We start from the raw sequence: 56,682 nt of genomic DNA on the forward strand, positions 1-56,682 counted from the left end.
TTGACGAGTGTGGACGCGGCGGTCCACACGGATGCTTTTGCCAGAGACATATCAGCCGAAATAACTCAGAAGCGTATTGATCACCGTACGCTGATTAACTGGCGCGAGGTTGTAGAACAGAGGCAGACGGAGCAAACGCTCACTCTCTTTGGTGGTGTAGCGGTCTTCACCAGCAAACATGCCGAACGCTTCTCCAGCCGGGCTGGAATGTAGCGGGATATAGTGGAAGACAGCCAAAATCTCAGCTTCTTTCAGCCAGGCAATCAGCTTGCTGCGATCGTCGTTATCGCGCAGCTTGATGTAGAACATATGGGCATTGTGAACACAATCTGCCGGAATGGTCGGCAGTTCAATGCGCCCGGCTTTCGCCAGCGGCTCCAGCGCGTCGTAGTAGGTTTGCCACAGGGAGAGGCGTTGCAGATTGATGCGCTCTGCCGCTTCCAGCTGCGCCCAGAGATATGCGGCCTGCAAGTCCGCCATCAGGTAGCTTGAGCCGATATCGCGCCAGGTGTACTTATCGACCTGCCCACGGAAGAACTGGCTGCGGTTAGTCCCTTTTTCACGGATCACTTCGGCACGCTCCACCAGCGCGCGATCGTTAATCAGCGTCGCGCCCCCCTCACCGCCCGCAGTGTAGTTTTTGGTTTCGTGGAAGCTAAAGCAGCCAATATGACCAATGGACCCCAGCGCGCGCCCTTTGTAGGTGGACATCACACCCTGCGCGGCGTCTTCCACCACGAACAGGTTGTGCTTTTTGGCGATCGCCATGATGGTGTCCATTTCACAGGCCACACCCGCGTAATGAACCGGAACAATAACGCGGGTTTTTTCGGTGATTGCCGCTTCAATCAACGTTTCGTCGATGTTCATGGTATCCGGGCGGATATCCACAAAGACGATTTTCGCCCCTCGCAGGACAAACGCGTTCGCCGTCGAAACGAAGGTATAGCTCGGCATGATCACTTCATCGCCAGGCTGGATGTCCAGCAGCAGCGCGGCCATCTCCAGGGATGCCGTACAGGACGGCGTCAGCAGCACTTTGGCGCTGTGAAAACGCTGTTCCATCCACTGCTGGCAACGACGGGTAAAACCGCCATCGCCGCAGAGTTTACCGCTGCCCATAGCAGACTGCATATAATCGAGTTCAGTTCCCACCACGGGAGGCGCATTAAATGGAATCATCTTGTCACCTGTATAACCAGTAAGCCGTGGCGTCGATGTTGGCACCACTCGCAATATAACGTTTAAGCGCGGCAGTGTTGCCCATCTGGGTCGCCACCCGCAGCGTCGATACCTTTTGCTGCTGAGCCCAGTGTAACGCAGCCTGCATGAGCGTCTCGCCCATGCCGCGCCCGGCGAGTAAGCCGATGCGCGCCTCGCGCTCATTCAGCTTACGCAGCGAAACAAAGCCCTGAATCTGACCATCCGCTGCGCGAAAAATCAGACAAACGTGGTCAAATGTGCCCTTTACCGCATTCTCTACCCACTGAGCATAGAAACGCCCGCTGTCGTCAGGCGCATACCAGGGCGCGCGAAAGCGGCTCCGGGCAAACGCCTGCGCCGCCATCTGGCGCAGCACGGGGATATCCTGCTCCGTTGCAATTTCCGCGCCGGGTGCATCATGCCGGGTAAGCGTAATGGAAAGGTCAACCTCACCTTCGACCAGCCGGAAGCCATGCTGTTGAAGCACATCCAGCAGATCGGCACGGTGCGCCGGAATTTTGGCCTGCACACGCGGCCAGGCAGCGAAATCCGCCTCAGAGAGTACAGGTGCATCCTCACTCACACGCACAATCGCTGAGGGAAGCGCAAAGAAAGTGCTTTCCCACTGAAGGGACTCAAGCACGCCATTGAGTGAACTCAACGCCATACGCCTTTGGTATCCACGACATACTGCTGTTTTACAGTATCGGCCGGTATAGCTTTGAACTCGTTGTGGTCCACCAGCAGCACCAGCACATCCGCCGTTGTCAGCGCATCATCCAGCGCGGTCAGCGTGCAGTGTCCCGCCAGTTTCGCGGGCAGCTCATGGATGTTTGGCTCAACCACCAGCGTTTCGCCCTTGTGCCATTCCGCAATCATCTCAGCAATTTCCATCGCCGGGCTTTCGCGCAGATCGTCAATGTTCGGTTTGAATGCCAGGCCAAAGCAGGCAATTTTCAACTCACTGGCGCGTTTTCCGGTGTCAGCCAGGCAATCCGCTACCGTGGCTTTGACCTGATTAAGCACCCAATGCGGCTTGCTGTCGTTCACTTCGCGCGCGGTGCGGATCAGGCGAGCCTGATTTGGATTTTGCGCCACAATAAACCACGGGTCGACGGCGATACAGTGGCCGCCCACACCCGGACCTGGCTGGAGAATGTTCACACGCGGGTGACGATTCGCGAGACGAATCAACTCCCAGACGTTAATCCCCTGATCGGCACAAATCAGCGACAGTTCATTCGCGAAAGCAATGTTGACGTCGCGGAAGCTGTTTTCCGTCAGCTTGCACATTTCAGCGGTGCGGGAGTTGGTGACCACGCATTCGCCTTCCAGGAAAATCTTATACAGCTCGCTGGCGCGCGCGGAGCAGACAGGTGTCATACCGCCAATCACGCGGTCGTTTTTAATCAGTTCGACCATCACCTGGCCCGGCAGCACACGCTCAGGGCAGTAGGCGATATTAATATCAGCCTGTTCACCCGCCTGCTGCGGGAAGCTGAGATCAGGACGCGCTTCGGCCAGCCACTGGGCCATCTGTTCAGTCGCGCCGACAGGCGAAGTGGATTCAAGGATGACCAGCGCCCCTTTCTTCAGCACCGGCGCAATGGATTTTGCTGCCGCCTCAACATACGCCATATCGGGTTCATGGTCGCCTTTGAATGGCGTCGGGACGGCAATCAGGTAAGCGTCAGCCTCTACCGGCGTGGTGCTGGCTCGCAGGTATCCACCGTCCACAGCCGCTTTAACCACGCGGTCGAGATCCGGCTCCACAATATGAATTTCGCCACGGTTGATGGTTTCCACCGCCCGCGCGTTGATGTCTATGCCTACAACCTGCTTTTGACGAGAGGCGAAGGCCGCCGCAGTAGGCAGCCCGATATAGCCAAGACCCACGACAGAGATGGTAGTAAAACTCATAGCGATACCCGATTGTGTTTAAGTGCGTGCAAAATACGACCACAAGCCTGCCCATCACCATAAGGGTTATGGGCCCGGCTCATTGCCTGATACTCTTCTTCATCGTGCAGCAAGCGCGTAACTTCCTCGACAATAAGACGCGTATCGGTGCCGACCAGACGCACCGTACCGGCTTTCACCGCCTCCGGGCGTTCCGTCGTTTCACGCATCACCAGCACCGGCTTGCCGAGGGACGGCGCTTCTTCCTGAATACCGCCGGAATCGGTCAGGATCAACCACGCGTGGTTCATCAGCCAGACAAACGGCATGTAATCCTGCGGCTCAATCAGCAAGACGTTTTCAACATGCCCCAGAATACGATTCACCGGCTCACTGACGTTAGGGTTGAGATGCACCGGATAGACAATCTGCACATCTTCATTCTGCGCGGCAATTTCCGCCAGCGCATGGCAAATCTGCTCGAAGCCACGACCAAAACTCTCGCGGCGGTGGCCTGTCACCAGAATCGTCTTTTTGCCGTTATGCAAAAACGGGTAACGCGCAGCAAGTTCGGCCTTTAGCTCGTCGTTTGCCAGTACCCGATCGCGGACCCAAATCAGCGCATCGATCACCGTATTTCCGGTCACAAAAATTTTGTTATCCGCGATATTTTCACGCAGCAGGTTCTGGCGGGAGTTTTCTGTTGGCGCAAAATGATACATCGCCAGATGCCCGGTGAGCGTGCGGTTGGCCTCTTCCGGCCACGGGGAATAGAGATTGCCGGTGCGCAACCCCGCTTCCACATGTCCAACAGGAATACGCTGATAGAACGCAGCCAGGCTGGTCGCCACGGTGGTAGTGGTATCGCCATGCACCAGCACCACATCAGGCTTAAATGACTCCAGAATGGGCTTCAGCTCTTGCAGAATACGGCAGGTGATCTCCGTCAACCCTTGTCCCGGCTTCATAATATTGAGGTCGTAATCCGGAACAATAGAAAAGAGAGTCAAAACCTGATCGAGCATCTCCCGGTGCTGGGCGGTCACACATACTTTCGCTTCAATATCAGGATCTCTGGCCAGCGCATGAACCAGAGGTGCCATCTTGATGGCCTCCGGCCTGGTGCCAAATACGGTAAGTACTTTCACATCGATTCTCTTCGATTAGGCGATGAAGGCCGCAGCCTTCATCGTAGACGGCGTTCTTAATTTGTGCGACGACGCATTAACGCCACGCCAGCGCCAGTCAGTGCACCCACAATCCCCCACATAATCATCAGGAATGCGCGACGCGGACTATCGCGTTTTACAGGTTCTTCAGGTGTTCTCAAATAACGATAGGTCTGAAAACGCGGGTCTAACGTTGGACCCACGTTCAGCGTATTGAGCATGGCGCGGTTTTGGTCGTAATCGAGGTCAAAATCAGGGCCAACGGCCTGCAGATTTTCCAGACGCGCCTGCAGCATTGGACGGCCCAGGAGGAACATTTCGGAGTCAGGCAGTTGATCGGCTGGAACGTCTGTTTCGCTGCGGGAAATATTGCGCTGCTCTGCGATCTTCAACGCCTGCTCAATATTATGGACGCGACGAGAGAAAATGGCCTTCGCCACCTCTTCCTGACGTTTCACCTGCGCCTTCATCTGAATAGTACGGGCAGCCCAGGCTCCTTTCAGTTCATCGTTGAGATGGCTCGCCGCACGCTGGCTGGCAAACGCAACGTACTGACGCAGCAGGTTATTGGCATCCGGCGCAGTTTCCGCGATCAGCTTCACGCTGTCGTTGATATTACGCAGCACGTCACCCGGCATAAACTGGATATTGTTAATCATGTCATCCAGCAGCGCGGCGTCAACTTTGCTATTACCGACCATACGCTGCTTGTAATAATCCGTCTGCGACCAGAAATCACGACGCGTATCCCAGGAAGCAAGCTGCATCACAAATTCTTTATAGGCCTCATCCATCACGGAAGCCTGATCTGGCGTGGCAAGGTTCGCCTTGATATCCAGATTACGCAGGAACTGCTGCTGGGAATAAAATCCTCCCAGCATGTTAACCGTTGGTCTGTCTGTAATCGCCGTGGCGCTCCACTCTTGTTTTGCAAAGAACGTGTAGGCAAGTGCAAGCAGTGCGAACCCTAATGCGAGCCCGGCAATCCAGAGCTTGCCCTTCCATAACACGCGAAACAAACCACGAATATCCAGTTCATTCTCAGTTACCACTGATTTCGCTCCCGCCAACGGTTGAGTCATCATAGTCCCGGTTTTACTTAGTTAATGTTGTGTTTTTGCCACTGTTCCGACGCATCCTGCGTTTTACACGTTTGATGAACCGCGCAACTTTCCATGCGCGCTTAATGCAGTAACCGTACAGGAAAAATGCTAGCAAGAATAATACCAACATTACCCATTCAGGAATGAAATGAGCATATTCTGCTGCAACACCAATCCCGGCAAGGATCGCCGCAGCCAGAGTGATCAGAACAAACGCCTGGCGGGAAGTAAAACCGGCGCGCATGATCAGGTGATGAATGTGCTGGCGATCGGGGGAGAACGGGCTCATACCTTTACGCAGACGGCGATACATAATCGCCACCATGTCCATCAATGGAATGGCAATGATCCACAGTGCGGTCACGGGGCTAATTGGATGCGTTTTACCCTGGGTGGTTTCCAGCAAAATCCAGATAACGGTGAAGCCAATCAGGGTACTGCCCGCATCGCCCATAAACACTTTATAGCGACGCCCGAGAACACCCAGGTTGAGACAGATATAAGGCAGGATGGCAGCAATCATGGCAAAGCACCACATTGACAGGCTGTATTGACCATCAAACCATAAAATGATGCCGATAGCGGCAAACGAAACAGAGGACAACCCGCCGAGCAGACCGTCGATACCATCAACCATGTTGAACGCGTTAATTGCCGCCCAGACGGCAAACAGCGTCAGGAAGAAACCAAAGGGCCCCAGTACCAGCTCCCACGGGCCAAAGACATAACCCAGGCTTCTCAGGTACAGGCCACCAACCACCATCATGATGACGCCGATCGCCGCCTGCACAGTGGCGCGGAACTTCACACTGATATCAAATCGATCATCAAGCGCCCCGACTAACACCAGTACGCCCGCACATGCCAGATAGAGCGCGGCATGCGGAATATAGTAATCCGCGATTCCGAATGTGAAACAGATGCCTGCGTAAACCGAGATCCCCCCCACCAGCGGGATAAGTCCCTGATGACGTTTACGGAAATTCGGTTTGTCCACTAACCCAATTCTTTTTGCTACCTTGCGCGCAATAAATAAAAAACAGGTTGTGAATAAAAAAATACTGATCAGCTCAGTTACTGCAGTGAGTAGATTCACAATGGATTGCTCTCAACAAATGTTAGTCCCGGAAGTATAACCATGAAGCCTCTGCCTCAGAAGGATTAAAGACAGCCTCTTACCACTCCCTTTGTATGTTTTTCAATCAATTATTTCTTTGACTGTGCAAACCGTCCTATTGTCGCACCGACAGTTCAAAAATGGGAGTCTGTGGTAATAGCGTATAGTCCATAAATGAAAAACGCCACGTAAAAACGTGGCGTTTACTGGGATTATTTGCGTTACGAGCGTTTCATCATGTCGAAGAAATCGTCGTTTGTTTTGGTCATCGCCAGCTTATTGATGAGGAATTCCATTGCGTCGATTTCGCCCATTGGGTGAATGATTTTGCGCAAAATCCACATTTTCTGCAGCTCTTCCTGAGTGGTGAGCAGCTCTTCCTTACGCGTACCGGAACGGTTGTAGTCGATAGCCGGGAAGACGCGTTTTTCAGCAATTTTACGAGAGAGGTGCAGTTCCATGTTGCCTGTACCTTTAAACTCTTCGTAGATAACCTCATCCATCTTCGAACCGGTGTCGATAAGCGCCGTTGCGATGATGGTCAGGCTACCGCCCTCTTCCACGTTACGTGCCGCACCGAAGAAACGCTTCGGACGGTGCAGGGCGTTGGCATCCACACCACCGGTCAATACTTTACCGGAAGCCGGGACAACGGTGTTGTAAGCGCGCGCCAGACGGGTGATGGAGTCGAGCAGGATGATCACGTCTTTTTTGTGCTCAACCAGGCGTTTCGCCTTCTCAATAACCATTTCCGCAACCTGAACGTGACGGGAGGCTGGTTCGTCAAAGGTGGAAGCCACAACTTCACCTTTCACCAGACGCTGCATCTCGGTCACTTCTTCCGGACGTTCGTCAATCAGCAGCACCATCAGCACACAGTCTGGGTGGTTGTAGGCGATGCTCTGCGCGATATTCTGCAGCAGCATGGTTTTACCCGCTTTTGGCGGTGCCACAATCAGGCCACGCTGACCGCGACCGATTGGCGAGGCCAGATCCAGAACGCGAGCGGTTAAGTCTTCGGTTGAACCGTTACCACGCTCCATGCGCAGGCGAGAGTTCGCGTGCAGCGGCGTTAAGTTCTCAAACAGGATCTTATTGCGCGAGTTTTCGGGTTTATCGTAGTTAACTTCGTTAACTTTCAACAGCGCAAAGTAGCGTTCACCCTCTTTAGGAGGACGAATCTTACCTGAAATGGTGTCACCAGTGCGGAGGTTGAAACGGCGGATTTGGCTAGGGGATACGTAGATGTCGTCAGGGCCGGCGAGGTAGGAGCTGTCTGCAGAGCGGAGGAAACCAAATCCGTCTTGCAATATCTCCAGCACACCGTCGCCAAAGATATCTTCGCCACTCTTAGCGTGCTGCTTCAGGATGGCGAAAATGATGTCCTGCTTGCGCATACGGGCCTGGTTTTCCAGTCCCATATTTTCGCCGAGAGTGATCAGCTCAGAAACCGGCGTATTCTTTAATTCGGTAAGATTCATAATGGTGTGGGTTCTTAAACTCGGGGTGATTCTCGAACTTAATGTTGTGAATGGTATGGCAGGGTCATCCATGCCTGTTTAGCGGCCATCAACTCATGTCTGTTCGCTGTCTGGTTACAGGGAAAAAACGCAGAACTGAAACGACAAGACGGATTGAGTGACAAGCCCGGAATCTAGCAACTTCACGCATTGTTTATGTCAGCAACGGGAAGTATCGGGTAAAACAGATTCAAACAACAAGATATGTTTAAAACGAAGTCATAGCTAACTTAGCACGACTAAAGCCGGGCGTCCAGAGATCCACACAATTTAGGCGCTCTGGACGCGCAGCTGAGAAACCTTACGCCAGGTTAGCGTCGAGGAACTCTTTCAGTTGACCTTTGGACAGTGCGCCCACTTTGGTCGCCGCCACTTCGCCGTTTTTGAACAGCAGCAGGGTCGGGATGCCACGGATGCCGTATTTTGGCGCGGTGCCAGGGTTCTGGTCGATATTCAGCTTGGCAACGGTCAGTTTGCCCTGATATTCGTCAGCGATCTCATCCAGAATCGGGGCGATCATTTTGCAAGGACCACACCATTCAGCCCAGAAATCGACGAGGGTCAGCCCGTCAGCCTTAAGTACGTCCGTGTCAAAACTGTCGTCAGTCAGGTGAATAATTTTATCGCTCATATATAACTCCACAGGAATAAGCCTGGTGCGTTGATTTTGCCTTCATCAACGACGTGTTGATGTCGCATTAACCAACTAAAGGTTGACTTTATTTCACCGGATACGCTTTCGTAAAGCAATAGTAAGCTGATATTCTACCACACTATGAGCAAAACACATTTAACAGAACAGAAGTTTTCCGACTTCGCCCTGCACCCAAAGGTGATCGAAGCCCTTGAAACTAAAGGGTTTCATAACTGCACGCCCATTCAGGCTCTCGCCCTGCCGCTGACGCTGGCTGGCCGCGATGTTGCAGGGCAGGCGCAAACCGGTACTGGCAAAACGATGGCGTTTTTAACGTCAACGTTTCATTATTTACTTTCTCACCCAGCGATTGCAGACCGCAAAGTTAACCAGCCGCGCGCGCTAATTATGGCCCCGACGCGAGAACTGGCGGTACAGATCCACGCAGACGCTGAACCTCTGGCGCAAGCAACCGGCCTGAAACTGGGCCTGGCTTACGGCGGCGACGGTTACGATAAGCAGCTTAAGGTGCTGGAAAGCGGCGTGGATATCCTGATTGGGACCACGGGCCGTCTTATCGACTACGCAAAACAGAATCACATCAACCTTGGCGCAATTCAGGTTGTGGTGTTGGATGAAGCTGACCGCATGTACGATCTGGGCTTCATTAAAGACATCCGCTGGCTGTTCCGCCGTATGCCTGCGGCAAATCAGCGCCTGAACATGCTGTTCTCCGCCACCCTTTCTTACCGCGTGCGCGAACTGGCGTTTGAACAGATGAACAACGCCGAGTATGTGGAAGTGGAACCAGAGCAGAAAACGGGCCACCGCATTAAAGAAGAGCTCTTCTATCCGTCTAATGAAGAGAAGATGCGCCTGCTGCAAACGCTGATTGAAGAAGAGTGGCCAGATCGCGCCATTATCTTTGCGAACACCAAACATCGCTGTGAAGATATCTGGGGCCATCTGGCGGCAGACGGTCACCGCGTTGGCCTGCTGACCGGCGACGTCGCGCAGAAAAAACGCCTGCGTATTCTCGACGAATTCACCCGTGGCGACCTGGATATTCTGGTTGCAACCGACGTAGCCGCTCGTGGCCTGCACATTCCTGCCGTCACGCACGTCTTTAACTATGACCTGCCGGATGACTGCGAAGATTACGTCCACCGCATTGGTCGTACCGGTCGCGCAGGTGCAAGCGGTCACTCGATTAGCCTTGCGTGTGAAGAGTATGCGCTGAATCTTCCGGCCATTGAGACCTACATCGGTCACTCTATTCCGCAAAGCAAATACAACCCGGAAGCGCTGTTAAGCGAACTGCCGCCGCCGAAGCGCCTTACCCGCGCCCGCTCTGGCAATGGCCCGCGCCGTTCCGGTGCACCGCGTAATCGTCGTCGTTCAGGTTAAGAAAATATGCTCAGCTCCACCTCGCTTTATGCGGCAATTGATCTCGGTTCGAATAGTTTTCATATGCTGGTTGTGCGCGAGGTGGCGGGAAGCATACAAACGCTGACGCGCATTAAGCGCAAGGTCCGCCTCGCGGCGGGCCTGAGCAGCGATAATCACCTCTCCCCCGAAGCCATGGAACGTGGCTGGCAGTGTCTGCGTCTCTTTGCGGAACGGCTGCAGGATATCCCACATACGCAAATCCGCGTTGTCGCCACGGCAACCCTTCGTCTGGCGGTGAACGCCGTGGATTTTATTGCCAAAGCGCAGGAAATACTCGGCTGTCCGGTGCAGGTCATCAGCGGCGAAGAAGAAGCGCGCCTGATTTATCAGGGTGTGGCGCATACTACCGGCGGTGACGATCGCCGTCTGGTGGTAGATATTGGCGGAGCCAGTACCGAGCTGGTCACCGGCACAGGTGCGCAGGCGACCTCACTGTTCAGCCTGTCGATGGGCTGTGTAACCTGGCTTGAGCGCTACTTTACCGATCGCAATCTCGCACAAGAGAACTTCGACGAGGCTGAAAATGCCGCGCGTGAGGTGCTGCGTCCGGTCATGGACGAACTACGCTATCACGGCTGGAAAGTGTGCGTGGGTGCCTCCGGTACGGTGCAGGCATTGCAGGAAATCATGATGGCGCAGGGGATGGACGAGCGGATCACGCTTGCCAAGCTCCAGCAGCTTAAACAGCGCGCCATTCAGTGCGGCCGTCTGGAAGAGCTGGAAATTGAAGGGCTAACGCTCGAACGTGCGCTGGTCTTCCCCAGCGGACTGGCCATTCTGATCGCTATTTTCACCGAGCTGAATATCCAGTGTATGACGCTGGCGGGCGGCGCGCTGCGTGAAGGTCTGGTCTATGGGATGTTACATCTGTCGGTGGATCAGGACATTCGTAGCCGCACGCTGCGTAACGTTCAGCGCCGTTTTATGGTTGATACCGATCAGGCACATCGCGTGGCGCAACTGGCCTCTTTGTTTGCCGATCAGGTGGCGAACTGCTGGGATCTTGAGCCGTTAAGCCGTGATTTACTGCTCAGTGCGTGTGCATTGCATGAAGTGGGCCTGAGTATCGATTTTAAACAGGCACCTGCTCACGCAGCGTATCTGGTGCGTAATCTCGATCTACCGGGCTACACCCCGGCGCAGAAAAAGCTGCTGGCAACGCTACTGCTGAACCAGACCAACGCGGTTGACCTCTCTTCACTCCACCAGCAGAACGCCGTACCGCCACGCGTGGCCGAGCATCTGTGCCGCTTGCTGCGTCTGGCAATTTTGTTTGCCAGCCGCCGTCGTGACGATCTGCTTCCGGCCATTACGCTGGTGGCAGACGATGAGAAACTGACGCTGACGCTGCCGGAAAATTGGCTTGAAGATCATCCCCTTGGCGCGGAAATGATTGAACAGGAGTGCCAGTGGCAGAGCTATGTACACTGGGTGCTTGAGGTGAAGTAGTACGCTGTACATTGCCGGGTGGCGCTGCGCTTACCCGGCTTACAAATCATTATCCTTTCTCTTTGGCTTTTGCCAGCATGGCGCGAATATTCGCCACGTTCGCCTGGCCCTTGTGCATACGCTCTTCGGCCGTAATCACTTTGCGCTCCTGCTCCCAGATGAGATCGTCCTGGGGCAGTTCCAGCAGGAAACGGCTCGGCTCCGGGCGAACCAGTTCACCATACTGCCTGCGTTCTTTACACAGCGTAAAGACCAGCTCTTTCTGGGCGCGGGTGATCCCCACATAGGCCAGACGACGCTCTTCGTCGACGTTATCTTCATCAATGCTGCTCTGGTGCGGTAACAAACCTTCTTCCATGCCGACCAGATAGACATACGGAAACTCCAGCCCTTTTGACGCATGCAGGGTCATCAACTGTACCTGATCGGCCTCTTCCTCGCTCTCACCGCGCTCCATCATGTCGCGCAGCGTAAAGCGGGTAACCACCTGGGTCAGGGTCATCGGCTCGTCAATCTCCGATCCTTCCAGCATTTCAGTCATCCAGCTAAAGAGCTGGTTGACGTTTTTCATCCGCATCTCGGCTGCTTTCGGGCTGGCGGAGGTTTCATAGAGCCAGGATTCATAATCGATGCCGTGAATAAGGTCGCGCACGGCAGCAACAGGCTCGCGTTCCGCCAGGCGCTGCACTTCGCCCAGCCAGTGGGTAAAGCGGGTTAAATTATCATACCCACGTCCTGTCAGCGTCTGGCTCAGCCCCATATCAAAGCTGGCGGTGAACAGGCTTTTGTTACGCGTCATCGCCCACTCGCCCAGCTTTTGCAGCGTCGCCGGGCCAATCTCACGTTTCGGCGTGTTCACAATACGCAGAAACGCGCTGTCGTCATCCGGGTTAGTCAGCACGCGCAGATAAGCCAGCAGATCTTTAATTTCAGGGCGCGAGAAGAACGAGGTGCCGCCTGAAATTTTGTAAGGGATGCGGTTCTGCATCAGCATTTTTTCAAAAACGCGCGACTGGTGATTGCCGCGGTAAAGGATCGCATAATCCTTATATTCGGTTTTATTGACGAAGTGGTGGGCAATCAGTTCGCCCGTCACGCGCTCCGCCTCATGCTCTTCATTGTTGGCGCTCAGCACTTTCAGTTCGGTGCCGTAACCCAGTTCGGAAAAGAGACGTTTTTCGAACACGTGCGGGTTATTGGCAATCAGGATATTCGCCGCCTTCAGGATGCGCCCAGAGGAGCGGTAGTTTTGCTCCAGTTTAATCACCTGCAGCGCCGGGAAATCTTTGCTCAGCAACACCAGGTTTTGTGGACGCGCACCTCGCCAGGAGTAAATTGACTGGTCATCATCACCCACAACGGTAAAGCGGGCGCGCTGTCCTACCAGCAGCTTCACCAGTTCATACTGGCTGGTGTTGGTGTCCTGGTATTCATCCACCAGCAGGTAGCGGATTTTGTTCTGCCAGCGTTCGCGCACCTCCTCGTTACGCTGAAGCAACAGCGTCGGCAGCAGGATCAGATCGTCGAAATCCAGCACATTGCACGCTTTCATATGTGCGTCGTACAGACCATAGCAGTGGGCGAAAATCCGATCCCGTTCACCTTTGGCACTCGCCGCCGCCTGAGCTGGCGTCATCAGATCGTTTTTCCAGTTGGAGATCGTCGAGATCAGCTGTTGCAGCAGAACTTTGTCATCCTCAATCAGCCCTTCCGTCAGCTCTTTAAGCAGTGCCACCTGGTCGGTGTCATCGAAAAGCGAGAAGTTGGATTTCATCCCCAGCGCCGCGTATTCACGCTTGATGATATCCAGCCCCAGCGTGTGAAACGTGGAGATCATCAGCCCGCGCGCCTCTTTGCGCCCCAGCGTCTGGCCGACACGCTCTTTCATCTCGCGCGCCGCTTTGTTAGTAAAGGTCACGGCCGCAATGTGGCGCGCCTGATACCCGCAGCCACGGATTAAATGGGCGATTTTATTGGTGATCACGCGGGTTTTACCGGAGCCAGCCCCCGCCAGCACCAGGCAAGGTCCGGTGACAAATTCGACGGCTTGTTGTTGTCCGGGGTTTAAACGCATAAATGATCACTCAATGAAAGTCAGGAGGGAGAAATAACAGCGTGGTAGTATAGCGAGCCTAATCCATACCACTCAAGGCACGATCATGGCTAAAACAGCAGCAGCACTGCATATCCTTGTTAAAGAAGAGAAACTGGCACAGGATCTTCTGGAACAGATTAAAAATGGTGCCGACTTCGGCAAGCTGGCGAAGAAGCACTCCATTTGCCCGTCTGGCAAACGCGGCGGTGATTTAGGCGAGTTCCGTCAGGGCCAGATGGTTCCGGCGTTTGATAAAGTCGTGTTTTCCTGCCCGGTGCTGGAACCGACTGGCCCGCTGCACACACAGTTCGGTTACCACATTATCAAAGTGTTATACCGCAAGTAATAAAAAAGCCCGGTGAGTCAATGCACCGGGCTTTTTTGTCAGATGGCGCTGGCGGGTTAAATACCGTCGCCATACTCAAACGTATGGTGAATTCCGTTGAAGTGCTGATCCATATCCATTGAGGGTTTATCGCTGTCTGGCTTACCGACAATGCGCGCCGGTACGCCCGCTGCAGTTGTGTGCGGCGGCACAGGCTGTAGCACAACCGAGCCCGCACCAATTTTCGCCCCGCGTCCGACTTCGATATTACCGAGGATTTTGGCACCCGCGCCAATCATCACCCCTTCACGAATTTTCGGATGGCGATCGCCGCTGGTTTTACCCGTACCGCCCAGCGTGACCGATTGCAGAATAGAGACGTCATCTTCAATCACTGCCGTTTCACCGACGACAATGCCAGTGGCGTGGTCGAGCATGATCCCGCGGCCAATTTTTGCCGCCGGGTGAATGTCGACCTGGAAAGTGACAGAAACCTGGTTTTGCAGGAAGATAGCCAGCGCGCGGCGGCCTTCGTTCCATAGCCAGTGGCCGATGCGGTAAGCCTGAAGCGCGTGGAAGCCCTTCAGATACAGTAGCGGCGTAGAATATTTATCGACTGCCGGGTCACGCGTGCGCACAGCCTGAATATCGCAGGCGGCCGAGGCGATCATCTCCGGATCAGCGGCATAAGCCTCTTCCACCACTTCGCGAATGGCGATAGCAGGCATGATTGAGGAAGCCAGTTTGTTGGCGAGCATGTAGCTCAGGGCGCTGCCGAGATCTTCGTGCTTGAGTAGCGTCGCGTGGTAGAAACTGGCCAGCATAGGCTCACAGTCTGCCAAAGCTCGCGCTTCGGCTTTAATATTGTTCCAGACGATATCCAGTTCTTCACACGGCATTGCTTACTCCAGACGATAGTTAATGACCAGCCAGTTCTGCGCTGGCTGGGTCATTCAGGTGACGATAGTTCCCGGCTAGTTGCTGCTGCGCTCGTCCTTGCGCGCACGACCTAATAAGGTCAATGCTGCCTCGCGCGCATTTTTTCCGCAATACAATACCTGATAAATTTCCTCGGTTATTGGCATTTCGACACCGAAGCGGTGTGCCAGTTCGCGGACTTCTTTGGTATTGCGGTAGCCTTCAACCACCTGACCAATCTTCTCCTGCGCGCCTTTCACATCGCTGCCCTGACCGAGCATCATGCCAAAGCGACGGTTACGGGACTGGTTGTCGGTACAGGTCAGCACCAGATCGCCTAAACCCGCCATTCCCATAAAGGTAGCCGGATCGGCTCCCAGCGCTTCGCCGAGACGAGACATTTCAGTGAGACCACGGGTGATCAGCGCGGTACGTGCATTTGCGCCAAAACCAATGCCGTCAGACATCCCGGCACCAATGGCAATCACATTCTTCACCGCACCGCCCAGCTGTACACCGATGAAATCAGGGTTGCTGTAAACGCGGAAACTCTTGCCACAGTGCAGCAGATGCTGGAGATCGTCAGAGAATGCCTGATCGGTTGAGGCAAGCGAGATCGCCGTCGGCAGGCCAGCAGCCAGCTCTTTGGCGAACGTTGGTCCGGAAATCACCGCCAGCGGGATATCATCACCCAGCGCTTCGCGGGCAACGTCCTGCAGCAGGCGTCCGGTTTCCGCTTCCAGCCCTTTTGTCGCCCATACAATGCGCGCATCCGGGCGCATCAGCGGCTTAATCTGACGCAGGACTTCGCCAAAGACATGGCTTGGCACCACAATCAGAATATTGCGGCTGGCCGCCAGCGCGGTTGCCAGATCGCTTTCCAGATGCAGGGAATCAGGGAACGGAACGTCCGGGAGAAACGCCACGTTGCAGCGGTCATGTTGCAACGTCGCGATATGTTTTGGATCGTGGCCCCAGAGGACCACCTCGTGACCATTTCTTGCCAGCGTGATGGCAAGAGCGGTGCCGTAAGAGCCGGCACCGATCACAGTCATTGACGCATTAACAGTGCTCATCAGGCATCCTGTTCGGCACCTTCGCCAGCCTGCTGCTGCAGATAGTTCATGAACAGCGCATCGAAGTTAACTGGCGCAAGGTTCAGTTGCGGGAATGTACCGCGAGAAACCAGGCTGGTGATGCATTCACGCGCATACGGGAACAGGATGTTCGGGCAGTATGCACCCAGGCAATGCGCCATCTGGTTGCCTTCAATGCCGCCGATGGAGAAGATGCCACCCTGCTGCACTTCGCACAGGAATGCAGTTTCTTCGCCCAGAGAAGCGGTCACCGTTACACGCAGTACGACTTCATACACGTCATCCGCCAGTTGGGTGGATGCGGTATCCAGATCAAGTTTAACCTCTGGCTGCCAATCTTTCTGGAAAACGTGTGGTGCATTTGGCGCTTCGAAAGAGACATCCTTGGTGTAGATGCGCTGGATCTGGAAAGTCATTTCGGTGTTGTTTTGTTCTGACATGGAAAAACCCTTTTTAATTGTCCTAAAGTCTCTTAGCTCAGCAGGGGATCGAGTCCACCACGGGCGTCGAGCGCATACAAGTCATCACAGCCGCCAATGTGCTGCGCATCAATAAAAATCTGCGGAACCGTCGTGCGACCACTACGTTGGATCATCTCTTCGCGTTTGATCGCGTCACCATCGATCGGCAGTTCCTGGAACGTTACGCCTTTGCTGTTCAGCAGCGCTTTTGCGCGGTGGCAGAACGGGCAAGTTGCTTTGGTGTAGATCTCAATATTGGCCATCACTGAACTCCTTATTTTCCGCGAACTAAAGGAAGATTTTCCCCGCTCCAGCCGGAAATGCCTTCTTTCAGTATCGTTACGTTTTCAAAGCCTGCTTTATGCAGAGCGTTGGCAGATTCCTGCGCCTGCATGCCGGTACCATCAACAACAATAATCGGCTGGGCTTTATGCTTATCCAGCTCACCAATATTGTTGGCTTTGATTTCAGCAGGCAGCAGGTTGATCGCACCCGCGATATGACCTTTACGGAAATCGTCGCGCTGACGCAAATCGACGACGACGGCGTCTTCTTTGTTGATCAGACGTGTCGCTTCACCACGGGTGATCACCTTAATTTTAGACGTCAGGCCTTTAAACGTGGTGAAAAGCACAGCGGCCAGCAGGCCAATCCACGCGATGCTCAGAACCGGGTGGCGGCTAACAAATTGCATAATTTCTTGCATGGGGGGTAACAACTCCCGACTAAGTGATTAAAAAAACCAAGACAGGAGTATACCTGTGCGCTGTGGCAAATACAGCCAGCGACAATAAGCTAATCCATTTTCTGCGGCATGCCACGAAAAAAAAAGCCTCAAAATCTCCTGAGAACCGCCTTGCCCCTACGCATTCTTTGATCTTCTGCGGCTATTTGATCGATTCAGCTGTAGTAAAATTACGCAAATTTTTTGTCTCTTGAGCATGAGGTTGTCGCAATGTCGGTTTCTAAAAAACCTATGGTACTGGTGATTCTGGATGGCTATGGCTATCGCGAAGACAGCCAGGATAACGCCATTTTCAACGCCAAAACTCCGGTTATGGATGCGCTGTGGGCAAAACGTCCGCACACCCTGATTGATGCGTCTGGTCTGGAAGTCGGCCTGCCGGATCGTCAGATGGGCAACTCTGAAGTCGGTCACGTGAACCTGGGCGCAGGTCGTATCGTCTATCAGGATCTGACGCGTCTGGACGTTGAAATCAAAGAACGCACCTTCTTCTCCAACCCAACGCTTGCAGGTGCGGTGGATAAAGCCGTTGCCGCAGGCAAAGCCGTACACATCATGGGTCTGCTCTCTGCGGGCGGCGTTCACAGCCACGAAGATCACATCATGGCGATGGTTGAACTGGCAGCAGAACGCGGCGCGGATAAAATCTATCTGCACGCGTTCCTGGATGGCCGCGATACGCCACCGCGCAGCGCAGAAGGTTCTCTGAAAGCCTTCGAAGACAAATTCGCCGCACTGGGTAAAGGCCGCGTGGCGTCCATCATTGGTCGTTACTACGCGATGGACCGCGATAACCGCTGGGATCGCGTTGAACAGGCCTATGACCTGCTGACGCTGGCAAAAGGTGAATTCCAGTTCGCGACCGCCGTTGACGCGCTGGAAGCGGCTTACGCACGTGATGAAAACGACGAATTCGTGAAAGCAACTGTAATCCGCGCTGAAGGCCAGGCGGATGCCGCTATGGAAGATGGCGATGCGCTGATCTTCATGAACTTCCGTGCCGACCGCGCGCGTGAAATCACCCGTGCGTTCGTCAACAGCGACTTCGACGGTTTCGCCCGTAAGAAAGCGGTGAAACTCGACTTCATCCAGTTGACCGAATACGCCGCAGACATCAACGCGCCTTGCGCTTATCCGCCAGCGTCACTGGAAAATACCTTCGGTGAGTGGATGGCGAAGAACGACAAAACGCAGCTGCGTATCTCCGAAACCGAGAAATACGCGCACGTCACCTTCTTCTTTAACGGCGGTGTCGAAGAGCCGTTCAAAGGTGAAGAGCGCATTCTGATTAATTCTCCGAAAGTGGCTACCTACGATCTGCAGCCAGAAATGAGCTCTGCCGAGCTGACCGAAAAACTGGTTGCGGCGATCGAAAGTGGCAAATACGACACCATCATCTGTAACTACCCGAATGGCGACATGGTAGGTCATACCGGCGTGATGGAAGCCGCGGTTAAAGCGGTTGAAGCGCTGGATAACTGCGTTGAGCAGGTCGCGAAAGCGGTTGAATCCGTTGGCGGCCAGTTGCTGATCACCGCCGACCACGGTAACGCAGAACAGATGCGTGACCCGGCGACAGGTCAGGCACATACTGCCCACACCAATCTGCCTGTTCCACTGATTTATGTGGGTGATAAATCAGTGAAAGCAGTGGAAGGCGGCAAACTTTCCGACATCGCGCCAACCATGTTGACGCTGATGGGTATGCCGATCCCTGAAGAGATGACTGGTAAGCCGCTGTTCATCGTGGAATAATCGCTCCCCATGAGGGGAAAGGCGATTTTTTCAATCACATGGGTCGTGAAGCCGCTTAGGTTATCAGTCAGACCTCTGTTTTACGCCAGCGCACTCAGCGCTGGCGTATTGCTGTGCGCCGCGTCCGCCCACGCGGATGACCGCGACCAGCTTAAATCCATTCAGGCCGATATCGCCGCCAAAGAGCGCGCGGTTCGCCAGCAGCAACAGCAGCGCTCCGCACTGCTCGCTCAGCTTAAGCAGCAGGAAGAGGCGATCTCTGCCGCCGCGCGCAAACTCCGTGAAACACAAAATACCCTCGCCCAGTTGAATAAACAGATCGACGAGATGAACGCGTCGATTGCCAAACTGGAGCGCCAGCGGGATGCGCAGGAACGCAATCTTGCTGCACAGCTTGATGCCGCTTTTCGCCAGGGTGAACACACCGGGCTTCAGTTGATCCTCAGCGGTGAAGAGAGCCAGCGCGGTCAGCGTCTGCAGGCCTACTTCGGCTATCTGAACCAGGCGCGTCAGGAGACGATCGCGCAGCTGAAGCAAACGCGCGAAGAGGTCACTACGCAAAAAGCGGAGCTTGAAGAGAAGCAGAGCCAGCAGCAGACATTGCTCTACGAGCAGCAGGCGCAGCAGGCGAAGCTCGAGCAGGCACGTAACGAGCGTAAGAAAACCCTTTCTGGCCTTGAATCTTCCATTCAGGAAGGTCAGAGCCAGTTGAGCGAAATGCGCGCCAACGAATCGAAACTGCGCAACAGTATTGCCCGTGCGGAAGCGGCGGCGAAAGCCCGCGCTGAAAGAGAAGCGCGTGAAGCGCAGGCCGTGCGCAATAAGCAGCAGGAAGCCTCCCGCAAAGGCACCACCTACAAGCCAACCGAGAGCGAACGTTCCCTGATGTCGCGTACTGGCGGTTTAGGCTCTCCGCGTGGTCAGGCTTACTGGCCCGTTCGCGGTTCAATTCTGCATCGCTATGGCGAACAACTGCAGGGTGAACTACGTTGGAAAGGGATAGTTATCGGTGCGTCTGAAGGTAGCGAAGTGAAAGCCATTGCCGATGGCCGCGTGATCCTGGCCGACTGGCTGCAGGGTTATGGGCTTGTGGTGGTGGTCGAACACGGTAAAGGCGATATGAGCCTCTACGGTTATAACCAGAGCGCGCTGGTCAGCGTCGGCACTCAGGTGCGCGCGGGCCAACCCATCGCCCTTGTGGGCAGCAGTGGCGGTCAGGGCCGCCCGTCACTCTATTTCGAAATTCGTCGCCAGGGTCAGGCGGTCAATCCACAGCCGTGGTTGGGAAGATAAGTTTTGCTTCAATTTCGTCGAATCGTTCTCTCCGTCGCCAGCGCACTGGCGCTGGCTGCACCGGTATACGCAGGCAAACTCGCCATTGTGATTGATGACTTCGGTTATCGTCCACACTACGAAAACCAGGTGCTGGCCATGCCGTCAGCCATTTCCGTCGCCGTCCTTCCTAATGCACCCCATGCGCGTGAAATGGCGACAAAAGCACACAATAGCGGTCATCAGGTTTTAATCCACCTGCCGATGGCACCGCTCAGCAAGCAACCGCTGGAAAAAGACACCCTGCGCCCGGATATGAGCAGCGATGAGATCGACCGTATCATCCGCGACGCTTACAACAAGGTGCCGTATGCCGTGGGGCTGAATAATCACATGGGCAGCGCGATGACCTCCAGCCTGTACGGTATGCTGAAAGTGATGCAGGCGCTGGAGCGTTATAATCTCTATTTCCTCGACAGCATGACCATCGGTAACAGCCAGGCCATGCGTGCCGCTCAGGGAACAGGCGTGAAGGTCATCAAGCGCAAGGTGTTCCTGGACGACACCCAGAACGACGCGGATATCCGCGTACAGTTCAATCGCGCCGTGCAGTTGGCCCGCCGAAATGGATCAGCCATTGCTATTGGTCACCCGCATCCTTCAACAGTGCGCGTCCTGCAACAGATGTTGCCGACCTTACCTTCCGATATCACGCTGGTCCGCCCGAGCGATCTGCTTAATGAACCGCAGGTGGATACGTCCACGCCGAACCAGGGGCAACCAGCCTCTCCTGCACCGCGCAACCCGTTCCGTGGTGTGAAGAGCTGCAAGCCGAAGCAGCCGCTTGAGCCGGTCAACGCGGCCCGTTTCTTCTCGGTGATTGGTGAGAGCGTCAGTGAAAGCACGCTGGTGAAATATGTTCAGCAGCAGTGGCAGGGCTGGGGTAAGAAAGCCTGATCGGCTGACGTTTACTCCGCCACATGAGAGTCCGAATGCTCTTTAGCAACGGACTCTTTTTTCTCCTGATGTTGATACCAGGCTTTGAAATATTTTAAGAAGCTGTATGCAGTGGCGTACAGCCCTGTCACAACACCCACTTTCCCCTGACGCCAGGCACCGCTAAACAGATACCATTTGAAAAACGCCCCGATCGCGCTTATCACACCACGTCCGATAGAGGGGCGTACAGGTTGATATTTCACCAGCCGGGTGGTGTAGCTGTTCAGCTTGTTGAAGACTTCATGGAGAGTGTAAAACGTGTCGTGACGCACCCGCCCCGGCATTTTGACGGTGCTGAGTTTGCCTTCAACTTTGTCATCTACCGGTCGGTGGTTAAACCGGGCCTGGGTACGGTTGAACAGCCGTACAGGGAAATCCGGTGAAGAGACGGGATAAATCGTGCGAACCTCTTCCCCCAACACGTGCCAGTAGCGCGCGATACGCCATGCGTGGTCCGCGGCAGGCTCCTCACCGGCTTTTAGCGCCAGGATGAAATCGACGGTTTCTGCATCCAGGATCTCATCGCTGTCCATGCAGAGCACCCAGTCATTTGCCGCCAGATCGATGGCATAGTTCATCTGCGCGCCGTGCATCGCATAAGGGTGATGGTGAAGAGAAAGCCCATACTCGCGGCAGATATCAAGCGTGGCATCCGTACTGCCGGAATCCACAACCACAATTTCATCGGCCACGGTCAGTAGCGGAGGGAGCACCTCACGCAGCAAACGAGCGGAATTACAGGTCAATAAACAAACGGTGAGCTTGAACATAGGCACTGTAAACGTAAACGGATGTTCAACAAACTTTATAAGCGTGTGGGTAAAAAAGCGAAGAGAAAATCGAAATAATCTGATTGCGGATAAAAAAACGTGAAGAGGACATAAAAAAAGCGCCCGAAGGCGCTTCCTTACTTAATCCCAGCTCAGGATAACTTTTCCGGACTGCCCGGAACGCATCGCGTCGAAGCCCTGCTGGAACTCATCAATAGAGAAATGATGAGTAATGATCGGAGACAGATCCAGACCAGACTGGATCAGCGCGGCCATTTTGTACCAGGTTTCGAACATCTCACGGCCATAGATGCCTTTGATGAAGAGACCTTTAAAGATGACTTTGTTCCAGTCGATGGACATATCCGACGGTGGAATACCCAGCATCGCGATACGGCCACCGTGATTCATGGTATCGAGCATGGTGCGGAAAGCCGGTGGTGCGCCAGACATCTCCAGACCGACGTCAAAGCCTTCGGTCATGCCCAGCTCTTCCATCACGTCGGTTAAGCTCTCTTTGGAGACATCCACCGCGCGGGTGACGCCCATTTTGCGCGCCAGAGACAGGCGGTATTCGTTCACGTCGGTGATCACGACGTTGCGCGCGCCCACGTGTTTCGCGACTGCCGCCGCCATAATACCGATTGGGCCTGCGCCAGAGACCAGCACGTCTTCACCCACCAGATCGAAGGAGAGCGCGGTGTGCACCGCGTTGCCGAACGGGTCGAAGATGGAGGCCAGATCGTCAGAGATATTGTCCGGGATTTTGAACGCGTTGAACGCCGGGATCACCAGATATTCCGCGAAGCAGCCCGGACGGTTTACGCCCACACCGACGGTATTGCGGCACAGGTGAGTACGTCCACCACGACAGTTACGGCAGTGGCCGCAGGTAATGTGGCCTTCACCGGAGACGCGGTCACCAATTTTAAAGCCTTTCACTTCCTGGCCGATCCCGACCACTTCGCCGACATATTCGTGGCCCACAACCATCGGCACAGGGATGGTTTTCTGCGACCACTGGTCCCAGTTGTAGATGTGAACGTCAGTACCACAGATGGCTGTTTTACGAATTTTGATCAGCAGATCGTTATGACCGACTTCCGGCTCCGGCACGTCGGTCATCCAAATCCCTTCTTCCGCTTTCAGTTTGGATAACGCTTTCATCACACGTCCTCAGGCAATTACGCCCAGCTGTTTGCCGATGCGGGTAAAGGCTTCCACCGCACGTTCAATTTGTTCAGGCGAGTGCGCCGCAGACATCTGGGTGCGGATACGCGCCTGACCTTTTGGCACCACCGGGAAGAAGAATCCGGTGACGTAAATCCCTTCTTTCTGCAGTTCACGGGCAAAGTTTTGCGCCACCACTGCATCACCCAGCATCACCGGAATAATCGCGTGGTCAGCACCGGCCAGAGTAAAGCCTGCTGCGCTCATTTTCTCACGGAACAGACGGGCGTTAGACCACAGACGGTCGCGCAGCTCGCTGCCTGCTTCCACCATCTCCAGCACTTTAATGGAGGCGGCAACAATCGCCGGTGCGAGGGAGTTGGAGAACAGATACGGGCGGGAGCGCTGACGCAGCCACTCAACCACCTCTTTACGCGCGGCGGTATAGCCGCCAGACGCGCCGCCGAGCGCTTTGCCCAGCGTACCGGTGATGATGTCCACGCGGCCCATAACGTCACAGTATTCATGCGAACCACGGCCGTTTTCGCCAACGAAACCCACCGCGTGAGAGTCATCAACCATTACCAGCGCGTCGTATTTGTCTGCCAGGTCACATACGCCCTTCAGGTTGGCGATCACACCATCCATAGAGAACACGCCGTCGGTAGCGATCAGCACGTGGCGAGCACCGGCTTCGCGCGCCTCTTTCAGGCGTGCCTCCAGCTCAACCATGTCGTTGTTGGCGTAGCGGAAACGCTTCGCTTTGCACAGACGAACGCCGTCGATGATGGAGGCGTGGTTGAGGGCGTCGGAGATAATTGCATCTTCTGCGCCAAGTAGCGTCTCAAACAGACCGCCGTTAGCGTCGAAGCAGGAGGAGTACAGAATTGCGTCTTCCATCCCAAGGAAGTTCGCCAGCTTTTGCTCAAGCTGTTTGTGGCTGTCCTGCGTCCCGCAGATAAAGCGCACGGAGGCCATACCGAAGCCGTGGGTGTCCATGCCGTTTTTCGCCGCGGCAATCAGATCAGGGTGATTCGCCAGACCTAAATAGTTGTTCGCACAAAAGTTGATCACATGGCTGCCGTCGGCAACGGTGATGTCCGCCTGCTGGGCAGACGTGATAATACGCTCTTCTTTGAACAACCCTTCCGCACGTGCGGTATCGAGGTCGCTGTTTAACTGTTTGTAAAAATCACCACGCATTGCAATTCTCCAGACTCGGCAAATTTCGGCACATATTACCCAAACCTATACTTCATGACGAGATGACACATTATCTCTTGTCGTTTTTGCAGCATAAATCACGTGTACCCCTGCTGCATATCGGTGAATGGCTGAAGGGCAGCCATACTAATGATATGATAGAAACATTAGCGTCCGGGATTGTCCCCGGACTCCACACTTCAAAGGTTACAGTTATGATCATCGTTACCGGCGGCGCGGGCTTTATCGGCAGCAATATTGTTAAGGCTCTCAATGACAAAGACATCACCGACATTCTGGTGGTGGACAACCTGAAAGACGGCACCAAGTTCGTCAACCTGGTGGATCTGAACATTGCTGACTACATGGATAAAGAAGACTTCCTTATCCAGATTATGGCAGGTGAAGAGTTCGGCGAGATCGAAGCCATCTTCCACGAAGGTGCATGCTCCTCCACCACCGAGTGGGACGGCAAGTACATGATGGACAACAACTATCAGTACTCCAAAGAGATCCTGCACTACTGCCTGGAGCGTGAAATTCCGTTCCTGTACGCCTCTTCTGCGGCAACCTACGGCGGACGCACCTCTGACTTCATCGAATCCCGCGAATATGAGCAGCCGCTGAACGTCTACGGTTACTCCAAATTCCTGTTCGACGAGTATGTGCGTCAGATCCTGCCAGAAGCGAACTCCCAGATTGTCGGCTTCCGCTACTTCAACGTCTACGGGCCGCGCGAAGGCCACAAAGGCAGCATGGCGAGCGTAGCGTTCCACCTGAACACCCAGCTGAATAATGGCGAAAGCCCAAAACTGTTTGAAGGCAGCGATGGCTTCAAGCGTGACTTCGTTTATGTGGGCGACGTAGCCGCCGTAAACCTGTGGTTCTGGGAAAACGGCGTGTCCGGTATCTTCAACCTGGGCACGGGCCGCGCGGAATCCTTCCAGGCGGTGGCTGACGCAACGCTGGCGTACCACAAGAAAGGCAGCATCGAGTACATTCCGTTCCCGGATAAACTGAAAGGTCGCTACCAGGCGTTTACCCAGGCGGATCTGACCAACCTGCGCGCAGCGGGTTACGACAAACCGTTCAAGACCGTTGCCGAAGGCGTAACGGAATACATGGCCTGGCTGAACCGCGACGCGTAAGTATGAAAATTCTGGTGATCGGCCCGTCATGGGTGGGCGACATGATGATGTCGCAAAGTCTCTATCGCACGCTCAAGGCGCGCTATCCCCAGGCGATAATCGACGTGATGGCACCTGCATGGTGCCGTCCGTTGTTGTCGCGTATGCCGGAAGTCAACGAGGCGATCCCGATGCCGCTCGGCCACGGGGCGCTGGAAATCGGCGAACGCCGCAAGCTCGGCCATAGTCTGCGCGAGAAGCGCTACGACCGCGCGTATGTCCTGCCTAACTCCTTTAAATCGGCCTTAGTGCCCTTCTTTGCAGGCGTGCCGCATCGCACCGGCTGGCGGGGGGAAATGCGTTATGGCCTGCTGAACGACGCGCGCGTGCTGGATAAAGACGCCTGGCCGCTGATGGTCGAGCGTTATGTCGCGCTGGCCTACGACAAAGGCGTGATGCGCAGCGCGAAAGACCTGCCGCAGCCGCTGCTGTGGCCGCAGCTACAGGTGCATGAGGGTGAAAAATCCCAGACCTGTAACGCGTTTGGTATTTCGTCCGAACGCCCAATCATCGGGTTCTGCCCCGGCGCAGAATTCGGCCCGGCAAAGCGCTGGCCGCACTATCACTACGCGGAACTGGCGAAACAGCTGATCGACGAAGGCTACCAGGTGGTGCTTTTCGGCTCGGCAAAAGACCACGAGGCTGGCAACGAAATTCTCACCACACTGAGCAACGAACAGCAGGCCTGGTGTCGCAATCTGGCCGGCGAAACGCAGCTGGAGCAGGCGGTTATTCTGCTTGCCGCCTGTAAAGCCGTGGTCACTAATGACTCCGGTTTGATGCACGTCGCCGCCGCGCTGGACCGCCCACTGGTAGCGCTGTATGGCCCAAGCAGCCCGGACTTCACCCCCCCGCTGTCGCATAAAGCGCGCGTGATCCGCCTGATTAGCGGCTACCACAAAGTGCGTAAAGGCGATGCAGCGGAGGGCTACCACCAAAGCCTGATCGACATTACACCGCAACGCGTTCTGGAAGAACTCAACGATCTGCTGTTGAAGGAAGAAGGATAACGGATGCGGGTATTGATCGTTAAAACCTCTTCCATGGGTGATGTTCTGCATACGCTGCCGTCGCTGACGGACGCGATGCAGGCCATTCCCGGCATTCGTTTTGACTGGGTGGTGGAAGAAGGCTTCGCGCAGATCCCCACCTGGCATGCAGCGGTCGACCGCGTGATCCCGGTGGCGATCCGCCGCTGGCGTAAAGCGTGGTTCTCCGCCCCCATTAAAGCCGAGCGCAAAGCCTTTCGTGATGCGGTGCAGGCTCAACGTTACGATGCCATCATCGATGCGCAAGGGCTGGTAAAAAGCGCGGCGCTGGTGACGCGTCTGGCGCACGGCGTCAAACACGGCATGGACTGGCAAACCGCCCGCGAACCGCTGGCAAGCCTGTTTTACAACCGCCGCCACCACATCGCTAAGCAGCAGCACGCAGTGGAACGCACCCGCGAGCTGTTTGCAAAAAGCCTCGGTTATGAAAAGCCTGAGACGCAGGGCGATTACGCCATTTCGCAGCATTTCTTGCACGGTTCGCCGCAGGAAAGCTCGCCTTATCTGATTTTCCTTCATGCAACGACCCGTGATGACAAGCACTGGCCGGAAGCACACTGGCGTGAGTTGATCGGCCTGTTGGGCAACGCCGGGCTGCGCATTAAACTGCCGTGGGGCGCACCGCACGAAGAAGCGCGGGCAAAACGTCTGGCCGAAGGGTTTGATTATGTGGATGTGCTGCCGCGCATGAAACTCGACGGCGTGGCGCAAGCGCTGGCTGGCGCAACGGCGGTGGTCTCCGTTGATACGGGGCTAAGCCACCTGACAGCGGCGCTGGATCGCCCTAATATTACGCTTTACGGCCCGACCGATCCGGGCCTTATCGGCGGCTACGGAAAAAATCAATATATCTGCCGCCCGAAACATTCACCGCAGTTGAGCGATCTCAACGCCACTACGGTATTTGCGCAATTAGAGCCTTTGCTGGCAGCAGAGAGAGCCTATGTCTGATTTTTTCTCAGCGGAGCGCCCACCAAAGCGCGTGCTGATTATTAAACTGCGTCACCACGGAGATGTCCTGCTGACCTCGCCGGTGTTTACCGTGCTGAAAAAGAACTGGCCGAACGTTGAAGTCGACGCGCTGGTCTATGACGACACGCAGGCGATGCTGACCAACCACCCGCATATCGACCAGGTGCACACCATTGGTCGCAACTGGCGCAAAAAGGGCTGGTTCGCGCAATTCCGCCTCTACCGTGCGCTGCTGAATACGCTGAAAGGCCGCCATTACGATGTACTGATTAACCTGACTGAACACTGGCACGGTGCACGCCTGGCGCGTCGCCTGAAACCGCGCGTCTCCGTCGGCTTTAAGCCGGATAAACGCGGCGGCCTGGCGCGTCGTCGCTGGGTGAAATCGTTCACTACGCTCTACCCGGCGATTCAGGATAACAGCCGCCATATGGTAGAGGTGAACCTGGACGCCCTGCGCCGGATCGGTATTCACCCGCAGTCCGATGAAGATAAACACACCCTGTTCGTGCCAGGCGATGCGGCAGAAGCCTCTGTCGCGGAGAAACTGGCCGGGTTTGGGCTACAGAGTAAATCCTATATTCTGGTGCATCCGACCTCGCGCTGGATGTTTAAAGCCTGGGATATCAACAAGCTGGCGGCAACTATTGATAACCTGGCGGCTCGCGGCCTGCCGATTATTCTCTCTGCTGCACCGTCAAAAGAAGAGAAGGCGTACATGGATGAGCTGCGCGCCGCGCTCACCCAGCCCGTGTTTGATTTAAGCGGGCAGCTGAACCTGAAAGAACTTGGTGCGCTGATGAAACATGCGCGTGTTTACTTTGGCGTGGATTCCATGCCGATGCACCTCGCGAGCGCCGTCGGTACGCCGACCGTCGCCATCTTTGGCCCAACGGGAGCCATCAAGTGGGCACCGTGGGGGGTGAACTATCGCGTGATCGTTGCCGGATTCACCTGCCAGCCTTGCGGTAAAGCGGGCTGCGGCGATAGCGGTGTTTCCGACTGTATCACCGCAATCACACCGCAGCAGGTGCTGAGCGCCATCGATACGATGCTCCTGGAAACCTCTGCATGAAGCTGGCGATAGTCCGACAGACCTACAACCCTAACGGCGGCGCGGAGCGTTTCGTCTCCCGCGCGCTGAACGTACTGGCGCAGGATACGTCACTGGATGTAACGCTAATTGCCCGCCAGTGGGAAGACGCTTCCGGCTGGAAAACGCTGACGGTGAACCCGCCGTTTCGTAACCGCATCGCCCGTGAATCCGGGTTTGCGGTGGAAGCAGCCTCGCATTTCCCGCAGTTCGACATTGTACAAAGCCACGAACGCATTCCGGGTGCGACCATCTTCCGCGCAGGCGATGGCGTGCACGCCACCTGGCTTGAGCAGTATGGTCGTATTCTGTCGCCGCTGGCGCGCTGGGCGCAGTCGCTGAGCCGCTATCATCGCTATATTTTGCAGGCCGAGGCGCAGATGTTTACCCATCCGCAGTTGCGCAAGGTGATCTGCAATTCGAAGATGGTGCGCGATGATATCGCCCGTCGTTTTGCCCTGTCGGATGACAAGTTGACGGTGATCTACAACGGTGTGGATACGGCGCAGTTTAGCCCGGATGTACGTGCGCTTTCTCAGCGTGATGTTTTTGGTATTCCGGCCACGGCTCCGGTGCTGGCGTATGTCGGATCGGGTTTCAGCCGTAAAGGTGTCGCCACCGCGCTACGCGCCATCGTGCCGCATCCTGACGTCTGGCTGCTGGTGGCCGGGCGCGATAAACATGCGCGTAAGTTCGAAAAACTGGCCCAAACGCTGGGTGTGGCATCACGCGTGCGCTTCCTGGGACCGGTTGCCAACGTGCGTGAGGTATACGGCACCGCGGATGCACTGATTCTCCCCACGCTTTACGATCCCTTCCCGAACGTCTGCGTGGAAGCGCTGGCCTGCGGTTTGCCTCTGCTCACCAGCCACGGCTGCGGTGCGGCGGAGTGGATCACCGAAGGTCAAAACGGCTGGGTGTGCGATGCGCTGGATAGCGTGGGCTATCAGCAGGCCATCGCGCACTGGCTGAAAGGCCGTGAAGAGGGCGTTAATTATTCAGCCGCCGCACGTGCGACGGCCGAGCCCTACACCCTGGACCGAATGGCCAAAGAGTTGCAGGCGCTTTATCGCGACCTGTTACGCTGAGCCGCGTCGGAAAAGACCTTCTCCATCGCGTCCAGCATACATTCGCGGGTAAAGTGGGTGCTCAGGTAGTCATAACCCTGCTGCGCCAGCGTCTCACGAAGGGCGGCATCGTTGTAGAGTTTCACAATCGCATCACGCAGTGCGTTTTCATCGCGCTGCGCGATCAAAATACCCGTCTGACCGTCAATGATGGCATCACCCGTCCCACCTGCATCGGTGGCAATGGTGGCGATACGTGAAGCTAATGATTGCAGCACCCCCTGCGGCACGCCTTCCATATCGTGAGACGGGCTGAGCGCAATATCAAACGCCGGGAACCAGCGCTCCGGATCGCTCTGATGTCCCGCCATTACCACGCGCTGCTGTAAACCCAGCGCCACAATTTCCTGCTCCAGCGTCGCTTTATGCGGGCCTTCACCCACAATTGCCAGCTTGATCTGCGGGTTATCTATCGCCGCCAGGGCGCGCAGCAATACGCTGTGGCCCTTGTTGGGGCGAAGATGCGACACCACGCCAAGCCAGAAATCTTCCTGCGATAGCCCGCAATGCACACGCGCTTCGTGCTTGTCGCCTGGGTGGAAACGCTGCGTATCCACACCGCTTGGCACGGAGGTACTCTGGGACATCGGCACACCAATGTTCGCCACCTGATGGCGCAGCGCTTCGCCGGTGGTCACGATATGCGAGCAAGCCTTACGGAACAGCCAGCGTGTGGTCCAGTTATTACGCGGCACGCCCGACGCATGACGGGTGCGTACCAGTGGAACGGGGTCAGAAAGCGTCAGATTCGCCAGTGCCACCAGCCAGGTATCCGCTGAGTTGTGGCTATTGATAACATCAATCGATTGACGGTTATCGCTCAACCAGTGACGCAGCATTTTCAGATTTTTTAGATTCTTCCGCTTAAGCGGCATCGTGATGACAGTTAATCCCGCGGCACGCGCCAGCGCGTGCAACGGTGCGGTTTCCGGGCAAAGAATGGTGACCTGATGACCACGCTGAATCATCCCTGATGATTCGTTAATAATGCGCAGAGGCTGCCCGCCTTTGCCACCGTCTGCTTCGGTGTGAACAATATGCATACATTTCCTGTCGTTGAACCGGGATATCTGCCCGATTGGCCGATTATATACGTTGCAACCGAGGTAATGCACAAACGGATTAATCTTGCTTACAAACATTACCCTTCTGTAGTTATGGCATCTGTGGTAATTTTCTCAGGCTTTTATTCCGTCGAAAACCAGTGGAATTTACGCACAGCATTGTTAACTAACCGGTATAGACGCCGAAATTCTTAACCAGTACCAAAACTATGACAAATACTCGTAACATCCTGACAGGCCTTTTAGTACTGTCTGTACTGGCTTTATGTTTTATCTGGCCAATCCCTAATGACCAGCTTCCCTTTCACCGCAATGGACTGATTTACCCGAATATTGTGGTCGCACTCGGTCTTTTTTTTAGCTCTCCGGCGGCGAAAAAGGCGCTGAACTTAAACAAAATTAAGTTCGTTCTCATTGTGCTGTGGGTATTAACTTTCTTTATCCTGATTAACGGCTTTTTTGTTGCCCCTGATATAAAAGAAATGGTGTCGACCTGGGATGGTCAGTGGCTACGCCCGGTATTACTTTTCTGTGCAGGTCTGGTGTTATTACCGGCCATTCAGGATCGCTATCCGTCTATATCCGCCGCCCGCTTCTTTACGTTAATCGTTCTCTTTTTCTGGGGCGTCGTCTGCATCCATTTGCTCGACAGCGCCTGGCTTTACTGGCGCGACGGCGTGATCCACTGGGGTGAAACGCGGATTGTCTATAACCGCACGCGCATGAGCTTCCAGATCAACATGATTACCGGCTTCCTGCTCGCTGAACTGTTGGCTCGCGGCCTGCTTCATCAGCGTTTCTTACGCCTGAACACACCGTTCCTCGCGTTTATGCTTCTGTGCAACCTTGTCTGCACGGCCTTAGTGGATACCCGCTGGGGCACCATCGGTCTTGTCGGCAGCCTCTTCTCTACTTTTATTCTGCTCAGCATGCATAATATGCGCCGCAGCCGCGTGGTGCTGACCGGGGGTATCCTGCTGGGGATTATTATCGCGTCTGCGCTGCTGGGATATGCCTCCTGGAAAACCGATCCCCGCTGGCAAAGCCTGGAAGATGATGCGGTCACGGGCTGGAACGCGCCGTTTAACAGTTTTTGTTACATCAAACCTCACGGTATCGTCCCGCGTAACGACCTGGGTCGTCCGATGAACCACTCCAATGGCTGTCGCGCCAGTTTCTTCCACCAGGGCTGGAAGCTGGTCGGTGAGCACCCGGCGGGAATGGGGCCGCGTAAAGAAGCCTTCCGCTACGTGCTGCGCCGTGATACGCAGGATAAACGTATTAACATCCCGCATAGCCACTATGGTCTGATTGAGTTTGGTATTCAGAACGGGATCGCGGGCATTGCAGGCTGGCTAATCCTGCTGGCGGGTTGCTGGTATATCGGCTGGCGCGAGTTTCGCCATGGCAATACGATGGTGGGCATGTTCCTGCTGTTGTTTACCATCGGTTTCTTCTCCCGAACCATGGTCGACCACAACCTGAAAGATCACTACCTGGAGCAATACATGCTCCTGACCGGGTTACTTGTTGGAATGTGCGCGTTACGCCCCGCTCAACCTAAAGAAGCAACCGCCTGATTGCGTAACCATTGCGCCGATGATAATAAGCATCGGCGCATCGTTATCCGTCAGAACTCTTTTGCCTGTCGGCTGTCGAAATGCCATTGCACGTTACTGTAGAGAACGTTGACCACGCCTCACCGCGTTATATTACGGAGTAAGCATGTCTGGAACGCCTCAATTAAGCCTCGTTGTCGCCGTATATAATGGTGAAAGTTTCCTGAGCGCTTTTTTTGACAGCATTAAGAAACAGAATCTGCCGAGCCTGGAACTGATTATTGTCAATGACGGTTCTACCGACGGCTCCGCAGAAATTATCTCCCGCTACGCCAGTGAATTCAGTGATTTTAAAATCATCGATCAGGCAAATGGCGGTGTCTCAGCAGCCCGTAATACCGGCCTTGCCGTAGCCACGGGCGAGTATGTTGCGTTTCCCGATATTGATGATGTTATCTACCCTGGCATGTACCCGCGTTTGCTGGAAATTGCGCTTGCGGGGCAACTGGACGTCGCAACCTGTAACGGCACGTATATTTACGATGATGGACGCCCATCGAAAAAGATTTTCCCGTCTGACAAACTCGCCTCAACCGGCGTGCTGGATGGCCCAACCTGGCTGCAGATGGCGCTGGAATCACGTAAGTTTCTGCATGTGACCTGGCTGAATATTTATCGCCACGCTTTTATCAAAGCGCAGGGCTTTCGCTTTGAGCACGGCCTGCGTCATCAGGATATTCCATGGACAACCGAAGTGCTGCTGACGGCTAAGCGCGTGCAGTATGTCGATGAAGTCTATTACGATTACCTGATCCACTCCGCGTCCGTCTCCCATACCCCCGGCACGGACGACACGCGTATGCGCTCCTCCCGCCATTACATGAAGATTCTGGAGATGCTGGATGCCATCAACAAGCGCTATCCGGAGCAGGTGAAACGCGTACCGGCGTGCCACTGGCAAATCGCCAAAGAGGGTCTGGGAATACTGCACAGCATTAACAACATTGACGATATGGCGAAAAAACGCGAGATCACCCGTGAGCTTTTTGATCGCGGTATCTGGACCATGATTTGGCAAAACGCGCGCGGTTTGCGCCAGCGGTGGCGTCTGGGGCGTCGCTACTTCCGTCTTAAAAAAATTCTCGGCTAACGGATATTATGAGCAAACTCAAATTACACGCGGTTTCCCGCGCGGATTTCATCGCTAAAAACTACGCAGATTTTCAGACCCTGCTGGATAACCGCATCAACCCGGACGATATCCCGGAGCGTTTTTACTGTGGCGGTCGCGGCGGCTGGACGTTCCAGACCACGCTGGCGCTGAAACATTACTATGGCGACGATATCGAGTGCTCCTTTGGTTCCGAGTGCAGGCCCGACGCTATTAACCTGATGCATAACGACGACTTTGGCTCACGCGTTAAACCGTGGCGCGGTGTAACCGTCGTCGCCCGTGCAGACCGTCCGCCAGTGATTGGTGCCGACGTTGTCGTTGACCAGAACCCGGAAGTGGATAATCACAGCAACCGTATCTTCGTTCCCTACTGGCCACAGCCGGGTGTGAAGCCGCGCGAACGCACCGATGAGACGATCAAAACCGTCGCCTTCTTTGGCCGTGTGGACAGTTTCCCGGACGAGTATCGCGAAGGCAACTTCAGGCAGCGCCTCGCCGAGCAAGGCATCGAACTGCGCATTTCGTTTGATAACTGGACCCATTACCAGGATGTGGACGTGTGTATCAGCTTCCGTAAATCGCACGATCACAAACTGGCCCGTAAACCAGCCAGTAAGCTCATTAATAACTGGCTGGGTAAGACGGTGATGGTTTGCGACGATGAACCTTCTTACCGCGCGATCCGCGAAAGCGAACTGGATTACCTGATCGCCAAAAATCCGGACGAAGCCTTCGAGGCCATCATGCGTCTGAAAAATAACCCTGAACTGTATCGCCAGATGCGTGAGCAGGGTGACAAACGTTTACAGGTCTATTCCCGCGAAGCGGTTGCCGCCCGGTGGTATCGCCTGTTTGAGGACATCTGGCGTAAAGGATTGCACAATCGCCCTACGGTAGTTCGCGCACTGCGCTTTGGCTTTGGTAAAGCCATTCGTCCGCTGACTAAAAAGTTCTGATCGGAATTGAGTCCTTCCATGTTCAAGACATCTGCACCATTCTCATTTTCCCCGCGTCGCAATTTACTGCGCACCGTGGGGCTGACGCTGGCGTTCCTGCTGCTGTTTTCGCTATCCGAAATCATCATTCTGCTGAAAGACCACGTCTACCAGCCGAAAGCCGGGGATATCTCGCTGTATCTGATCATCTCCCTGCTGGCCGCGGCCAGCGCCCGCTTCTTCCTGACCCGTTTGCTCCTGGCCGTGACGTTCATCGTTCAGATTTCTGAAGCGGTCTACTACCAGTTTTACGGTCAGTTTTATGGCCCGAGTGAAGTCTGGCTGGCATTTGTCGAAACGAAAGACATTGCCAGCGGCATCACCGATAGCCTGGGATCGCTGGGCATCTATTTCGCCATTATGATTGTGGCTGTCGTGTTTGCGCTGGTCTTTACCCGTCGTCTGGCACCGCAATGGCATAAATGGCTGGCGATACCGTGCCTGCTGGCCATCGTGGTGATGTTTGTCGGCCAGTTTTATAAAGCCATCGACGGGCAAATGTACAAATTCAACCCGGATCTGCGCCACTCGCTGCTGCGTAATGGTCTGTCCGCGATGAGTTTTAGCGCCATTCGCCTCATCCCGGAGGCGATATCCGGTGAGAACCAAAATCTGACCCACTACGAGCCTTATCAGGTCAAACCGATCGAGGGAACTCAGGCGGGCAAATATTCCATTATTCTGGCGATTGGTGAGAGCCTTAACCCGCACCACGTCAGCGCACTGGGTTACGAACGTGATACCACACCTGAACTGAACGCGTTGCTGCAGGAGTATCAGGGCACTGGCCGCCTGATTGTCTCCAACGCAGTGTCTACCCGCGTGGCGATTCCGATGCTGGTGAATAATCTGCGCGAGCCGGATAACTACGGTGCTTACAAATCAAAATCCACCAATATCTTCGCCAATGCGAAGAAGCAGGGTTATCAGACCGCCTTTATCTCCGCTCAGGGGCTGGAGGGGCTGAGCAACTGGATTGGTATCCATGACATCGATCTGTGGGAAGATACGCAGATCCGTCCGGCACCAGAAGTGGGCGCTGACGTTGTGCTGACGCCATCCGTAGAAAAAGCCACGCTGGACTGGAACAAACCGTTCCTGATGGTGCTGAACAGCCGCGCGCCACATATCCCATACGAGCGTAATATCCCGCAGGGCTTTGCCAAATTCTCTACGCCGCGCCTGAGCGATGACGTAGCGCAGAAGAAGAATGAGTATGACGATGCGGTCCGCCTGTACGACAAAGAGCTGGCATCCGCTATCCGCACGGCGATGGCAAAATCCAGACTGCCGGTGCTGGTGTTTATCACTTCAGACCACGGCGAACGCGTAGGTGATAATGGCCTGTTCGGTCACTCCGTGGTGGAAATGCCGATTGCCCAGGTGCCGTTCCTGTACTTCAGTAACGACCCGGCGTACACCATGAAGGCCATTAGCCCGCAGATACCGCTCAACCATTATCAGGTCGCGACGCTAATCAACAAAATGCTGGGCTATGACGTCAGCAATCCTAACCAGAAAGATGACAGCTTCTTCATTACGGGCGGCGATATCCGCGGCCTTTCAGAGCGCGTCACCTACCATCTGAATGCGCTTCCCGAAGCGGAACGTTAATCAGCAAGGCGATAAACGGGCAAGCAATTGCCCGTTTTTTTATCCACGAATGAACGTAACGCAGTCAAATGGACGCCTAAAAACACCAAAGAGATAGCTTTAAACGGCCCAAATGCTTAGAATTTGCCCGCCGAAACTAAAAAAACGGATAATCGCTTGGAATTGTTGTATACCGCCCTGCTCTACATCATTCAGCCACTGGTGTGGCTGCGACTGTTGCTTCGTAGCCGTAAAGCGCCTGCGTACCGTAAACGCTGGGCTGAACGCTATGGCTACTGCCGTAATAAAGTCGCACCGGACGGTATTTTGCTGCATTCCGTTTCTGTTGGTGAAACGCTGGCGGCGATCCCGCTGGTTCGCGCGCTGCGCCACCGCTATCCATCTTTGCCGATTACCGTCACCACCATGACGCCAACCGGCTCTGAGCGCGTTATGTCCGCGTTCGGTAAAGATGTGCATCACGTTTATCTGCCTTACGATCTTCCCTGCGCCATGAACCGTTTCCTGAATACCGTTCGCCCAAAACTGGTGATCGTGATGGAGACCGAACTGTGGCCGAATATGATTTCCGCCCTGCATGCCCGAAAAATCCCGCTGGTGATTGCCAACGCCCGCCTGTCCGAGCGCTCGGCGAAAGGCTACGGCAAGCTGGGTAAATTTATGCGCCGTCTGCTCAGCCAGATCACGCTGATTGCCGCGCAGAATGAAGAAGATGCAGCGCGCTTTGTCTCGCTGGGCCTGAAGCGAAACCAGCTTGCAGTGACGGGAAGCCTGAAGTTTGATATCTCCGTTACGCCTGAACTCGCCGCCCGCGCGGTAACGCTGCGTCGCCAGTGGGCACCCCGCCGTCAGGTCTGGATTGCGACCAGCACCCATGACGGTGAAGAAGAGATCATCCTGCAGGCTCACCGTAAGCTGCTGGAGACATTCCCGGATTTACTGCTGATCCTGGTTCCCCGCCATCCGGAGCGTTTTAAAGATGCCCGCGAAATGGTGCAGAAAGGCGGTTTTAGCTTCACCCTGCGCAGCAGCGGTGAGATCCCTTCCGGCAGCACCCAGGTGGTGATTGGCGATACGATGGGCGAGCTAATGCTGTTGTACGGGATTGCCGACCTGGCCTTTGTCGGCGGTAGCCTGGTGGAGCGCGGCGGCCATAACCCGCTGGAGCCAGCCGCCCATGCCATTCCGGTCTTAATGGGTCCACACACGTTTAACTTCAAAGATATCTGCGCTAAATTGCAGCAAGCCGACGGTTTAATTACCGTGACCGACGCGGACTCCGTGGTGAAAGAGGTATCAACCCTCCTGACCGACGAAGATTACCGTCTGTGGTATGGTCGCCATGCCGTCGAAGTGCTGCATCAGAACCAGGGCGCACTGACCCGTCTGCTGCAACTTCTGCAACCTTATCTGCCTCAGCGGAGCCACTAATGTCAACGCGTCTGTCGGTCGTGATGATCGCCAAAAACGCCGCCGACCTGCTTCCGGATTGCCTGGCTTCTGTCGCCTGGGCTGACGAAATTGTCCTGCTTGATTCCGGCAGTACGGACAACACCCTGGACGTTGCCCGTGCAGCAGGCGCAAAGGTTTATACCGATACCGACTGGCAGGGTTATGGCGTCCAGCGCCAGCGCGCGCAACGCTATGCCACCGGTGATTACGTGCTGATGATCGACACTGACGAGCGCATCACGCCGGAACTCCAGCACGCCATTCAGACCGTGCTCGCCGCACCTCAGCCCGGCGCGGTCTACAGCATTGCGCGCCGTAATTACTTCCTCGGCCGTTTTATGCGCCACAGCGGCTGGTATCCTGACCGCGTAATGCGTCTGTATGAGCGCGAGCGCTATCAGTACAACGACAATCTGGTCCATGAGTCGCTGGCCTGCGATAACGCTCAGGTGCTCCCCCTGACGGGCGATCTGCTGCACCTGACCTGCCGCGATTTCGCCAGCTTCCAGCGTAAACAGCTCAACTATGCCACCGCATGGGCGCAGGAACGCCACCAGCGCGGCAAGAAGGCTACGCTGGCCGGTATTTTCACCCACACACTGGGGGCGTTTCTGAAAACGTTGCTGCTGCGTGGTGGCGTGCTGGACGGTAAACAGGGCTGGTTACTGGCGGTGGTGAATGCCCAGTATACTTTCAACAAATACACCGAGCTGTGGGCGCTCTGCCGCGGCTACTCAGAGAAAACGTGAGCCATGAGCACAAAAGCGATTTATCCGGGTACATTCGATCCGATCACCAACGGTCATCTTGATATCATCACGCGGGCGGCGTGCATGTTCGACAAGGTGATCCTGGCGATTGCCGCCAGCCCCAGTAAGAAGCCGATGTTCGATCTTAATGAGCGCGTTCAGCTTGCCACCGACGCCATTGCGCATCTGCCGAACGTTGAGGTGATGGGGTTCAGCGACCTGATGGCTAATTTTGCCCGCGCTCAGCAGGCCAATATCCTGATCCGCGGTTTGCGTGCCGTTGCTGACTTCGAGTATGAGATGCAGCTGGCGCACATGAACCGCCATCTGATGCCGGAGCTGGAGAGCGTTTTCCTGATGCCGTCAAAAGAGTGGTCGTTTATCTCCTCAACGCTGGTGAAAGAGGTGGCGCGTCATCACGGGGACGTCACCCATTTCCTGCCGGTGAACGTTCACCAGGCGTTGATGGAAAAGTTGAAGTAGCGCTATTTCTGGCACTGACGGCAATAGAATGTGGCACGCTGAGCGTGCTTCGTTGCAATAATCGGCGTACCACACACTCTGCACGGCTCACCTTTGCGACCATACACCTGCAGCTCCTGAGCAAAATAACCCGGCTTACCGTCGCTTTGCAGGAAATCTTTCAGCGTGGTGCCGCCCTGCTCAATGGATCGCAGCAGTACCGCTTTAATCACCCTGACCAGCAGCGCGCACTCTTGTGCTGACAATGACGATGCCAGCCGATCGGGATGGACCCCGGCAGCAAACAGCGATTCACTGGCATAGATGTTCCCGACACCCACCACCAGCTTGTTATCCATTAGCCAGGGTTTGATCGGGCTTTTCTTCTTCGCGCACTTCTCTTTCAGGTATTCCGCGTTAAAGGCATCGGAGAGCGGCTCAGGCCCGAGATGCGCCAGCACGTTGTGTCCTTCCAGCTCTTTGGTCCACAACCATGCACCAAAGCGTCGTGGATCGGTGTAGCGCAGCACTTTGCCATTGCTCATCACCAGGTCAACATGGTCGTGCTTTTCAGCAGGCAGTTCTTCGGTAAGGATGCGCAGGCTCCCGGACATCCCCAGGTGAATGATGATCCAGCCGTCGGGCAGTTCCAGCAGCAGATATTTAGCACGGCGCTGCACGCTGAGCACCGGTTTGTCGCTGAGCGCATGGATCTCATCGGACACCGGCCAGCGGAGACGCCCATTACGAACGACTGCGTGGAGAATCGTCGCGCCGACCAGATGGGGCTCAATGCCGCGGCGGCTGGTTTCTACCTCAGGTAATTCAGGCATGGTTCCTCCGTTGAGATGCAGAATGCAAAAAACCCCGCAGTTGCGGGGTTTTTCAATACAAGGAGACTAAAATTATTTGATTTTAGCTTCTTTGTACAGTACGTGCTGGCGTACAACTGGATCGAATTTTTTCAGTTCCAGTTTTTCCGGCTTAGTACGTTTGTTCTTCGTGGTGGTGTAGAAGTGACCTGTACCAGCAGAAGAAACCAGCTTGATTTTCTCGCGAATACCTTTAGCCATGATTTATTTCCTCTTTAAGTACTTAGTACTTTTCGCCACGGGCACGCAGTTCGGACAGAACTGTATCGATGCCTTTCTTATCAATTACACGCATACCTTTAGCAGATACACGCAGGGTGACAAAACGCTTCTCGCTCTCAACCCAAAAACGGTGAGAGTGCAGGTTCGGCAGGAAACGGCGTTTAGTCGCGTTCAGTGCGTGGGAACGGTTGTTACCGGTCACCGGACGCTTGCCAGTAACTTGGCAGACTCGGGACATGTCTATTCTCCAAAAATCAAATTAGCTCGAGCTTCGTATGGGGTATCGGCGCCTCGTCAGGCTTTACAGCCCGGTCATCGCAGTTCTAAGTGAACTCTCGATTGCCAGGCCCAAATGCCAAACCCGAGATTCTCAAAGGTGGCGTAGTATACGCTGACTCGGCGGTGTGCTCAAGTCCCGAACAGACAAAGATCCCGATGGATCGCGTGAAATGGTCTAAATCCAACCATGTTCTGCAAAAGAAATATACTCTCCGCGGCCAATTATCAGATGGTCCAGTACACGAATGTCCATGAATTGACAGCATTTGATAATACGTTTGGTGATTTCTTTATCAGCTCTGCTCGGTTCTGCACAGCCAGAGGGGTGATTATGCGCGAGGATCACGCCGGCTGCATTCACTTTTATCGCTTCCCGCACAATTTCACGCGGATGGACCTCCACATGGCTTAATGTCCCCGAAAACAGGCAGCAATGCTTGAGCACCCGGTTTTTGTTATCAAGAAAGATCGCCATAAAGATCTCCCGCTCCGCATCTGCCAGCTGGCTTTGCAGAAATTCTCGCGTCATTTCAGGTGTGAGTAACGTGTCCCCCTCCAGCATACGGACGTTATAAAAACGTCGGGCAAGCTCGGCGATGCCCCTCAGTTGCGCATACTTCGCCACGCCAATGCCCTCTACGTGCTTGAACTCAGCCAGATCTGCGGTCAACAAACCATATAGCGAGCCAAAATGTTGTATCAGCTCACGCGCCAGCGTAAACACCGTTTTCCCTGTTGTTCCGGTACGCAAAAAAAGCGCCAGCAGCTCGTCGTCGTTTAACGACGTGATGCCAAACTGCAGCATTTTTTCGCGCGGTAACATCTGTGTTGCCTCTTCCATGCTCAACCTCCTTATGCTTGCTACCATGCTGCCATAGCCGTCCCCTGACGCTCGACGCTCCTGTATCATTCTTGCGTAACGCCTCGCAAAGTAACCGCAGGACAAAATCACTCCGTTTTTTGGATTGTGATAAAATGCCCGCTCTCTGGTGAAACCCAACAGGAAAGAATCATGATGAGCCTGGCCGGTAAAAAAATCGTTCTTGGCGTGAGCGGCGGTATTGCTGCCTATAAAACGCCAGATCTGGTGCGTCGTATGCGCGAGCGTGGGGCCGACGTGCGGGTCGCGATAACCGAAGGCGGTAAAGCCTTTATCACCCCGCTGAGTCTGCAGGCCGTTTCGGGATACCCGGTGTCTGACAGCCTGCTTGACCCGGCCGCTGAAGCCGCGATGGGCCATATTGAGCTTGGGAAATGGGCAGATCTGGTTATCCTCGCCCCCGCCACGGCAGATTTAATTGCCCGCGTGGCGGCCGGGATGGCGAACGATCTGGTCTCGACGATTTGCCTGGCTACGCCTGCCCCCGTTGCCGTCGTGCCCGCCATGAACCAGCAGATGTACCGCAACGCCGCCACTCAGCATAATCTGGAGACGCTGGCCTCGCGTGGCCTGCTGATCTGGGGGCCGGACAGCGGCAGCCAGGCGTGTGGAGATGTTGGACCTGGCCGTATGCTTGACCCGTTGACGATCGTTGATATGGCCGCGACCCATTTTTCGCCTGTCAACGATCTGCAACATCTCAATATCATGATTACCGCGGGCCCCACGCGCGAGCCGCTGGACCCGGTGCGGTACATCACCAACCACAGCTCCGGCAAAATGGGCTTTGCCATTGCTGCTGCTGCGGCAAAACGTGGCGCGAACGTCACGCTGGTGAGCGGCCCGGTTTCGTTGTCTACGCCACCGTTTGTGCAGCGCATTAATGTCACCACCGCGCTGGAGATGGAAGCCGCTGTGCAGGTTCATGCGCAAAGCCAGCAGATTTTTATTGGCTGTGCGGCCGTGGCTGATTATCGTGCAGAGACGATTTCTGACGCCAAAATTAAAAAGCAAGGCGATGAATTAACACTAAAAATGGTGAAAAACCCGGATATCGTTGCTGGTGTCGCCGCACTGAAAAGCCATCGACCTTACGTTGTTGGGTTTGCCGCAGAAACGAATAATGTGGAAGAATATGCCCGGCAAAAACGTACCCGCAAAAACCTCGATTTGATTTGCGCGAACGACGTATCGCTGGCCACACAAGGATTTAACAGCGACAGCAACGCACTGCACCTTTTCTGGCAGGATGGAGATAAAGTCTTACCGCTTGCGCGCAAGGAACTCCTGGGCCAACAATTACTGGACGAGATCGTTACCCGTTATGATGAAAAAAATCGACGTTAAGATTCTGGACCCGCGCGTTGGCGAGCAATTCCCGCTGCCAACGTATGCCACCTCCGGCTCTGCCGGTCTTGACCTGCGCGCCTGTCTCGATGACGCCGTAGAACTGGCACCGGGCGCAACCACCCTGATCCCGACTGGCCTGGCAATTCACATCGCTGACCCGTCACTGGCGGCAGTGATCCTGCCACGCTCTGGCCTGGGCCATAAGCATGGCGTCGTGCTGGGTAACCTGGTCGGCCTGATCGACTCCGACTATCAGGGGCAGTTGATGGTATCCGTCTGGAACCGTGGTCAGGACAGCTTTACCATCGAACCGGGCGAACGTATCGCGCAGATGGTGTTTATACCCGTAGTGCAGGCAGAATTTAACCTGGTGGCAGACTTTGATGCCACCGACCGTGGCGAAGGCGGCTTCGGCCATTCCGGGCGTAAATAATCGTCCGATAGACACGCATCTCACAGCGCCATAATGCAATAACAAACCGCAAACGCCCGTTTGCGGTCGCTGTGTGGATGCCAGCCTGGCAAGTGCTTATTTTCAGGGGTATTTTGTAACATGGCAGAAAAACAAACCGCGAAAAGGAACCGTCGCGAAGAAATACTTCAGTCTCTGGCTCTGATGCTTGAATCCAGCGATGGCAGCCAACGCATCACTACCGCAAAACTGGCGGCCTCCGTAGGCGTGTCCGAGGCGGCGTTGTATCGTCATTTCCCAAGCAAAACGCGGATGTTCGATAGCCTGATTGAGTTTATTGAAGACAGCCTGATCACACGCATCAACCTGATTCTGAAAGACGAAAAGGACACCACCGCTCGTCTGCGTCTGATTGTGCTGTTAATTCTGGGTTTTGGTGAACGCAATCCGGGTTTAACCCGTATCCTGACCGGTCACGCGCTGATGTTTGAGCAGGACAGACTGCAGGGCCGAATTAACCAGCTTTTTGAGCGTATTGAAGCGCAGTTGCGCCAGGTACTGCGCGAGAAGAAAATGCGTGAAGGCGAAGGTTATGTCACTGACGAAACGCTGTTGGCAAGCCAGATCCTGGCGTTTTGCGAAGGGATGCTTTCCCGCTTTGTGCGTAGCGAATTCAAATACCGTCCAACGGACGATTTTGACGCCCGCTGGCCGTTAGTGGCTGCTCAGTTGCAGTAATACGGTTACCCGCCTTATCCGGCCTACGGGTGACGTAGGCCCGGTAAGCGCAGCGCCACCGGGCAGTAATCTTACACGCCAAACTCTTCGCGATACTTACGCACCGCAGCGAGATGGTCCGCCATTTCAGGCTTCTCTTCCAGATACGCAATCAGGTCTTTCAGAGTGATAATTGACGTCACTTTACAGCCGTAATCGCGCTCCACTTCCTGAATGGCGGAGATTTCGCCGCGTCCACGTTCCTGACGATCCAGAGAAATCAGCACGCCAGCAAGCGTAGCGCCATTAGCCTGGATAATCTCCATCGATTCGCGAATCGCCGTACCTGCGGTAATCACATCATCCACCAGCATGACGCGGCCCTGCAGTGCGCTGCCCACCAGGTTGCCGCCTTCACCGTGAGTTTTAGCCTCTTTACGGTTGAAGCAGTACGGTACATCGCGGTCATGGTGTTCCGCCAGCGCTACCGCGGTGGTAGTCGCAATCGGAATCCCTTTGTAGGCCGGGCCGAACAGCAGGTCGAAATCAATCCCGGAATCCACCAGCGCTTCGGCATAGAAACGGCCTAACAGTGCCAGATCGCGCCCGGTATTAAACAGCCCGGCGTTGAAGAAATAAGGGCTCTTACGCCCGGATTTCAGCGTAAACTCGCCAAACTTAAGTACCTGCTTGTTAAGCGCAAACTCAATAAACTGGCGCTGATACGATTTCATGGATTCGCTCCTTTGGTTTTTTCTGTCTTACAGGCAAAAAAAAGGCGACTCATTGGTCGCCTGTAAAATCAATTTTCTAACGCCGCCTTCTGCGTCGTTACAATGGATTCGATTCCCCCTCGGGCCAACGCCAGCAAGGTAAGAAGCTCTTCATGGGTGAACGGCTCGCCTTCTGCCGTACCCTGCACCTCGATAATGCGACCATCTTCGGTCATCACCACGTTCATGTCGGTTTCGGCGGCGGAGTCTTCCACGTATTCCAGGTCGCAAAGCGCTTCACCGTTCACGATACCCACGGAGACCGCGGCAACCATTCCTTTCATCGGGTTGGTTTTCAGCTTACCGGCAGCAACCAGCTTGTTCAGGGCATCCGCCAGCGCAACGCAAGCGCCGGTGATTGATGCCGTGCGCGTACCGCCATCGGCCTGGATCACGTCGCAATCGAGAGTGATAGTGAATTCACCGAGCGTTTTCAGGTCAACAGCGGCGCGCAGCGCACGCGCAATAAGACGCTGGATCTCCATGGTACGACCGCCCTGCTTACCCTTCGCCGCTTCGCGGGCGTTACGGGTATGGGTCGCACGTGGGAGCATGCCGTATTCGGCAGTGATCCAGCCCTGGCCCTGGCCTTTCAGGAAACGTGGAACGCCTTCTTCAATAGAGGCGGTGCACAGCACTTTGGTGTCACCAAACTCAACCAGCACGGAGCCTTCAGCGTGTTTTGTATAGTTACGGGTCAGGGTGACGGGACGCACCTGATTGGCGCTACGACCTGCTGGACGCATGATGGATTCTCCGGCTTGAAACGAATGTGGCTGCGCATTATACGGATAAAGGACGCTTATTCCTATCCTGAGAAGCCCCCGAAAGCTATAATCCCCCCATCTCTCCTTTAAAAACGGGAATATCTATGATCCGCAGTATGACCGCCTACGCCCGGCGTGAAATCAAAGGTAGCTGGGGTAGCGCTACCTGGGAAATGCGCTCGGTAAACCAGCGCTATCTGGAAACGTATTTCCGCATGCCGGAGCAATTCCGCAGCCTGGAGCCGGTTGTGCGTGAGCGTATCCGTACTCGCCTGACGCGCGGAAAAGTAGAATGTAACCTGCGCTTTGAGCCTGATGCCAGTGCGCAGGGCGAGCTGATCCTCAACGAAAAACTGGCGAAACAGCTGGTTAATGCGGCGAACTGGGTCAAAATGCAGAGCGATGAAGGTGAAATCAACCCGGTTGATATCCTGCGTTGGCCTGGTGTAATGGCTGCCGGGGAGCAGGATCTGGACGCGATTGCTGCTGAAATTCTTGCTGCGCTCGACAGCACGCTGGATGATTTTATCATTGCCCGCGAAACAGAGGGCCAGGCGCTGAAGGCTATGATTGAACAGCGCCTTGAAGGTGTAAGCACCGAAGTCACGAAAGTTCGCGCCCATATGCCAGAAGTGCTGCAATGGCAGCGCGAGCGTCTGGTCGCCAAACTGGAAGAAGCGGAAGTTCAGCTGGAAAATAACCGTCTGGAACAAGAGCTGGTGCTGATGGCGCAGCGTGTCGACGTGGCCGAAGAGTTGGATCGTCTGGAAGCGCACGTCAAAGAGACCTACAACATCCTGAAGAAGAAAGAAGCCGTAGGCCGTCGCCTCGACTTTATGATGCAGGAGTTCAATCGCGAGTCAAACACCCTGGCGTCTAAATCGATTAATGCTGAAGTGACCAATTCCGCCATTGAGTTGAAGGTACTTATTGAGCAGATGCGTGAGCAGATCCAGAATATTGAGTAACAATTAGCAAGATAAGTTTACGAATAAATGGTCCTTCCGGGGACCATTTTTTATCGGATTATGGCAGGAATGTAATCTGTCTTCTGTCGCATCAGAACATAAGAATTCGCTTTTTATTTTTGATACACTTCCTGTCGTTTTGACTATTAAGAATACTCACGATCGGAAAAGGTAATGGCAAACATCAACTTAACATTAGAGGAAACAAAAAGCCTCGCTGTTGACCGCGATTTCCGCCAGGACATCAACCTCCTGCGTGGAATTGCCATACTGTCCGTCGTATTTTACCACTTCGCTCCCACCTTGCTTCCAGGCGGTTTCACAGGCGTAGATATCTTTTTTGTTATCTCCGGTTTTCTGATGACAAAAATCATTGCCACCAGCCTTGAACGGCAAACGTTTAACTTATTTCAATTTTATGCGGCGCGCTCTAAGCGCATCATCCCGGCATTATTAATGCTCTGCGTAGTATTAGCCCTTGTAACTTTTTTCTGGCTCCCGACAAATGAATACAGAAAGCTGGGTAATTATATTGGCTATGCCGCACTCTTTATTTCTAATCTCAAATTAAAAAAAGAGTCCGGTGATTATTTTGCTACCGACTCTCATGAAAACTGGTTCCTGCATACGTGGTCTCTCTCCGTTGAATGGCAGTTTTACCTGGTATTACCCTTTATTATGATGGCGTTATATCCACTCCGAAAAAGAGTGGATACCGGATTGTGTCTGCTGCTACTGGCGCTGTGCTCGTTTTTGGTAAGCGTGACCAGCACGTCTCTCGACGCCGCCACGCGATTTTACCTGATGCCGTATCGCGCCTGGGAAATGCTGTGTGGCGGTCTTGTCTGGTATGCAGCAAAACGATATGCGCCACTCCATACGTGGCGCATAATAATTGCACTGCTGGGTTATGCCTTTATTCTTGCGTCCATTCTTTTTATTACTCCTGAGCATGCCTGGCCTGGCGGATTCACTCTCCTGCCCGTTGTCGGCACAATGCTGGTTATTTACAGTAATAGCCCATCCCTGATTAACATGATCGACCGCAATCTACGCTGGGTCGGGTTAAGTTCCTATTCTGTGTATTTATGGCACTGGCCAATTGCCGTATTTTTAATTTATGCAGGAAAACAACATAACGGGCTTTGGGTCGTCAGTGCGATCTCACTCTCTTTTTTACTGGGATGGCTCTCCTGGATATTGATCGAACAACCGGCAAAAAACGTCCTGAATCAGCGCTCTGTAGCCGCCTTCTGGGCCATTGTGTTCGCCTGCGTCGGAATAACCTGGGGTTATAGTCACCTGGTGAAAAGCGATATCATCACCAGCCGTCCCGATCCGCAGGTCGACCAAATTGCGGCTCAGGCAAACAATAAAAATTATGCTGCTGACCCAAAAACGCACATGAGCTATTACGGAACAGGGGCGGCCACAGCCATTATCATTGGAGACAGCCATGCGGAGGCAACAGCCACAGCACTTGCCGAAGCGGCAAAAGATCTGGGGTCGGTTGTCGGCATTACCTATTCCGGCTGCCCGACGCTGGCGAATGCCGATCTGTTAGAAAGCAATCGATGTGGGAAATTCAACCGTTCCCTGAGTAAAAAACTACAAGCCTATCCGGGTGATGTTCCCGTGGTGATCGTTAATCGCCTGACTCACTACGCTGAAAATAAGCTGGTGAAGTTCAAAACCGGTCCGCAGGACGAGAAAAACTATTTACACCAGTACGCAGATTCCATCGTTAAGATGGCCTGCACACTCAACCGCAATCATCCCGTCTGGCTTGTTAACCCGATTCCGGAAATGGGTGTCGATGTTCCACGCACCTTGTCCCACCGTTTAATGACGAATCAAAAGACGCAGGATATCTCAATCTCTCTGGCTGATTATCAGAAGCGAAACAGCGCCATTATACAGGCTCAGCAACAGGCGGCAGAGCAATGCGGCGTCAGAGTTCTGGACCCAACGCCTTATCTTTGCAGTATGGGCCGTTGCATGGGGAGCAGGAATCTGGAACCTCGATACTTTGATGACAACCATCTCAGCGAAACGGGTAACAAATCACTCGTGCCAATGTTTAAACAGATTTTTGCAGGCGAAATGCGCTAATGCATGAATAAATCTAATGAAAAATAATCTACATTTTCGCGCTAACATTGCCATCACAGCATTTTATTATTAGAAAAAGTATGGATAACACGCTCACACAAAAAAAACTAAATCGTGAGCCTCTGCACAAAACGCTACCCTGTTGCCCTCAACGTTGGGGGAAAAATGCTGCTACATGTCCTTTACCTGATAGGGATCACTGCCGAAGCCATGACCGGTGCACTTGCCGCCGGACGCCGTCGTATGGATACTTTTGGGGTGATTATCATCGCCACAGCCACCGCGCTGGGCGGCGGCTCGGTACGCGATATTCTGCTGGGACATTACCCTCTTGGCTGGGTGAAGCATCCCGAATACGTTGTAATCGTTGCTATTGCAGCGGTGCTAACCACCATTGCCGCACCTGTAATGCCTCACTTGCGTCGTCTTTTTTTGGTGCTTGACGCCCTCGGTCTGGTTGTATTTTCGATTATCGGTGCACAAATCGCGCTGGATATGGGTGAAGGTCCTATTATCGCCAGTATTGCTGCGGTCGTGACGGGTGTATTTGGCGGCGTATTACGCGATCTGTTCTGCAAACGTATTCCCCTTGTTTTTCAGAAAGAACTTTACGCCGGAATTTCATTCGCATCCGCTGTGTTGTATATCGCGTTACAGCATTATGTCTCCAGTCAGGACGTTGTGGTGATTGGTACTCTGCTGTTTGGTTTCACCACCCGCCTGCTGGCGTTGCGCTTAAAACTGGGTCTACCCGTTTTTCATTACACTCACGACGCACATTAATTTCTTAACGAAGCTACAACAAAGTAGTAAAAAGCACTTTTTGTAGTCTCAAACTGCTCATGAAAACGCGATAAACTATCGGTTCTTTGTCAGAATAGAATTTGCGTTAAGAAACAATGACCTTTGCAAAAACCTCAGCACTTATTATTAATAAAAAGCTCAGCAGCCATTTTTTAATTCTGCTGCTTATCTCCGTGCTGATCCAACTGTGGCCGGTTTTCTTTACGCAACCCGCGCGTTTTGCGGTACGTATTGCAATTTGCAACGGTCTGCTGTTGCTGAGCGCAGCAGCTATCTATCGCTGCCTTCCTGGAAAAATCATTACGTTCGTTCTGCTCTCTCTGCTGACGCTCAATTTCGCGATTGCATTCAACACGTGGGATGTTTATCAGAGTGAATTTAATACTGTGTTTGCAATGAGTATTCTGGCGACCCATCTGGCCGAAGCGAAAAGCATGTCAGGGTTATACCTGCATAGCCTCCCGGTCACCATTGCTTATTTTTTTGTCACCTGGTACGCCATTAAATCACTTAGTGAACATTGCTCAGGCAGAATAAAAGTGGTCGGGGTTGTGCTGCTGGTTATCTTTGTCGCCTGGTACTCCACCGCAAACTGGCTGAAAAAGCGCAAAGACCTCGAAGTTTACTATCCCCTGAGTTCACGCATTCTGACCAATACACCTTTCTATACCGGATCAGAATTTATTATCGCCCAGCGCGACAACGCGCTGGCGGCACGCATCGCGCAACAAAATGTGCATTATCCCGCCCTGCAGTACCATGAAACGGGCATAGAAAACTATGTGGTCATTGTGGGTGAATCAGCTCGCCGCAGTAATATGCAACTGTATGGATTTAACCAGGACACCACCCCGGTCGAGTCTGCACTGGCAAAAAGCGCGCTGATTTTTAGCCATGCTATCGCCCCTGCATCCGCCACCGTGCTGGCTGTTCCGATGATTTTAAGCAAAGCCGATCCCGACCACTTCACGGCCGATAAACTTGCTGACAATATCGTTAGCATTGCCAGAAAGACGGGGTATCACACCGAATGGATCAGCGCTCAGGGCAACTCTGGTAAAAGCAATAACTACATTGTTGCCATTGCTTCAACGAGTCAAAAAACACACTGGATCGATACAAAATATGATACTGAGCTTTTACCGGCCCTGGATGATGCATTAAAAACTCCCGGTAAAAAATTCATCGTCCTGCATATTAACGGCAGCCATGAAATGGCCTGCGATCGGTATCCAGCCTCTGCTGAAATTCTTCATACTGGCAATAAATATGAAGATTGTTATAACAACGCGATCCGTTTCACCGACTATTTTATTGGTGAAGTTGCAAAACGGCTGCAGGGCAGTGCGTCTTCCCTCCTCTATTTTTCAGATCATGGGCTGGAAAAAAACCCGAAGCTGGAGTCGCTTTATATGCACGGATCTCGCAATCCGAGCAAAGAAGCCTACGATGTCCCGCAATTTATCTGGTACAGCCCATCGGCCCTCGCCAGCCAGAAAAGAGAGCTGGGTTGGGTGCAAGACTACTGGAGCACCGCCAACAACTATTCGCTCATGCTAAGCTGGCTTGGGATCTCCACCGGAATCGAAAACTGCAGTTCATTGCTGGAGACCTGTCACCAGGAACAAACGCTTTTCTCAGTGATGGATGGTGGCCGCCATATCTTCGACTACGATCAGCTACGCGATACGTTCATCTCACCTGACAGAAAAACGCCCTGGCGAGTCGCAAAGAAAAATTCACTTTAAAAGCCCTGAATGCCCTGCTCGCCTAACCAGGCTGTCAGGGCTTTTAACGCCGGATCGTGAATAAAATCAACCAGGCTGCGCGCCCTTTCTTTCCCTATACCAGGAAGCTGATGCCAGCTTATGACATCCTTTTCAGCCAACTGCTGCCATGATTGTTCATCCATCACCTTTACCGCCGACTGCGGAACAGGCAGCCCGATGGCAGCAACCCAGCGAAGAAAAGGCTGGCGACGGGCAAGCTCAAAACGGTGCCACAACTGTAATCCTTTCGATGCGCTCAAACCGGGAGTGTGCTGAAGCTGCTCTTTTGTTAAGGCAAGCCACGAAAAAAGATGCGTAAAGTGGTGCGCCTGATGAAGCATGCGCCAGCCTGACTCACCAAGACCGTTTATATCCAGCACCTGCATTGATCCAAGCCATACCAACCTTGCGATAAATTGTTCGCGACACTCAGGAGAGGCATAAAAACACGTCAGCGAATGAAATTGAGATGCCGGAGGTTGCGGTTTTTGCCGATTGGCTCCTCGCCAGACGACCTTATCGAGCCGGGGAATCCCCTGGCCTGCCAGACTTACCAGCACCTGATCGCCTTGCGCTATATCAAGCCGCTGCCAGCGCCCAACAGACCCCAGGCTGACACGCTGCACGCGCTTATCATCCAGCTGTACAGGCTCAAGTACCGCCACGACAGATGTCCTTCCCGTGCGCCCCACCGCAAACTGAATCTCCCGCACCTCAGCAACCTGCGAAACGGGTGTGTATTTCCACGCAACAACCCAGTTTCCCTGCCCCGGCAGCCAGCTTTCGCCGGAAGGTTCATTCGCCGAGCGCACCACAATACCGTCTGTCACAAAGGGTAAGGGAGATGTCAGCCACCGGGCACGCTGTGCTTCAATTTCATCAACAGAACGAACAGGCAAGGTAAAACGCGCCGTCAAATCAAACCCCGCAGCAGAGAGTTCAGTAAGATGCTGACGCATGGTTTTCGGACCATCCGGCCAGGCCCAGATAAACACGCCTATCCTGCTCAGAAGCAATTTATCCGTTTGCCGCATCATGGCACCTGCGACTTTTGCTCGTGCGTTCATTCCGCCCATCTGCTGCTGGATATGGTTATCACGTAGTAGAAAGAGCTCGCCTTGTAACACGCTATTGGCAAGCGCACCTTGCAGGCTACCGGGAACCGATGGTATCGAACGCACCTGCGCGGTCCAGTCTTCGCCTTTGATACCGTCGCCACGGCTGATTGCCTGGCTTAACTTTCCGTTGCGGTAGACCAATGTCACCGCGACACCATCGACCTTGGGTTGTACCCAGAGGTCGCGGCGGGTCTGCATCCAGTTGCGCAGCTCCTCTTTACTGGTCACTTTATGCACGCCAGTATGGGGAACGGGATGTTTTATGTTGCCCGCCAGCGCAGGAATAACATCCTCAGAAGTCCCCTGTCCAACACAATGCTGCCACTGCTTTAACCTCGCACTGAGCCGATCGTACACGTCGTCACTCACTTCGCTCGTGCCCCGTTTCCAGTACGCGTCATCCCAGCGTTTTATCTGTGCGCTTAAGGTTGCAATCTCTTTCTCAGCCTTATCCTGCGACCACACCGGACACACCGCTACGCCTGAGCCACACCACAACAGCATTAACCCGCTTATCCATCGCCACATCGTTACTCCTCCTTTGCGTTGACGGAGATATAACCCGAGGCGCAAAACAACGCGAATGGCAACATTTCATCTTGCGAGGCGCTATCCAGCGTTTATTTAGATTGCTGCAAACCGCAAGTAAAACCTGAAAACAGTACGCAAAATTTAATAATCCAGGGGAAAAAGTGTGACAAAGGCTACGTCACACAGCGGTGACGTGTATAATAAGCCCGTATGTAGGACTTCTTCGCTAACACATACAAAAGACTCTCATGGCTCAAGGCACGCTTTATATTGTTTCTGCCCCTAGTGGCGCGGGTAAATCCAGCCTTATTCAGGCACTGTTAAAGACCCAACCGTTGTACGACACACAGGTTTCTGTTTCTCATACCACGCGCCAGCCGCGTCCGGGAGAAGTGCACGGTGAACACTATTTCTTTGTGGATCACGACGAATTCAGGGCGATGATTGGCAGAGACGCGTTTCTTGAACACGCCGAAGTTTTCGGTAACTACTACGGAACCTCGCGTGAGACCATCGAGCAGATCCTGGCAACCGGCGTGAATGTGTTCCTGGATATCGACTGGCAGGGCGCACAGCAAATTCGCAAGAAAATGCCGGATTCGCGCAGTATCTTTATTTTACCGCCCTCGAAAGAGGAACTGGATCGCCGCCTGCGTGGCCGGGGTCAGGATAGCGAAGAGGTGATCGCAAAACGTATGGCGCAGGCAGTTGCAGAAATGAGCCATTACGCGGAATATGATTACCTTATTGTGAATGATGATTTTGATGCCGCGCTGAGCGATCTCAAAACCATTCTTCGTGCAGAACGTCTGCGTATGAGCCGCCAGAAGCAGCGACATGACGCATTAATCACCAAACTGTTGGCAGACTGAACCCACTTTCAGTATCATGCCCAGTCATTTCTTCACCTGTGGAGCATTTTAAGTATGGCACGCGTAACTGTTCAGGACGCTGTAGAAAAAATTGGTAACCGTTTTGACCTGGTGCTGGTCGCCGCGCGTCGCGCTCGTCAGATGCAGGTAGGCGGTAAAGATCCGCTGGTTCCGGAAGAAAACGATAAAACCACCGTTATTGCACTTCGCGAAATCGAAGAAGGTCTGATCAACAACCAGATCCTCGACGTGCGCGAGCGCCAGGAGCAGCAAGAGCAGGAAGCCGCAGAACTGCAGGCCGTAACCGCTATTGCTGAAGGTCGTCGTTAATTAAACCTGCGGGTCGCCCTTGTATCTGTTTGAAAGCCTGAATCAGCTGATTCAAAACTACCTGCCGGAAGACCAGATTAAGCGTCTCCAGCAGGCGTATCTCGTTGCACGTGACGCTCACGAGGGCCAGACACGTTCAAGCGGTGAACCCTATATCACGCACCCGGTAGCGGTGGCCTGCATTCTGGCCGAGATGAAACTCGACTATGAAACGCTGATGGCTGCCCTGCTGCATGACGTGATTGAAGATACCCCTGCCACTTACCAGGACATGGAACAGCTTTTTGGTAAAAGCGTTGCCGAACTGGTGGAAGGGGTGTCTAAGCTCGATAAGCTGAATTTCCGCGACAAGAAAGAGGCGCAAGCCGAAAACTTCCGCAAGATGATTATGGCGATGGTGCAGGATATCCGCGTCATTCTCATCAAACTCGCTGACCGCACCCACAACATGCGCACGCTGGGCTCACTTCGCCCGGACAAACGTCGCCGCATTGCCCGTGAAACTCTCGAAATCTACAGCCCACTGGCGCACCGTTTAGGTATCCATCACATTAAAACCGAGCTGGAAGAGCTAGGTTTTGAAGCGTTGTATCCGAACCGCTACCGTGTGATTAAAGAGGTGGTGAAAGCCGCGCGCGGCAACCGTAAAGAGATGATTCAAAAGATCCTCTCTGAAATCGAAGGGCGTTTACAGGAAGCGGGAATCCCGTGCCGCGTGAGTGGTCGCGAAAAGCATCTGTACTCCATCTACTGCAAAATGGTGCTCAAGGAGCAGCGTTTTCACTCGATCATGGATATCTACGCGTTCCGCGTAATCGTTCATGACTCCGATACGTGCTATCGCGTGTTGGGGCAGATGCATAGCCTGTACAAGCCACGTCCGGGGCGCGTCAAAGACTACATCGCCATTCCAAAAGCGAACGGCTATCAATCTTTGCACACCTCTATGATCGGCCCTCACGGCGTTCCTGTTGAGGTACAAATCCGTACCGAAGACATGGACCAGATGGCGGAAATGGGTGTCGCAGCACACTGGGCTTATAAAGAGCACGGCGGCGAAAGCAGCACCACCGCACAAATCCGCGCCCAGCGCTGGATGCAAAGCCTGCTGGAACTGCAGCAAAGTGCGGGAAGCTCATTTGAATTTATTGAGAGCGTTAAATCCGATCTCTTCCCGGATGAGATTTACGTTTTCACACCAGAAGGGCGCATTGTCGAACTGCCTGCGGGCGCAACGCCGGTCGACTTCGCGTATGCCGTGCATACCGATATCGGTCACGCTTGCGTGGGCGCGCGCGTCGACAGACAGCCTTATCCGCTGTCTCAGCCACTCTCCAGCGGCCAGACGGTGGAAATTATTACCGCGCCGGGCGCACGTCCGAACGCAGCCTGGCTGAACTTTGTCGTAAGCTCTAAAGCGCGCGCCAAAATCCGCCAGTTGCTGAAAAACCTCAAACGTGATGACTCTGTAAGCCTGGGCCGTCGTCTGCTTAACCATGCGTTGGGCGGCAGCCGTAAGCTGGCAGAGATCCCGCAAGAAAACATCCAGCATGAGCTGGAGCGCATGAAGCTCGCGTCACTGGATGACCTGCTGGCAGAGATCGGCCTCGGCAATGCCATGAGCGTCGTTGTGGCGAAGAACCTCCAGCAAGGTGACACGACAGCAGTACCTGCGACCACACAAAGTCACGGTCACCTGCCGATCAAAGGCGCGGACGGCGTGCTTATCACCTTCGCCAAATGCTGCCGACCAATACCGGGCGACCCGATTATTGCGCACGTCAGTCCGGGCAAAGGCCTGGTGATCCACCATGAATCCTGCCGTAACATCCGTGGCTACCAGAAAGAGCCCGAGAAGTTCATGGCAGTCGAGTGGGATAAAGAGACGGCGCAGGAGTTTATCACCGAAATTAAGGTGGACATGTTCAACCACCAGGGTGCACTGGCAAACCTGACGGCAGCGATCAACACCGCCTCTTCCAATATTCAGAGCCTGAACACGGAAGAAAAAGATGGTCGCGTCTATAGCGCCTTTATCCGTCTGACGGCCCGTGACCGTGTGCATCTGGCGAATATCATGCGCAAGATCCGCGTCATGCCGGACGTGATTAAAGTCACCCGAAACCGAAACTAGACTTATGAATTCAAAACGTTACGAGCGTATCTGTGAGATGCTCGCCAGGCGTCAGCCTGACCTGACGGTCTGCATGGAGCAGGTCCATAAACCTCATAACGTCTCTGCTATTGTCCGTACCGCAGACGCCGTAGGCGTGCACGAAGTGCATGCCGTCTGGCCCGGTAGCCGCATGCGTACCATGGCCTCAACAGCCGCAGGCAGCAACAGCTGGGTTTCTGTCAAAACGCATCAAACGATTGGCGACGCCGTATCGCACCTTAAAGGTCGCGGTATGCAGGTGCTTGCGACCAATCTCTCAGACAACGCCGTGGATTTCCGCGAGATCGACTACACCCGTCCGACCTGCATCTTGATGGGGCAGGAGAAAACCGGGATCACTCAGGAAGCGCTGGATCTGGCGGATCGGGACATCATTATCCCGATGATCGGCATGGTACAGTCGCTGAATGTGTCTGTGGCCTCTGCACTTATCCTGTACGAAGCACAGCGTCAGCGCCAGAACGCCGGAATGTACAAACGCAGCAATAGCATGTTGCCGGAAGAAGAACAGCAGCGCCTGCTGTTTGAAGGTGGCTATCCGGTGCTGGCTCGCGTCGCCAAGCAGAAAAAATTGCCTTATCCCCACGTCAACGCGCAGGGCGAAATTGAAGCCGATGCCGAGTGGTGGTCCACCATGCAGTACGCAGGGTAAACCATGAAAGGCCGCCTGCTGGATGCCATACCGCTCAGTAGCCTGACGGGCGTGGGTGCGGCGCAAAGCAGTAAACTGGCAAAAATCGGCCTGCACACCGTGCAGGATCTCCTGCTTCACCTCCCCCTGCGTTACGAAGACCGCACCCAGTTGTATAAGATTGGCGATCTGCTGCCCGCGATTTACGCCACCGTTGAAGGCGAAGTGCTGAACTGCAACATCACCTTT

Annotated in this window: 56 protein-coding genes (2 of these 56 running past the window's edge); 30 read left to right on the top strand and 26 right to left on the bottom strand. The window is 54.3% G+C overall.

All coding sequences use genetic code 11. The annotated features are described in order from the left end of the window. The 9 genes from wzxE to trxA all read right to left on the bottom strand — a co-directional run. On the bottom strand, positions 1–50 hold the 5' end (the start) of the coding sequence (gene wzxE, locus EoCCA6_RS10995) for a lipid III flippase WzxE (RefSeq protein WP_152082683.1). Its footprint begins 1,201 nt before the window's first position; 50 of the gene's 1,251 nt are visible here — the first part of the coding sequence; it begins with the start codon at positions 48–50; its stop codon lies beyond the left edge, outside the window. 1 nt (position 51) lies between these two features. Then, positions 52–1,182 (bottom strand): dTDP-4-amino-4,6-dideoxygalactose transaminase, encoded by a 1,131-nt coding sequence (rffA, locus tag EoCCA6_RS11000; RefSeq protein WP_152082684.1) that lies wholly within the window; start codon positions 1,180–1,182, stop codon positions 52–54. Positions 1,183–1,186: 4 nt separating this feature from the next. Next, entirely contained in the window at positions 1,187–1,864 is a 678-nt protein-coding gene (gene rffC, locus EoCCA6_RS11005) for a dTDP-4-amino-4,6-dideoxy-D-galactose acyltransferase (protein WP_152082685.1), read from the bottom strand. After that, positions 1,861–3,123, bottom strand: coding sequence for a UDP-N-acetyl-D-mannosamine dehydrogenase (gene wecC, locus EoCCA6_RS11010; RefSeq protein WP_152082686.1), 1,263 nt, complete (start codon positions 3,121–3,123; stop codon positions 1,861–1,863). Before wecC ends, rffC begins: the two co-directional genes overlap by 4 nt. Further along, the gene (gene wecB / locus EoCCA6_RS11015; RefSeq protein ID WP_152082687.1) at positions 3,120–4,250 is read right to left on the bottom strand and encodes a non-hydrolyzing UDP-N-acetylglucosamine 2-epimerase; all 1,131 of its coding nucleotides are present in this window, start codon (positions 4,248–4,250) and stop codon (positions 3,120–3,122) included. Before wecB ends, wecC begins: the two co-directional genes overlap by 4 nt. Positions 4,251–4,306: 56 nt before the next feature. Then, entirely contained in the window at positions 4,307–5,353 is a 1,047-nt protein-coding gene (gene wzzE, locus EoCCA6_RS11020) for an ECA polysaccharide chain length modulation protein (RefSeq protein ID WP_152082688.1), read from the bottom strand. Positions 5,354–5,366: 13 nt separating this feature from the next. Then, entirely contained in the window at positions 5,367–6,470 is a 1,104-nt protein-coding gene (gene wecA / locus EoCCA6_RS11025) for a UDP-N-acetylglucosamine--undecaprenyl-phosphate N-acetylglucosaminephosphotransferase (protein WP_101738482.1), read from the bottom strand. A gap of 242 nt (positions 6,471–6,712) precedes the next feature. Then, a complete protein-coding gene (gene rho / locus EoCCA6_RS11030) occupies positions 6,713–7,972 on the bottom strand; it encodes a transcription termination factor Rho (RefSeq protein ID WP_001054528.1) in 1,260 nt (419 codons plus the stop codon). Between the two features lie 340 nt (positions 7,973–8,312). Next, entirely contained in the window at positions 8,313–8,642 is a 330-nt protein-coding gene (gene trxA / locus EoCCA6_RS11035) for a thioredoxin TrxA (protein ID WP_004386384.1), read from the bottom strand. Between the two features lie 144 nt (positions 8,643–8,786). Here trxA and rhlB point away from each other — a divergent pair, with 144 nt between their 5' ends. Continuing rightward, on the top strand, positions 8,787–10,052 hold the full coding sequence (gene rhlB / locus EoCCA6_RS11040; protein ID WP_152082689.1) for an ATP-dependent RNA helicase RhlB: 1,266 nt from the start codon (positions 8,787–8,789) through the stop codon (positions 10,050–10,052). A 6-nt stretch (positions 10,053–10,058) separates the two neighbouring features. Beyond that, a complete protein-coding gene (gene gppA, locus EoCCA6_RS11045; RefSeq protein WP_152082690.1) occupies positions 10,059–11,543 on the top strand; it encodes a guanosine-5'-triphosphate,3'-diphosphate diphosphatase in 1,485 nt (494 codons plus the stop codon). A gap of 49 nt (positions 11,544–11,592) precedes the next feature. Here gppA and rep read toward each other — a convergent pair whose 3' ends face one another. After that, on the bottom strand, positions 11,593–13,617 hold the full coding sequence (gene rep, locus EoCCA6_RS11050; protein WP_152082691.1) for a DNA helicase Rep: 2,025 nt from the start codon (positions 13,615–13,617) through the stop codon (positions 11,593–11,595). 85 nt (positions 13,618–13,702) lie between these two features. Between rep and ppiC the strand changes: the two genes are divergently transcribed. Then, complete coding sequence (gene ppiC / locus EoCCA6_RS11055; protein WP_131635711.1) at positions 13,703–13,984, top strand: peptidylprolyl isomerase PpiC; 282 nt, start codon at positions 13,703–13,705, stop codon at positions 13,982–13,984. 56 nt (positions 13,985–14,040) lie between these two features. On the opposite strand, the gene cysE is transcribed toward ppiC, so the two are convergent. The 5 genes from cysE to EoCCA6_RS11080 form a co-directional block, all read right to left on the bottom strand. Beyond that, positions 14,041–14,862, bottom strand: a complete 822-nt coding sequence (gene cysE / locus EoCCA6_RS11060; RefSeq protein ID WP_010426365.1) for a serine O-acetyltransferase — start codon at positions 14,860–14,862, stop codon at positions 14,041–14,043. Positions 14,863–14,937: 75 nt separating this feature from the next. Beyond that, complete coding sequence (gene gpsA / locus EoCCA6_RS11065) at positions 14,938–15,957, bottom strand: NAD(P)H-dependent glycerol-3-phosphate dehydrogenase (RefSeq protein WP_152082692.1); 1,020 nt, start codon at positions 15,955–15,957, stop codon at positions 14,938–14,940. Further along, entirely contained in the window at positions 15,957–16,418 is a 462-nt protein-coding gene (gene secB / locus EoCCA6_RS11070) for a protein-export chaperone SecB (RefSeq protein ID WP_152082693.1), read from the bottom strand. Before secB ends, gpsA begins: the two co-directional genes overlap by 1 nt. A gap of 32 nt (positions 16,419–16,450) precedes the next feature. Further along, positions 16,451–16,702, bottom strand: a complete 252-nt coding sequence (grxC, locus tag EoCCA6_RS11075; RefSeq protein WP_010426371.1) for a glutaredoxin 3 — start codon at positions 16,700–16,702, stop codon at positions 16,451–16,453. 11 nt (positions 16,703–16,713) lie between these two features. Then, positions 16,714–17,145 (bottom strand): rhodanese-like domain-containing protein, encoded by a 432-nt coding sequence (locus tag EoCCA6_RS11080; RefSeq protein ID WP_152082694.1) that lies wholly within the window; start codon positions 17,143–17,145, stop codon positions 16,714–16,716. Between the two features lie 249 nt (positions 17,146–17,394). Between EoCCA6_RS11080 and gpmM the strand changes: the two genes are divergently transcribed. Genes gpmM through EoCCA6_RS11095 form a run of 3 tightly spaced genes read left to right on the top strand, consistent with a single transcriptional unit; the run spans position 17,395 to position 21,168 of the window. Then, the gene (gene gpmM / locus EoCCA6_RS11085) at positions 17,395–18,939 is read left to right on the top strand and encodes a 2,3-bisphosphoglycerate-independent phosphoglycerate mutase (protein ID WP_152082695.1); all 1,545 of its coding nucleotides are present in this window, start codon (positions 17,395–17,397) and stop codon (positions 18,937–18,939) included. A 33-nt stretch (positions 18,940–18,972) separates the two neighbouring features. Continuing rightward, entirely contained in the window at positions 18,973–20,232 is a 1,260-nt protein-coding gene (envC, locus tag EoCCA6_RS11090; protein ID WP_232623281.1) for a murein hydrolase activator EnvC, read from the top strand. A 3-nt stretch (positions 20,233–20,235) separates the two neighbouring features. Next, positions 20,236–21,168 carry a divergent polysaccharide deacetylase family protein gene (locus EoCCA6_RS11095; RefSeq protein WP_152082697.1) on the top strand — a complete coding sequence of 311 codons (933 nt, stop codon included), beginning with the start codon at positions 20,236–20,238 and terminating at the stop codon, positions 21,166–21,168. Between the two features lie 11 nt (positions 21,169–21,179). Here the strand turns inward: EoCCA6_RS11095 and EoCCA6_RS11100 are convergent, their stop codons facing one another. The 3 genes from EoCCA6_RS11100 to kbl form a co-directional block, all read right to left on the bottom strand. Further along, positions 21,180–21,980, bottom strand: coding sequence for a glycosyltransferase family 2 protein (locus EoCCA6_RS11100; RefSeq protein WP_152082698.1), 801 nt, complete (start codon positions 21,978–21,980; stop codon positions 21,180–21,182). A 141-nt stretch (positions 21,981–22,121) separates the two neighbouring features. Beyond that, positions 22,122–23,147, bottom strand: a complete 1,026-nt coding sequence (gene tdh, locus EoCCA6_RS11105) for an L-threonine 3-dehydrogenase (RefSeq protein WP_152082699.1) — start codon at positions 23,145–23,147, stop codon at positions 22,122–22,124. A gap of 9 nt (positions 23,148–23,156) precedes the next feature. Continuing rightward, the gene (gene kbl / locus EoCCA6_RS11110) at positions 23,157–24,353 is read right to left on the bottom strand and encodes a glycine C-acetyltransferase (RefSeq protein ID WP_152082700.1); all 1,197 of its coding nucleotides are present in this window, start codon (positions 24,351–24,353) and stop codon (positions 23,157–23,159) included. 215 nt (positions 24,354–24,568) lie between these two features. On the opposite strand from kbl, the gene rfaD reads away from it, so the two are divergent. The 5 genes from rfaD to EoCCA6_RS11135 are packed head-to-tail and all read left to right on the top strand — an operon-like array spanning position 24,569 to position 29,742. Next, positions 24,569–25,501, top strand: coding sequence for an ADP-glyceromanno-heptose 6-epimerase (gene rfaD / locus EoCCA6_RS11115; protein ID WP_152082701.1), 933 nt, complete (start codon positions 24,569–24,571; stop codon positions 25,499–25,501). Positions 25,502–25,503: 2 nt separating this feature from the next. Then, complete coding sequence (gene rfaF / locus EoCCA6_RS11120) at positions 25,504–26,550, top strand: ADP-heptose--LPS heptosyltransferase RfaF (protein ID WP_152082702.1); 1,047 nt, start codon at positions 25,504–25,506, stop codon at positions 26,548–26,550. 3 nt (positions 26,551–26,553) lie between these two features. Next, positions 26,554–27,540, top strand: a complete 987-nt coding sequence (gene rfaC / locus EoCCA6_RS11125; RefSeq protein WP_152082703.1) for a lipopolysaccharide heptosyltransferase RfaC — start codon at positions 26,554–26,556, stop codon at positions 27,538–27,540. Further along, on the top strand, positions 27,533–28,636 hold the full coding sequence (gene rfaQ / locus EoCCA6_RS11130) for a putative lipopolysaccharide heptosyltransferase III (RefSeq protein ID WP_152082704.1): 1,104 nt from the start codon (positions 27,533–27,535) through the stop codon (positions 28,634–28,636). The genes rfaC and rfaQ overlap by 8 nt, the downstream gene beginning before the upstream one ends. Further along, the gene (locus EoCCA6_RS11135; protein WP_152082705.1) at positions 28,633–29,742 is read left to right on the top strand and encodes a glycosyltransferase family 4 protein; all 1,110 of its coding nucleotides are present in this window, start codon (positions 28,633–28,635) and stop codon (positions 29,740–29,742) included. Before rfaQ ends, EoCCA6_RS11135 begins: the two co-directional genes overlap by 4 nt. Here the strand turns inward: EoCCA6_RS11135 and EoCCA6_RS11140 are convergent. Further along, complete coding sequence (locus EoCCA6_RS11140) at positions 29,721–30,824, bottom strand: glycosyltransferase family 4 protein (RefSeq protein ID WP_152082706.1); 1,104 nt, start codon at positions 30,822–30,824, stop codon at positions 29,721–29,723. The two genes, EoCCA6_RS11135 and EoCCA6_RS11140, sit on opposite strands and share 22 nt — an antisense overlap. Before the next feature lie 230 nt (positions 30,825–31,054). Between EoCCA6_RS11140 and EoCCA6_RS11145 the strand changes: the two genes are divergently transcribed. The 7 genes from EoCCA6_RS11145 (at position 31,055) to coaD (ending at position 38,871) form a co-directional block, all read left to right on the top strand. After that, entirely contained in the window at positions 31,055–32,425 is a 1,371-nt protein-coding gene (locus EoCCA6_RS11145) for an O-antigen ligase family protein (protein ID WP_152082707.1), read from the top strand. A 145-nt stretch (positions 32,426–32,570) separates the two neighbouring features. Continuing rightward, positions 32,571–33,554 carry a glycosyltransferase gene (locus tag EoCCA6_RS11150; protein ID WP_152082708.1) on the top strand — a complete coding sequence of 328 codons (984 nt, stop codon included), beginning with the start codon at positions 32,571–32,573 and terminating at the stop codon, positions 33,552–33,554. 8 nt (positions 33,555–33,562) lie between these two features. After that, positions 33,563–34,534, top strand: coding sequence for a glycosyltransferase family protein (locus tag EoCCA6_RS11155; RefSeq protein ID WP_152082709.1), 972 nt, complete (start codon positions 33,563–33,565; stop codon positions 34,532–34,534). Positions 34,535–34,552: 18 nt separating this feature from the next. Beyond that, on the top strand, positions 34,553–36,187 hold the full coding sequence (locus EoCCA6_RS11160; protein ID WP_152082710.1) for a sulfatase-like hydrolase/transferase: 1,635 nt from the start codon (positions 34,553–34,555) through the stop codon (positions 36,185–36,187). Between the two features lie 156 nt (positions 36,188–36,343). Next, positions 36,344–37,618, top strand: a complete 1,275-nt coding sequence (gene waaA, locus EoCCA6_RS11165) for a lipid IV(A) 3-deoxy-D-manno-octulosonic acid transferase (protein ID WP_152082711.1) — start codon at positions 36,344–36,346, stop codon at positions 37,616–37,618. Then, positions 37,618–38,388 carry a glycosyltransferase family 2 protein gene (locus EoCCA6_RS11170; protein WP_152082712.1) on the top strand — a complete coding sequence of 257 codons (771 nt, stop codon included), beginning with the start codon at positions 37,618–37,620 and terminating at the stop codon, positions 38,386–38,388. Before waaA ends, EoCCA6_RS11170 begins: the two co-directional genes overlap by 1 nt. A gap of 3 nt (positions 38,389–38,391) precedes the next feature. Continuing rightward, positions 38,392–38,871 (top strand): pantetheine-phosphate adenylyltransferase, encoded by a 480-nt coding sequence (coaD, locus tag EoCCA6_RS11175; RefSeq protein ID WP_152082713.1) that lies wholly within the window; start codon positions 38,392–38,394, stop codon positions 38,869–38,871. A gap of 2 nt (positions 38,872–38,873) precedes the next feature. Here coaD and mutM read toward each other — a convergent pair whose 3' ends face one another. The 4 genes from mutM to radC form a co-directional block, all read right to left on the bottom strand. Continuing rightward, positions 38,874–39,683 (bottom strand): bifunctional DNA-formamidopyrimidine glycosylase/DNA-(apurinic or apyrimidinic site) lyase, encoded by an 810-nt coding sequence (mutM, locus tag EoCCA6_RS11180; protein WP_152082714.1) that lies wholly within the window; start codon positions 39,681–39,683, stop codon positions 38,874–38,876. 72 nt (positions 39,684–39,755) lie between these two features. Beyond that, the gene (rpmG, locus tag EoCCA6_RS11185) at positions 39,756–39,923 is read right to left on the bottom strand and encodes a 50S ribosomal protein L33 (RefSeq protein ID WP_003024094.1); all 168 of its coding nucleotides are present in this window, start codon (positions 39,921–39,923) and stop codon (positions 39,756–39,758) included. A 22-nt stretch (positions 39,924–39,945) separates the two neighbouring features. Then, positions 39,946–40,182 (bottom strand): 50S ribosomal protein L28, encoded by a 237-nt coding sequence (gene rpmB / locus EoCCA6_RS11190; RefSeq protein WP_002436699.1) that lies wholly within the window; start codon positions 40,180–40,182, stop codon positions 39,946–39,948. Between the two features lie 216 nt (positions 40,183–40,398). Continuing rightward, positions 40,399–41,064, bottom strand: a complete 666-nt coding sequence (gene radC, locus EoCCA6_RS11195) for a RadC family protein (RefSeq protein ID WP_152082715.1) — start codon at positions 41,062–41,064, stop codon at positions 40,399–40,401. 174 nt (positions 41,065–41,238) lie between these two features. Between radC and coaBC the strand changes: the two genes are divergently transcribed. The 3 genes from coaBC (at position 41,239) to slmA (ending at position 43,603) form a co-directional block, all read left to right on the top strand. Further along, complete coding sequence (gene coaBC / locus EoCCA6_RS11200; RefSeq protein WP_152084440.1) at positions 41,239–42,450, top strand: bifunctional phosphopantothenoylcysteine decarboxylase/phosphopantothenate--cysteine ligase CoaBC; 1,212 nt, start codon at positions 41,239–41,241, stop codon at positions 42,448–42,450. Continuing rightward, positions 42,428–42,886, top strand: a complete 459-nt coding sequence (gene dut, locus EoCCA6_RS11205; RefSeq protein WP_167515540.1) for a dUTP diphosphatase — start codon at positions 42,428–42,430, stop codon at positions 42,884–42,886. The genes coaBC and dut overlap by 23 nt, the downstream gene beginning before the upstream one ends. Positions 42,887–43,006: 120 nt before the next feature. Further along, on the top strand, positions 43,007–43,603 hold the full coding sequence (gene slmA / locus EoCCA6_RS11210) for a nucleoid occlusion factor SlmA (RefSeq protein WP_152082716.1): 597 nt from the start codon (positions 43,007–43,009) through the stop codon (positions 43,601–43,603). A 71-nt stretch (positions 43,604–43,674) separates the two neighbouring features. On the opposite strand, the gene pyrE is transcribed toward slmA, so the two are convergent. Together pyrE and rph are read right to left on the bottom strand one after the other, a co-directional pair. Then, positions 43,675–44,316, bottom strand: coding sequence for an orotate phosphoribosyltransferase (gene pyrE, locus EoCCA6_RS11215; RefSeq protein ID WP_152082717.1), 642 nt, complete (start codon positions 44,314–44,316; stop codon positions 43,675–43,677). Positions 44,317–44,384: 68 nt separating this feature from the next. Continuing rightward, complete coding sequence (gene rph, locus EoCCA6_RS11220; protein ID WP_013094888.1) at positions 44,385–45,101, bottom strand: ribonuclease PH; 717 nt, start codon at positions 45,099–45,101, stop codon at positions 44,385–44,387. 125 nt (positions 45,102–45,226) lie between these two features. Here rph and EoCCA6_RS11225 point away from each other — a divergent pair, with 125 nt between their 5' ends. From EoCCA6_RS11225 to EoCCA6_RS11240, 4 genes are all read left to right on the top strand, one after another. Continuing rightward, a complete protein-coding gene (locus tag EoCCA6_RS11225; RefSeq protein WP_152082718.1) occupies positions 45,227–46,090 on the top strand; it encodes a YicC/YloC family endoribonuclease in 864 nt (287 codons plus the stop codon). Positions 46,091–46,264: 174 nt separating this feature from the next. After that, entirely contained in the window at positions 46,265–48,202 is a 1,938-nt protein-coding gene (locus tag EoCCA6_RS11230; protein ID WP_152082719.1) for an acyltransferase family protein, read from the top strand. Between the two features lie 165 nt (positions 48,203–48,367). Further along, positions 48,368–48,985: a trimeric intracellular cation channel family protein gene (locus EoCCA6_RS11235; RefSeq protein WP_152082720.1), complete on the top strand. Its 618-nt coding sequence runs from the start codon at positions 48,368–48,370 to the stop codon at positions 48,983–48,985. A 116-nt stretch (positions 48,986–49,101) separates the two neighbouring features. Then, positions 49,102–50,754 carry a phosphoethanolamine transferase gene (locus tag EoCCA6_RS11240; RefSeq protein WP_152082721.1) on the top strand — a complete coding sequence of 551 codons (1,653 nt, stop codon included), beginning with the start codon at positions 49,102–49,104 and terminating at the stop codon, positions 50,752–50,754. Here the strand turns inward: EoCCA6_RS11240 and ligB are convergent. Continuing rightward, positions 50,751–52,421: an NAD-dependent DNA ligase LigB gene (gene ligB, locus EoCCA6_RS11245; RefSeq protein WP_152082722.1), complete on the bottom strand. Its 1,671-nt coding sequence runs from the start codon at positions 52,419–52,421 to the stop codon at positions 50,751–50,753. The genes EoCCA6_RS11240 and ligB overlap by 4 nt on opposite strands. Before the next feature lie 251 nt (positions 52,422–52,672). Between ligB and gmk the strand changes: the two genes are divergently transcribed. The 5 genes in view from gmk to recG are tightly spaced (at most 54 nt apart) and all read left to right on the top strand, a layout consistent with a single transcriptional unit that may run on beyond the window. Further along, a complete protein-coding gene (gmk, locus tag EoCCA6_RS11250; protein ID WP_152082723.1) occupies positions 52,673–53,296 on the top strand; it encodes a guanylate kinase in 624 nt (207 codons plus the stop codon). Positions 53,297–53,350: 54 nt separating this feature from the next. Beyond that, positions 53,351–53,626, top strand: coding sequence for a DNA-directed RNA polymerase subunit omega (gene rpoZ / locus EoCCA6_RS11255; RefSeq protein WP_000135058.1), 276 nt, complete (start codon positions 53,351–53,353; stop codon positions 53,624–53,626). A 19-nt stretch (positions 53,627–53,645) separates the two neighbouring features. Beyond that, positions 53,646–55,760, top strand: a complete 2,115-nt coding sequence (spoT, locus tag EoCCA6_RS11260; RefSeq protein ID WP_152082724.1) for a bifunctional GTP diphosphokinase/guanosine-3',5'-bis pyrophosphate 3'-pyrophosphohydrolase — start codon at positions 53,646–53,648, stop codon at positions 55,758–55,760. Positions 55,761–55,764: 4 nt separating this feature from the next. Continuing rightward, entirely contained in the window at positions 55,765–56,454 is a 690-nt protein-coding gene (gene trmH, locus EoCCA6_RS11265; protein WP_152082725.1) for a tRNA (guanosine(18)-2'-O)-methyltransferase TrmH, read from the top strand. A gap of 3 nt (positions 56,455–56,457) precedes the next feature. After that, positions 56,458–56,682, top strand: partial view of an ATP-dependent DNA helicase RecG gene (gene recG / locus EoCCA6_RS11270; RefSeq protein WP_152082726.1) — the beginning only. Its footprint extends 1,857 nt past the window's final position; only the first 225 of its 2,082 coding nucleotides appear in the window; the start codon lies at positions 56,458–56,460; its stop codon lies beyond the right edge, outside the window.

The organism is Enterobacter oligotrophicus (genome assembly GCF_009176645.1).
Lineage (GTDB): Bacteria > Pseudomonadota > Gammaproteobacteria > Enterobacterales > Enterobacteriaceae > Enterobacter > Enterobacter oligotrophicus.

Excerpts from the sequence above, each read along its gene's own strand:
- EoCCA6_RS11170 (WP_152082712.1), top strand. The coding sequence starts at position 37,618 with ATGTCAACGCGTCTGTCGGTCGTGATGATCGCCAAAAACGCCGCCGAC.
- EoCCA6_RS11080 (WP_152082694.1), bottom strand. The coding sequence starts at position 17,145 with ATGCAAGAAATTATGCAATTTGTTAGCCGCCACCCGGTTCTGAGCATC.
- gppA (WP_152082690.1), top strand. The coding sequence starts at position 10,059 with ATGCTCAGCTCCACCTCGCTTTATGCGGCAATTGATCTCGGTTCGAAT.
- EoCCA6_RS11100 (WP_152082698.1), bottom strand. The coding sequence starts at position 21,980 with ATGTTCAAGCTCACCGTTTGTTTATTGACCTGTAATTCCGCTCGTTTG.
- trxA (WP_004386384.1), bottom strand. The coding sequence starts at position 8,642 with ATGAGCGATAAAATTATTCACCTGACTGACGACAGTTTTGACACGGAC.
- coaBC (WP_152084440.1), top strand. The coding sequence starts at position 41,239 with ATGAGCCTGGCCGGTAAAAAAATCGTTCTTGGCGTGAGCGGCGGTATT.
- dut (WP_167515540.1), top strand. The coding sequence starts at position 42,428 with ATGATGAAAAAAATCGACGTTAAGATTCTGGACCCGCGCGTTGGCGAG.
- gmk (WP_152082723.1), top strand. The coding sequence starts at position 52,673 with ATGGCTCAAGGCACGCTTTATATTGTTTCTGCCCCTAGTGGCGCGGGT.
- radC (WP_152082715.1), bottom strand. The coding sequence starts at position 41,064 with ATGGAAGAGGCAACACAGATGTTACCGCGCGAAAAAATGCTGCAGTTT.
- grxC (WP_010426371.1), bottom strand. The coding sequence starts at position 16,702 with ATGGCCAATATTGAGATCTACACCAAAGCAACTTGCCCGTTCTGCCAC.
- rho (WP_001054528.1), bottom strand. The coding sequence starts at position 7,972 with ATGAATCTTACCGAATTAAAGAATACGCCGGTTTCTGAGCTGATCACT.
- rffA (WP_152082684.1), bottom strand. The coding sequence starts at position 1,182 with ATGATTCCATTTAATGCGCCTCCCGTGGTGGGAACTGAACTCGATTAT.
- rpmB (WP_002436699.1), bottom strand. The coding sequence starts at position 40,182 with ATGTCCCGAGTCTGCCAAGTTACTGGCAAGCGTCCGGTGACCGGTAAC.
- trmH (WP_152082725.1), top strand. The coding sequence starts at position 55,765 with ATGAATTCAAAACGTTACGAGCGTATCTGTGAGATGCTCGCCAGGCGT.
- rfaF (WP_152082702.1), top strand. The coding sequence starts at position 25,504 with ATGAAAATTCTGGTGATCGGCCCGTCATGGGTGGGCGACATGATGATG.
- rfaC (WP_152082703.1), top strand. The coding sequence starts at position 26,554 with ATGCGGGTATTGATCGTTAAAACCTCTTCCATGGGTGATGTTCTGCAT.
- EoCCA6_RS11155 (WP_152082709.1), top strand. The coding sequence starts at position 33,563 with ATGAGCAAACTCAAATTACACGCGGTTTCCCGCGCGGATTTCATCGCT.
- gpsA (WP_152082692.1), bottom strand. The coding sequence starts at position 15,957 with ATGAGCACTGTTAATGCGTCAATGACTGTGATCGGTGCCGGCTCTTAC.
- kbl (WP_152082700.1), bottom strand. The coding sequence starts at position 24,353 with ATGCGTGGTGATTTTTACAAACAGTTAAACAGCGACCTCGATACCGCA.
- EoCCA6_RS11150 (WP_152082708.1), top strand. The coding sequence starts at position 32,571 with ATGTCTGGAACGCCTCAATTAAGCCTCGTTGTCGCCGTATATAATGGT.
- ppiC (WP_131635711.1), top strand. The coding sequence starts at position 13,703 with ATGGCTAAAACAGCAGCAGCACTGCATATCCTTGTTAAAGAAGAGAAA.
- coaD (WP_152082713.1), top strand. The coding sequence starts at position 38,392 with ATGAGCACAAAAGCGATTTATCCGGGTACATTCGATCCGATCACCAAC.
- rpoZ (WP_000135058.1), top strand. The coding sequence starts at position 53,351 with ATGGCACGCGTAACTGTTCAGGACGCTGTAGAAAAAATTGGTAACCGT.
- EoCCA6_RS11235 (WP_152082720.1), top strand. The coding sequence starts at position 48,368 with ATGCTGCTACATGTCCTTTACCTGATAGGGATCACTGCCGAAGCCATG.
- rph (WP_013094888.1), bottom strand. The coding sequence starts at position 45,101 with ATGCGTCCAGCAGGTCGTAGCGCCAATCAGGTGCGTCCCGTCACCCTG.
- EoCCA6_RS11230 (WP_152082719.1), top strand. The coding sequence starts at position 46,265 with ATGGCAAACATCAACTTAACATTAGAGGAAACAAAAAGCCTCGCTGTT.
- wzzE (WP_152082688.1), bottom strand. The coding sequence starts at position 5,353 with ATGACTCAACCGTTGGCGGGAGCGAAATCAGTGGTAACTGAGAATGAA.
- gpmM (WP_152082695.1), top strand. The coding sequence starts at position 17,395 with ATGTCGGTTTCTAAAAAACCTATGGTACTGGTGATTCTGGATGGCTAT.
- EoCCA6_RS11145 (WP_152082707.1), top strand. The coding sequence starts at position 31,055 with ATGACAAATACTCGTAACATCCTGACAGGCCTTTTAGTACTGTCTGTA.
- secB (WP_152082693.1), bottom strand. The coding sequence starts at position 16,418 with ATGTCAGAACAAAACAACACCGAAATGACTTTCCAGATCCAGCGCATC.
- rep (WP_152082691.1), bottom strand. The coding sequence starts at position 13,617 with ATGCGTTTAAACCCCGGACAACAACAAGCCGTCGAATTTGTCACCGGA.
- rfaD (WP_152082701.1), top strand. The coding sequence starts at position 24,569 with ATGATCATCGTTACCGGCGGCGCGGGCTTTATCGGCAGCAATATTGTT.
- tdh (WP_152082699.1), bottom strand. The coding sequence starts at position 23,147 with ATGAAAGCGTTATCCAAACTGAAAGCGGAAGAAGGGATTTGGATGACC.
- rfaQ (WP_152082704.1), top strand. The coding sequence starts at position 27,533 with ATGTCTGATTTTTTCTCAGCGGAGCGCCCACCAAAGCGCGTGCTGATT.
- ligB (WP_152082722.1), bottom strand. The coding sequence starts at position 52,421 with ATGTGGCGATGGATAAGCGGGTTAATGCTGTTGTGGTGTGGCTCAGGC.
- rhlB (WP_152082689.1), top strand. The coding sequence starts at position 8,787 with ATGAGCAAAACACATTTAACAGAACAGAAGTTTTCCGACTTCGCCCTG.
- cysE (WP_010426365.1), bottom strand. The coding sequence starts at position 14,862 with ATGCCGTGTGAAGAACTGGATATCGTCTGGAACAATATTAAAGCCGAA.
- rpmG (WP_003024094.1), bottom strand. The coding sequence starts at position 39,923 with ATGGCTAAAGGTATTCGCGAGAAAATCAAGCTGGTTTCTTCTGCTGGT.
- pyrE (WP_152082717.1), bottom strand. The coding sequence starts at position 44,316 with ATGAAATCGTATCAGCGCCAGTTTATTGAGTTTGCGCTTAACAAGCAG.
- EoCCA6_RS11135 (WP_152082705.1), top strand. The coding sequence starts at position 28,633 with ATGAAGCTGGCGATAGTCCGACAGACCTACAACCCTAACGGCGGCGCG.
- mutM (WP_152082714.1), bottom strand. The coding sequence starts at position 39,683 with ATGCCTGAATTACCTGAGGTAGAAACCAGCCGCCGCGGCATTGAGCCC.
- slmA (WP_152082716.1), top strand. The coding sequence starts at position 43,007 with ATGGCAGAAAAACAAACCGCGAAAAGGAACCGTCGCGAAGAAATACTT.
- EoCCA6_RS11225 (WP_152082718.1), top strand. The coding sequence starts at position 45,227 with ATGATCCGCAGTATGACCGCCTACGCCCGGCGTGAAATCAAAGGTAGC.
- wecC (WP_152082686.1), bottom strand. The coding sequence starts at position 3,123 with ATGAGTTTTACTACCATCTCTGTCGTGGGTCTTGGCTATATCGGGCTG.
- EoCCA6_RS11140 (WP_152082706.1), bottom strand. The coding sequence starts at position 30,824 with ATGCATATTGTTCACACCGAAGCAGACGGTGGCAAAGGCGGGCAGCCT.
- EoCCA6_RS11160 (WP_152082710.1), top strand. The coding sequence starts at position 34,553 with ATGTTCAAGACATCTGCACCATTCTCATTTTCCCCGCGTCGCAATTTA.
- EoCCA6_RS11240 (WP_152082721.1), top strand. The coding sequence starts at position 49,102 with ATGACCTTTGCAAAAACCTCAGCACTTATTATTAATAAAAAGCTCAGC.